At 40.3% G+C, this 57,671-nt stretch carries 44 protein-coding genes, 1 tRNA gene and 1 rRNA gene (1 of these 46 running past the window's edge); 22 read left to right on the top strand and 24 right to left on the bottom strand.

Annotated features, from left to right (window positions below):
• Together CZ809_RS16025 and CZ809_RS16020 are read left to right on the top strand one after the other, a co-directional pair.
• On the top strand, nt 1-396 hold the 3' end of the coding sequence (locus CZ809_RS16025) for an AAA family ATPase (RefSeq protein ID WP_162841609.1). The gene continues 1,221 nt to the left of window position 1, outside the view; the window shows 396 of its 1,617 coding nt (coding positions 1,222-1,617); its start codon lies beyond the left edge, outside the window; its stop codon occupies nt 394-396.
• Nucleotides 396-1,358: a general secretion pathway protein GspB gene (locus CZ809_RS16020; protein WP_080158575.1), complete on the top strand. Its 963-nt coding sequence runs from the start codon at nt 396-398 to the stop codon at nt 1,356-1,358. The genes CZ809_RS16025 and CZ809_RS16020 overlap by 1 nt, the downstream gene beginning before the upstream one ends.
• Nucleotides 1,359-1,452: 94 nt before the next feature.
• Here CZ809_RS16020 and CZ809_RS16015 read toward each other — a convergent pair whose 3' ends face one another.
• The 3 genes from CZ809_RS16015 to CZ809_RS16005 all read right to left on the bottom strand — a co-directional run bounded on the left by CZ809_RS16015 (nt 1,453) and on the right by CZ809_RS16005 (nt 4,155).
• Nucleotides 1,453-2,064: a TIGR04211 family SH3 domain-containing protein gene (locus CZ809_RS16015; RefSeq protein ID WP_080158574.1), complete on the bottom strand. Its 612-nt coding sequence runs from the start codon at nt 2,062-2,064 to the stop codon at nt 1,453-1,455.
• Between the two features lie 113 nt (nt 2,065-2,177).
• Entirely contained in the window at nt 2,178-3,443 is a 1,266-nt protein-coding gene (locus tag CZ809_RS16010) for an inorganic phosphate transporter (RefSeq protein ID WP_080158573.1), read from the bottom strand.
• Between the two features lie 31 nt (nt 3,444-3,474).
• The gene (locus CZ809_RS16005) at nt 3,475-4,155 is read right to left on the bottom strand and encodes a TIGR00153 family protein (protein WP_045027941.1); all 681 of its coding nucleotides are present in this window, start codon (nt 4,153-4,155) and stop codon (nt 3,475-3,477) included.
• Nucleotides 4,156-4,340: 185 nt separating this feature from the next.
• Between CZ809_RS16005 and CZ809_RS16000 the strand changes: the two genes are divergently transcribed.
• The 4 genes from CZ809_RS16000 (at nt 4,341) to hldE (ending at nt 12,213) form a co-directional block, all read left to right on the top strand.
• Complete coding sequence (locus CZ809_RS16000; protein ID WP_080158572.1) at nt 4,341-5,855, top strand: CYTH and CHAD domain-containing protein; 1,515 nt, start codon at nt 4,341-4,343, stop codon at nt 5,853-5,855.
• Nucleotides 5,856-6,118: 263 nt separating this feature from the next.
• Nucleotides 6,119-7,711, top strand: coding sequence for a methyl-accepting chemotaxis protein (locus CZ809_RS15995; RefSeq protein ID WP_080158571.1), 1,593 nt, complete (start codon nt 6,119-6,121; stop codon nt 7,709-7,711).
• A 111-nt stretch (nt 7,712-7,822) separates the two neighbouring features.
• Nucleotides 7,823-10,711 (top strand): bifunctional [glutamate--ammonia ligase]-adenylyl-L-tyrosine phosphorylase/[glutamate--ammonia-ligase] adenylyltransferase, encoded by a 2,889-nt coding sequence (gene glnE, locus CZ809_RS15990; RefSeq protein ID WP_080158570.1) that lies wholly within the window; start codon nt 7,823-7,825, stop codon nt 10,709-10,711.
• Nucleotides 10,712-10,782: 71 nt separating this feature from the next.
• The gene (gene hldE / locus CZ809_RS15985) at nt 10,783-12,213 is read left to right on the top strand and encodes a bifunctional D-glycero-beta-D-manno-heptose-7-phosphate kinase/D-glycero-beta-D-manno-heptose 1-phosphate adenylyltransferase HldE (RefSeq protein ID WP_080158569.1); all 1,431 of its coding nucleotides are present in this window, start codon (nt 10,783-10,785) and stop codon (nt 12,211-12,213) included.
• A gap of 68 nt (nt 12,214-12,281) precedes the next feature.
• Here hldE and tolC read toward each other — a convergent pair whose 3' ends face one another.
• A complete protein-coding gene (tolC, locus tag CZ809_RS15980; protein WP_080158568.1) occupies nt 12,282-13,580 on the bottom strand; it encodes an outer membrane channel protein TolC in 1,299 nt (432 codons plus the stop codon).
• 319 nt (nt 13,581-13,899) lie between these two features.
• Here tolC and nudF point away from each other — a divergent pair, with 319 nt between their 5' ends.
• From nudF to idi, 8 genes are all read left to right on the top strand, one after another.
• Nucleotides 13,900-14,535, top strand: coding sequence for an ADP-ribose diphosphatase (nudF, locus tag CZ809_RS15975; protein ID WP_080158567.1), 636 nt, complete (start codon nt 13,900-13,902; stop codon nt 14,533-14,535).
• A 32-nt stretch (nt 14,536-14,567) separates the two neighbouring features.
• Nucleotides 14,568-14,996 (top strand): DUF1249 family protein, encoded by a 429-nt coding sequence (locus tag CZ809_RS15970; RefSeq protein WP_080158566.1) that lies wholly within the window; start codon nt 14,568-14,570, stop codon nt 14,994-14,996.
• A 40-nt stretch (nt 14,997-15,036) separates the two neighbouring features.
• Entirely contained in the window at nt 15,037-15,861 is an 825-nt protein-coding gene (cpdA, locus tag CZ809_RS15965) for a 3',5'-cyclic-AMP phosphodiesterase (protein ID WP_080158565.1), read from the top strand.
• The gene (yqiA, locus tag CZ809_RS15960; protein WP_080158564.1) at nt 15,861-16,439 is read left to right on the top strand and encodes an esterase YqiA; all 579 of its coding nucleotides are present in this window, start codon (nt 15,861-15,863) and stop codon (nt 16,437-16,439) included. Before cpdA ends, yqiA begins: the two co-directional genes overlap by 1 nt.
• Nucleotides 16,440-16,654: 215 nt before the next feature.
• Nucleotides 16,655-18,538 (top strand): DNA topoisomerase IV subunit B, encoded by a 1,884-nt coding sequence (gene parE, locus CZ809_RS15955; RefSeq protein WP_080158563.1) that lies wholly within the window; start codon nt 16,655-16,657, stop codon nt 18,536-18,538.
• Between the two features lie 80 nt (nt 18,539-18,618).
• Nucleotides 18,619-20,898, top strand: coding sequence for a DNA topoisomerase IV subunit A (gene parC / locus CZ809_RS15950; RefSeq protein WP_080158562.1), 2,280 nt, complete (start codon nt 18,619-18,621; stop codon nt 20,896-20,898).
• Between the two features lie 164 nt (nt 20,899-21,062).
• Entirely contained in the window at nt 21,063-21,788 is a 726-nt protein-coding gene (locus CZ809_RS15945; RefSeq protein ID WP_080158561.1) for a 1-acylglycerol-3-phosphate O-acyltransferase, read from the top strand.
• Between the two features lie 149 nt (nt 21,789-21,937).
• Complete coding sequence (gene idi, locus CZ809_RS15940) at nt 21,938-22,471, top strand: isopentenyl-diphosphate Delta-isomerase (protein WP_080158560.1); 534 nt, start codon at nt 21,938-21,940, stop codon at nt 22,469-22,471.
• 55 nt (nt 22,472-22,526) lie between these two features.
• Here idi and CZ809_RS15935 read toward each other — a convergent pair whose 3' ends face one another.
• From CZ809_RS15935 to CZ809_RS15900, 8 genes are all read right to left on the bottom strand, one after another.
• On the bottom strand, nt 22,527-22,913 hold the full coding sequence (locus tag CZ809_RS15935) for a Rid family detoxifying hydrolase (protein ID WP_080158559.1): 387 nt from the start codon (nt 22,911-22,913) through the stop codon (nt 22,527-22,529).
• Nucleotides 22,914-23,023: 110 nt separating this feature from the next.
• A complete protein-coding gene (locus CZ809_RS15930) occupies nt 23,024-23,509 on the bottom strand; it encodes an arginine repressor (RefSeq protein ID WP_080158558.1) in 486 nt (161 codons plus the stop codon).
• Between the two features lie 307 nt (nt 23,510-23,816).
• Nucleotides 23,817-24,284, bottom strand: coding sequence for an aspartate carbamoyltransferase regulatory subunit (pyrI, locus tag CZ809_RS15925; protein ID WP_080158557.1), 468 nt, complete (start codon nt 24,282-24,284; stop codon nt 23,817-23,819).
• Nucleotides 24,285-24,299: 15 nt separating this feature from the next.
• Nucleotides 24,300-25,229: an aspartate carbamoyltransferase gene (pyrB, locus tag CZ809_RS15920; protein ID WP_080158556.1), complete on the bottom strand. Its 930-nt coding sequence runs from the start codon at nt 25,227-25,229 to the stop codon at nt 24,300-24,302.
• Nucleotides 25,230-25,659: 430 nt separating this feature from the next.
• Entirely contained in the window at nt 25,660-26,670 is a 1,011-nt protein-coding gene (locus CZ809_RS15915) for an ornithine carbamoyltransferase (protein ID WP_080158555.1), read from the bottom strand.
• A gap of 125 nt (nt 26,671-26,795) precedes the next feature.
• Entirely contained in the window at nt 26,796-27,710 is a 915-nt protein-coding gene (gene arcC / locus CZ809_RS15910) for a carbamate kinase (protein WP_080158554.1), read from the bottom strand.
• 62 nt (nt 27,711-27,772) lie between these two features.
• Nucleotides 27,773-28,993 (bottom strand): arginine deiminase, encoded by a 1,221-nt coding sequence (arcA, locus tag CZ809_RS15905; RefSeq protein ID WP_080158553.1) that lies wholly within the window; start codon nt 28,991-28,993, stop codon nt 27,773-27,775.
• A 755-nt stretch (nt 28,994-29,748) separates the two neighbouring features.
• Nucleotides 29,749-31,197, bottom strand: a complete 1,449-nt coding sequence (locus CZ809_RS15900) for a YfcC family protein (protein ID WP_080158552.1) — start codon at nt 31,195-31,197, stop codon at nt 29,749-29,751.
• A gap of 541 nt (nt 31,198-31,738) precedes the next feature.
• Between CZ809_RS15900 and rraB the strand changes: the two genes are divergently transcribed.
• Complete coding sequence (gene rraB, locus CZ809_RS15895) at nt 31,739-32,137, top strand: ribonuclease E inhibitor RraB (RefSeq protein ID WP_080158551.1); 399 nt, start codon at nt 31,739-31,741, stop codon at nt 32,135-32,137.
• 202 nt (nt 32,138-32,339) lie between these two features.
• A complete protein-coding gene (locus tag CZ809_RS15890) occupies nt 32,340-34,775 on the top strand; it encodes a beta-mannosidase (protein WP_080158550.1) in 2,436 nt (811 codons plus the stop codon).
• Between the two features lie 56 nt (nt 34,776-34,831).
• Here CZ809_RS15890 and CZ809_RS15885 read toward each other — a convergent pair whose 3' ends face one another.
• From CZ809_RS15885 to pepA, 5 genes are all read right to left on the bottom strand, one after another.
• Nucleotides 34,832-35,737, bottom strand: coding sequence for a bifunctional helix-turn-helix transcriptional regulator/GNAT family N-acetyltransferase (locus tag CZ809_RS15885; protein ID WP_080158549.1), 906 nt, complete (start codon nt 35,735-35,737; stop codon nt 34,832-34,834).
• An 83-nt stretch (nt 35,738-35,820) separates the two neighbouring features.
• On the bottom strand, nt 35,821-36,234 hold the full coding sequence (locus CZ809_RS15880; RefSeq protein ID WP_080158548.1) for a DUF2061 domain-containing protein: 414 nt from the start codon (nt 36,232-36,234) through the stop codon (nt 35,821-35,823).
• Between the two features lie 215 nt (nt 36,235-36,449).
• Complete coding sequence (locus CZ809_RS15875) at nt 36,450-39,311, bottom strand: valine--tRNA ligase (RefSeq protein WP_080158547.1); 2,862 nt, start codon at nt 39,309-39,311, stop codon at nt 36,450-36,452.
• Between the two features lie 28 nt (nt 39,312-39,339).
• Nucleotides 39,340-39,795, bottom strand: a complete 456-nt coding sequence (locus CZ809_RS15870) for a DNA polymerase III subunit chi (RefSeq protein ID WP_080158546.1) — start codon at nt 39,793-39,795, stop codon at nt 39,340-39,342.
• Nucleotides 39,796-39,843: 48 nt separating this feature from the next.
• A complete protein-coding gene (gene pepA / locus CZ809_RS15865; protein WP_080158545.1) occupies nt 39,844-41,352 on the bottom strand; it encodes a leucyl aminopeptidase in 1,509 nt (502 codons plus the stop codon).
• Between the two features lie 194 nt (nt 41,353-41,546).
• Here pepA and lptF point away from each other — a divergent pair, with 194 nt between their 5' ends.
• Nucleotides 41,547-42,647, top strand: coding sequence for an LPS export ABC transporter permease LptF (gene lptF / locus CZ809_RS15860; protein ID WP_045036400.1), 1,101 nt, complete (start codon nt 41,547-41,549; stop codon nt 42,645-42,647).
• Nucleotides 42,647-43,720, top strand: coding sequence for an LPS export ABC transporter permease LptG (gene lptG / locus CZ809_RS15855; RefSeq protein ID WP_080158544.1), 1,074 nt, complete (start codon nt 42,647-42,649; stop codon nt 43,718-43,720). Before lptF ends, lptG begins: the two co-directional genes overlap by 1 nt.
• A 64-nt stretch (nt 43,721-43,784) precedes the next feature.
• Here lptG and CZ809_RS15850 read toward each other — a convergent pair whose 3' ends face one another.
• Nucleotides 43,785-44,276: an RDD family protein gene (locus CZ809_RS15850; RefSeq protein ID WP_080158543.1), complete on the bottom strand. Its 492-nt coding sequence runs from the start codon at nt 44,274-44,276 to the stop codon at nt 43,785-43,787.
• Nucleotides 44,277-44,517: 241 nt separating this feature from the next.
• Here CZ809_RS15850 and CZ809_RS15845 point away from each other — a divergent pair.
• Nucleotides 44,518-44,602, top strand: a tRNA-Leu gene (locus tag CZ809_RS15845).
• Between the two features lie 224 nt (nt 44,603-44,826).
• On the opposite strand, the gene CZ809_RS15840 is transcribed toward CZ809_RS15845, so the two are convergent.
• Nucleotides 44,827-46,149 (bottom strand): hypothetical protein, encoded by a 1,323-nt coding sequence (locus CZ809_RS15840; protein ID WP_080158542.1) that lies wholly within the window; start codon nt 46,147-46,149, stop codon nt 44,827-44,829.
• A 296-nt stretch (nt 46,150-46,445) separates the two neighbouring features.
• Between CZ809_RS15840 and CZ809_RS15835 the strand changes: the two genes are divergently transcribed.
• Nucleotides 46,446-47,309 carry a PA4780 family RIO1-like protein kinase gene (locus CZ809_RS15835; RefSeq protein WP_080158541.1) on the top strand — a complete coding sequence of 288 codons (864 nt, stop codon included), beginning with the start codon at nt 46,446-46,448 and terminating at the stop codon, nt 47,307-47,309.
• Nucleotides 47,310-47,383: 74 nt separating this feature from the next.
• On the opposite strand, the gene CZ809_RS15830 is transcribed toward CZ809_RS15835, so the two are convergent.
• From CZ809_RS15830 to CZ809_RS15815, 4 genes are all read right to left on the bottom strand, one after another.
• Nucleotides 47,384-48,076 (bottom strand): 2'-5' RNA ligase family protein, encoded by a 693-nt coding sequence (locus tag CZ809_RS15830; protein ID WP_080158540.1) that lies wholly within the window; start codon nt 48,074-48,076, stop codon nt 47,384-47,386.
• Nucleotides 48,077-48,213: 137 nt separating this feature from the next.
• Complete coding sequence (gene cadA / locus CZ809_RS15825) at nt 48,214-50,346, bottom strand: lysine decarboxylase (protein ID WP_080158539.1); 2,133 nt, start codon at nt 50,344-50,346, stop codon at nt 48,214-48,216.
• Nucleotides 50,347-50,434: 88 nt separating this feature from the next.
• Nucleotides 50,435-51,787, bottom strand: a complete 1,353-nt coding sequence (gene cadB, locus CZ809_RS15820; protein WP_080158538.1) for a cadaverine/lysine antiporter — start codon at nt 51,785-51,787, stop codon at nt 50,435-50,437.
• A 467-nt stretch (nt 51,788-52,254) separates the two neighbouring features.
• On the bottom strand, nt 52,255-53,721 hold the full coding sequence (locus CZ809_RS15815) for a winged helix-turn-helix domain-containing protein (protein WP_080158537.1): 1,467 nt from the start codon (nt 53,719-53,721) through the stop codon (nt 52,255-52,257).
• 292 nt (nt 53,722-54,013) lie between these two features.
• Here CZ809_RS15815 and lysS point away from each other — a divergent pair, with 292 nt between their 5' ends.
• Entirely contained in the window at nt 54,014-55,522 is a 1,509-nt protein-coding gene (gene lysS, locus CZ809_RS15810; RefSeq protein ID WP_080158536.1) for a lysine--tRNA ligase, read from the top strand.
• A gap of 88 nt (nt 55,523-55,610) precedes the next feature.
• Here the strand turns inward: lysS and tsgA are convergent, their stop codons facing one another.
• On the bottom strand, nt 55,611-56,798 hold the full coding sequence (tsgA, locus tag CZ809_RS15805) for an MFS transporter TsgA (protein WP_080158535.1): 1,188 nt from the start codon (nt 56,796-56,798) through the stop codon (nt 55,611-55,613).
• A gap of 758 nt (nt 56,799-57,556) precedes the next feature.
• Here tsgA and CZ809_RS15800 point away from each other — a divergent pair.
• Nucleotides 57,557-57,671, top strand: a 16S ribosomal RNA gene (locus tag CZ809_RS15800); the annotation flags it as partial.

Raw genomic sequence — 57,671 nt, 5'->3', positions numbered from 1 at the left:
CAGCAGCCTTTCTATGCGGTTGTGTATGCAATTACGAGTGATCGAATTGAATTATTGCTAGATAAACAACGTATTTCAGTGACACCTGCATGGTTTGAAGCGCGTTGGAGTGGCCACTTTAGTTTGCTATGGCGTCCACCACTAGGCGATAAAACCACGATTCGTTTTGGTCAAAGTGGCGCACGAGTCGCATGGTTAAATCAACAATTAAATGCTTTCTTAGGTGATGATGGCCCACAGGTGAGTTATTTTAATCAAACGATCCTTGATAAATTACGCCGTTTTCAACGGGCACAAGATATTGCCGCAGATGGTATTGCTGGCCCAATGACGCTAATGATCCTTGATTCCGCACTTAATCTTCCTGGGCCTACGTTACAACCGGAGCAAGCCTAATGTCTCAGTTATTAACGGCATTAAAACAATCAGATAAAAATAATGCTAGCCAATCAAGTGTTGGTCATGCTGATGGAGAGATGGTGAAAATTGTCCATCCAATGCGGGCAGTTAAAGCTCAACAATCTCGAGTGAAGTGGGTGATGCCGATTATTATTGCATTGTTACCTGCAGCTTCGATTGTGGCATATAAAGTTTATCAGCAACAAATTGTTGGTGTAACGGCAGCTACAACACATCAATCTTCATTAGTAACCGCCGCATTACCGCCATCGGTATTGCAAGCACCTAAGCTACAAGCGTTAGATACCCCCTCTGCGGCGGTAAATGCTGAGGTTATTTTTATGACGTATCCCGATATTGTGACAGAGCCATTGCCCATCAATGATGGTTTATATGTGGCCTCACCTGCGTATCAGTCACCGTCAAATGTTGAGGAGCATAATAGTGAACCGCGCGAGCAAGATCGAGATCTTGGCCCAAGTGATGATCTGCCACACAATACTGCTCAACATGTTATTAAAGCGACATCAACTAACGATGATCCTTACAAGTTGGATAACCTTGATTTGTCGGCTCTATCACCAGACATCGCAGCGAAGTTAAAATCAGCTATTGTCGCGACGACGGGGGAGCACTATCAAGATAGCGAGGTTGATCGTAGTAACGCCGATCGTAATGCGATCAAGCCTCACTCAACAGTGACTAAAACGCCAAAAAGCAAAGTGATTCCGATTGGTTTATTACCTGCAGCAGTGCAGCAACAGCTGCCTAAGATGAATTTTAATCAGCATATTTACTCTTCTACACCAGCTAAACGTTGGGTTAAAGTCAACGGTAATGAACGCCATCAGGGAGATATGATTGCTCCTGGCGTGAAGTTGGTCAAGATTGAATCACGAGATGTTATTCTAACATTTGATGGTTATGAAATTAGCATGCCAGCGCTATCTGAATGGTAATTAGCGTGAAGTAAAAATCAAAAAAAGGCAGCCAATTGGCTGCCTTTTTAGTGATATTGATTGTCTTATAATATAAATACTGAGTTAGGAATACTTATGCCCAGCCATTAGCCCGCTTACGACGACGCGGTGTGATATGTGGTAGTATTAATCCTAGTAGCAAACCAATACCAGCAACTACGCCACCATAGGTAAACCATTTCATTAATAAATCATCTTTTTGAGTGTCAATTTTTGCTCGTAAACTGCGCACTTCGTCTTGAGCTATTGTTAGCTCATTTTGTAATTGCGTATTACGTGTTTCTAATTTATTAATCTGACTATTACGCTGAGCTAAGGCACTATTTAAATCACTGTGTTTATTATCATTGGTTGTCAGTGCTTCTGCTAGTCTGGCTTTAACTGTGGTTAATTCCGTTTCAAGTACGGGCAGGCGTTCTTGCAGTGCAACATCAGTTGAAATGAATTTAGATTCAACCCAGCCAGTACGACCTTTCGCATCTTTAATACGACTATAACCGTTATCTTTTTCTAATAGCGTAACGGGTGAGCCAGCATTAACACTACCGACAATACGGTATTGGCTGCCAGGGCCTTTTAATAAATAAGTAAATAAGTTGTCAGAAATATAATGGGCTTGTTCAGCATTAGCTATTGGGCTAATTAGTGTCAAACAGAACAAAAAAAAGCTTATGAGGTGCTTCACTATCGAATCCTTGATGAACCTGAAATGGTTAGAGATCGGATAGTAAGGGCTTTAAAGAAAGGGAGCAAGAAAAGAGAGAGGGGGAGACCTCTCTCTTTGAACTCTGCCACTATTTAACTAAAAAGTGCTTGTATAATGTAGAAGAAAATGACAGCAAGGAATGCACCTGCTGGCAATGTTACAATCCACGAAGCAACGATGTTGCGAACAACACCTAGGTTAAGAGCAGCAATGCCGCGAGCAAAACCAACACCCAATACTGCACCAACCAGTGTTTGTGTAGTTGAGATTGGTAAACCCGTACCTGATGCTAGTACAACAGTCGATGCTGTTGCTAACTGAGCAGCAAAACCACGGCTCGGTGTTAACTCAGTGATGCCTGTACCTACGGTAGCCATTACTTTATGACCAAGAGTAGCTAGACCGATGACGATACCAATACCACCTAGTGGAAGGATCCACCATGCGATTTGGCTTTGAGCTGCAATTTGTCCAGAATTCTCAATTGTTGAAACAACTGCTGATAGAGGACCGATCGCATTTGCTACGTCGTTTGAACCATGGGCAAATGCCATCGCACACGCAGTAACAACCATCAATACGCTAAATACACTTTCAACACCGGCATAACCGTTGCTATCTACAAGATCGTCATCAGCATACTTACGCTGAATGTAGAAGTAACCTACAACCATAACGACAAATGAAATAGCAATCGATGCAATCCAAGCTTCACCCGTTGTTAGATGCAAACCGATATGTTTCAGACCTTTCTTAATTGTTACCAATGCAATGACCATCGCTGTGATAAACATATAGACCGGAACGAAACGTTTTGCATTTGCCATTGGGTTATCAGTATCAAAGATTAATCTTTGAGCACTGATGAATATCAGATACGCAAATATACCAGCAATAAACGGTGTAATTAACCAGCTACCCACAATACCTTGGATTGAATGCCAATCCACTGCATTGGTGCCAACTGACACACAAGCAAAACCGATGATAGCACCGATAATTGAGTGTGTTGTTGAAACAGGCCAGCCCATAAAAGAAGCGACAAGTAGCCATGTACCAGCAGCAAGAAGCGCTGACATCATGCCAAAAACTAGGGTTTCAGGGTGGGCTGCATATAGAGAAGTTTCGATAACACCCTTACGAATAGTATCGGTAACTTCACCACCTGCAAGATAAGCACCTGCAAATTCAAAAATCATCGCGATGATGATCGCTTGTTTTACTGTAAGTGCTTTTGAACCAACTGAAGTACCCATGGCATTGGCAACATCATTTGCACCAATACCAATCGCCATCAAAAGACCAAAAAAAGCTGCCACTCCGATTAATAGAGTGCCGTAGTTAGCCAGGATTTCCATTGTAAAACCTTGTTTTGTTAAATTCCCGTTATTAAGAACGCGAGAGCATAATTTCTAAACGTGAGCCGACCCGCTGTGCTTGATCAGCAATTGCGCCTACCCACTCGAGAATTTTGTACAGGAACATGACATCCACCGGGCTGTGTTGGTCTTCGATGGACATTAATTGTTGACGTAAGACTATCTGCATAGCATCGGTATCGTCTTCGATAACATCTAGCTGATTAATCATTTCGGCAACAAGTGTCACTTCTCTGCCTTTGAAACCAGTTTCGAGTAATTCATCCAATTCATTGATTACACGGCGAGCTTGATCAGCCGCGTCTAAGCAACGTTGAATATATGCCACGAAGTCTGGGTACATGATAGCAGGCATTTGTAGCTTACGACCTAAGACTCGACCAGCGATATCTTTAGAGAGGTTAGCGAGTTTGTCCTGCTGGGTTAACAGTCCTAACATATCAGTACGATCTACTGGCATGAAAAGACCACGAGGAAGCTTCAGACGGATCTCACGCTTGAGTACATCCGCATCTTTTTCAAGTTGCGATATCTGTTCGCGTAAAACGGCCGCCTTTTCCCAATCTCCAGCATTACATGCCTCGAAGAACGGGATAAGCAGATCACAACACTCAGTTACGCGAATAACATGGCGTTGTAGTGGTTTGATTGGGGATTTTGCAAAGAGCCCCATTATTGTATTTACTGGCATAGCCGATCAACCTAAAGAGCGCCCGAATAAGGCTAAATCTTGAGCGATGGTCATTGAATCGCGCATTTTAACGTATTAAAGAGTATAGTGGAACTAGTTTTGATCAAGGTTTTATTGATATTTCTCACTTGCCCTTGAGTGAATAAGCAAATATCCTTGGTTTGCCACCGTTTATAGGTATAACTATGGAAACCGAGATAGAACTGAAGTTTTTTGTCTTACCAGAATTTTCAACTCAGCTGGTGGAAAAAATTTCCGCAGCTAAAATTCTGCAACAGAGCCGTCGAGAGTTGGGTAATATTTACTTTGACACTCCCGATCAAGTATTGCGCCAGCATGATATCGGTTTACGTATTCGTCGTTTTGATGATGTGTTTGTTCAAACATTAAAAACCGCAGGCCGTGTTGTTGCTGGATTACATCAGCGTCCTGAATACAATGTTGAAGTGAATAGTACGGCACCAAGTTTAGCGCTTCATCCCGCAGATGCTTGGCCTCACGACTTTGATATTGTTGCTGTTCAGCAGCAAATTCAGCCATTATTTAGTACTGATTTTACTCGCCAGCAATGGTTAGTGGCAATGCCAGATGGTAGCCAAATTGAATTAGCATTTGATCATGGTGAAGTGAGTGTTGATGATAAACGCTCGCCAATTTGTGAAGTAGAACTAGAGCTTAAATCGGGTCAGACAGACGCTTTATTCACTTTAGCGCGTGAATTATGTGTTGATGGTGGAATGCGGTTAGGTAATCTTAGCAAGGCTGCTCGTGGCTACCGACTTGCTGCTGATTATCAAGGCGATCCTATCAAGCCATTAGTTTTTGTTAATACTACACTTCAAGATTCGGTTGAATCTGCGTTCATTAATACACTTGAACATGCGTTAGAGCACTGGCTGTACCATGAACAGATTTATATGGAACGCCAAGAACCGCAAGCTCTGGTACAAATATCACAAGCGTTAAGCTTATTACGCCAAACTTTTGCAACCTTTGGTGGCATTATTCCGCGTCGTGCAAGTGCCTTATTACGCCAAGAATTACAATGGTTGGAAGGCGAGCTAACGTGGTTAGAAGATGCCAATAGCATTCAAGCGCTGATTGATGATAAAGCCTATGTATTACGTAAGCTGAATGCCCGTAAAGAGTTGCAACAGCAATTAGAGCTACGTTATCAAGAGCTTCCAGATAGTGACGATATGATCCAATTAATGCGTTCTGCGCGTTACTGTGGGTTATTGCTAGATTTAAGCCGCTGGATTTTAAGTCGAGGTTGGCAGCCATTTCTCGACGATAAATCACGCGATAAACTAGCCGCACCAGTGAAAGCATTTGCAGATAATATGCTAACCCGTTCATGGTCTGAATTGCTTGATGTTTTCCCCGCTGAACGCGAACTGAGCCGTATTGATTATCTTGATCAAAAACCACGTTTATTGCGTAATTTGATGAGTGGAATTGCGTTCGCAGGCTTGTATGATGAAGACCGTCGAATCTCTTTTAGAATGCCATGGTTAGATTTATTACAAGGCTTAGAAGACTTACGCGCATTAGAACCTATTCGGCAGTTATTACCTCTATTTGAAGGCGATGACTTAGCGCAAATGCAAAAATGGTTACAACGTCAAGAAGAATCATTATTGCATGCCATGAGTCAGACTCGGCAGATCAGTATAGAGCTAACCCCTTACTGGCCATAATCGTTATGCGTTACATGTAATGAGTTAGTATTAAATATTAACGCCTCGCTTTATGCGGGGCGTTGTTGTATCTACGAGTACAACATGTGGGACAGATCATGTTTTGACGTATCTTTTGAAGGGATGACTAAATATTTACCCGTAAACGTCGATAAGCAATAGAAGAGTGGAGCAATGGTGCTTATTGATGACATTACTGGCTTACGAATAACACATCATTTTTAATGTGAAGGGTGTAAACGTTAGCGATACGGAGAGAGTAAATGGCAACACTAGAGTTTAAAGCTTGGGAAAAGTGGTTAACCAACCTTAAATTAACCCCTAAACTTATTTTACTGATGGTGTTTAGTACGTTGTTATTAATTGGCAAACAATTGTGGGATGCGGAATTATTCTATCAATCTGTTATCGCGACTCAACAAAACAAAGTGCAGCAATTAGCCCAATCAAATGCGTTGATGCTAACAAGCTTAGCCGCTACCAACACTCAATCGTCAGCGTTAAATTCCTCTCAATTATCCACTGAAATGAGCAAGCATAGTGTATATGTTGTTGAATATAAAAATGATAATGTATTGGTGGAATCCAAATTAAATCAGGTTATTAGTATCAACCAGCCATTGGAAGAAGGACTGACATTAAGTCAGTTGCTACGTGATACGAAGCTAAATAATCAGCCATTTACGCGACAAGATAATGATGGCTATGGATATATAGTTAAATTACCTGCGTTACAGTTAGCGGTTATTAGTTACCAAACAAATGCATTGGCTGCGGGTTATTATCAACAGTATTTGGGACAAATTGTGTGGCAAACATCATTAATGGTGGTGATTTTTGTGGTGGTGTTATTACTCGCATCGCGGATTATGTTGCGTCAAATCGGTGGCTTAAAGCGAAGTATTCAAGCATTCGCCAATAATGATTTGTCACAGCCGATAGCCATGAGGTGTAGTGATGAATTTGGTGAGTTAAGTCGTGAGCTTGAACAAAGCCGTTGTCAGCTTAAAGCGGTATTGATTGCTCAACGCCAAGCGGCAACCACACTTTCACAATCCGCGGAAGTGATGTCATTAATGATGGAGCAAACTAAAGAATCCTCTCAAGAAGAATTTGCTGAAATTGATCAATTAGCATCAGCTATGGCGGAAATGACATCAACAGTACAAACCGTGGCTGGTCATGCGCGTGATGCATCTAATGCGACCTTAAATACCTCAGAACAAGCAGCAACAGGGCAACAATTTGTGAGTCGTACCATGATGACGATTAACCAATTGTCGAATGACATTACTCAATCAGCCGCCGCCGTTAATCAAGTGGAAACTCGGGTTGATAAAATAAGTTCAGTGATTGTAACCATTCAAAGTATTTCAGAACAAACTAACTTATTAGCACTTAATGCAGCAATTGAAGCCGCACGCGCGGGGGATGCTGGGCGTGGGTTCGCTGTTGTGGCTGATGAAGTACGTAATCTTGCACAACGCACTCAAACAGCGACGGTTGAAATTCAAGATATGATCGCTCAATTACAACAAAGTGCTCAACAAGCGGTGAGTTTAATGGAACGCAGTGTTATTGAAGCGGATGAAGGGGTTGATCTCGTTACCAGTGCTGGTGGCGAGTTAAATAAAATTGTTGAGCAGATTCAAGGTATTAATGATATGAATTTTCATATTGCAGCCGCAGCTGAACAGCAAAGTGCGGTGGCTGATGAAATGAATATTAACCTGACAAATGTACGAGAACTGGTTGATGGATCGGTTGGTGTGGTGACTGAATTGGCGCAAACATCAATTGATATGCAGCATCAAGTTAATGATTTAGAAGCAAAAATAGATATATTTAAAGTGTAAGTAAAATGCGTCATATTGAATAAAATAAAATTATAACGCCCATCAGTTGATGGGCGTTTTTATATGCTAAATTAGAGTTCTTTATCGAGTTACTTGTTCAAGGGACAGCGCATGGCGACCGAAAAATCACAACCTTATCCACTCATTGATCATTGTAGCGATGTCGTTGCTGCAGCCGACTTAGCCTGGGGAAAATTAGCTGATAAGCACCCGCAACTATTGGCATTATGGCAAGGAGAAGCCAAGCAGGAATTGCATACCATGTTGGGGTTAAGTGATTTTATTAGTGCCTCTCTAGTACAAGATTCAACCCTCTTAGAATGGCTACTCGACCAATATCAACATTGTGGTGATATTGATTATCGTCTGTTATTAAGCCAGCAACTCGCACAAGTAACCGATGAAATGGGCTTAATGCGTAGCTTACGTCATTTTAGACGTCGTTATATGACGTTAATTGCGTGGCAAGACTTTAGTCATCGTGCACCTTTACAGCATAGCCTCGCGAGTTTGTCGCAACTAGCAGAAGCCTTGATCATGGAAGCATATCATTGGCTTTATCAGCAGTGCTGTACTGAGTGGGGAACACCAATGAATGATCAAGGTGAACCACAACCGATGCTTATTTTAGGCATGGGTAAATTAGGGGGTGGGGAACTTAATTTTTCGTCGGATATTGATTTGATTTTCACTTATCCTGAAAACGGAGAAACGATCGGTGGCCGTCGTAGTCTGGCTAATGCGCAGTTTTTTACTCGTTTAGGACAACGGTTGATTAAAGCGTTAGATCACATCACCTTTGATGGCTTTTGTTATCGAGTGGATATGCGGTTACGCCCTTTTGGCGACAGTGGACCATTAGTGATGAGCTACGCTGCATTAGAAGATTATTACCAAGAACAAGGCCGTGATTGGGAACGTTATGCGATGATTAAAGCACGGGTAATGGGTAAAGAAAGCTTTACGCAATATCAAGGTTTACGCCAAATGCTACGGCCGTTTGTGTTTCGACGTTACATTGATTTTAGTGCCATTCAGTCATTGCGCCGTATGAAAGCGATGATTGGCAGTGAAGTGCGTCGGCGTGGCCTGACCAATAATATTAAATTAGGAGCGGGTGGCATTCGAGAAGTTGAATTTATCGCACAATCTTTTCAATTAATTCGTGGTGGACGTGAACCTAGCTTACGTGGACGGGGCTTATTACCAACCCTTGCTGCAATTAAGGAGTTAGCTTTATTACCGCCAGTTGATGTCGATATTTTAACAGCAGGGTATTGCCATTTACGTCGTCTCGAAAATTTATTGCAAGCGATTGATGATAAGCAGACCCAAACATTGCCAGATAAAGCCCTTGATCAAGCACGATTAGCTTGTGCCATGATAGAGCCAGACTGGGCCGCGTTGGTGGTAACGACAGAACAGCATATGACCGCTATTCATGCCATTTTCGACGATATTATTGGTCATGATGAGCAAGATAGTCAGCAAGATGTGGCGACGCAATACCATGAAATGTGGGCGATGGTGACTAATGAAGATGTATTACTCACTATTTTAGCTGAGCTTGATGCACCACAACAAACGTTACAAGCACAGAACTTGGTGTCTTTTAAGCATGAATTATCGAAACGAACTTTAGGCCCGCGTGGACGTGAAGCGTTAGCCACCTTAATGCCTGAAATCTTGGCGCAAGTGGTGTTACGTGATGATGCCGTACAACTGTTGCCGCGATTAACGAAATTGATCATTCGTATTGCTACTCGTACCACCTATCTTGAATTATTAACTGAACACCCTGTTGCACTCAAACAATTGATTCGATTATGTGCTGCCAGTCCAATGGTGGCTGATCAGTTGGCGTTATATCCACTGTTACTTGATGAATTACTCGATCCTCAGCACTTATATCAGCCAACAAAACTCACCAGTTATCAAGATGAATTGCATGAGTATCTGGCGCGTATTCCTGAAGAGGATATGGAACAACAGATGGAGGCGATTCGCCAGTTTAAGCAGACCCAATTATTACGGATTGCGGCAGCGGATATTGCAGGTGTATTGCCTATAATGAAAGTAAGTGATCACTTAACCTATCTTGCAGAAGCCATTATTGCGGCGGTGGTTAATCAAGCATGGTTACAAATTGCGGCTAAATATGGTGAGCCAAGCCATTTATTAGAGCGTGAAAGCAAGGGCTTTGCCGTGATTGGTTATGGCAAAGTTGGCGGCTGGGAGTTGGGATATGGCTCTGATCTTGATTTAGTTTTTATTCATGATTGCCCAGATAATGTTTATACCACTGGCAGTAAAGAAATTGATGGTCGTCAGTTTTATTTACGGTTAGCCCAACGCATCATTCATTTGTTCTCAACCAGAACCGCATCGGGGGTGTTGTATGAGGTTGATATGCGGCTACGACCTTCTGGTGCTTCTGGATTATTAGTAACGACAATCAATGGATTTGGTGAGTATCAGCAGCAACAAGCATGGACATGGGAGCATCAAGCTTTGGTTCGTGCGCGAATGGTGTATGGGGATGTGATATTACAAACCGCATTTGCCGATGTTCGCCAGCAAGTGTTAACAGTTGCTCGTGATCAGGCGCAATTAGCTAACGATGTGGTGACGATGCGCCACAAAATGCGCGCCCATCTCGGTAAGAAAAAAGCGGGTATGTTTGGTCTTAAACAAGACCAAGGAGGTATCACCGATATTGAATTTTTAGCGCAATATTTAGTGTTAGCTTATGCTCATCAACAACCGGCTTTAACACGTTGGTCTGATAATGTGCGTATTTTTGAATCAATGGCTAACTATGACATTATTGATAGCGTCACTGCTATTCAATTACAGCAAGCTTATTGTGATATGCGTAATGCCATTCACCGATTAAGTTTATTGGGGTTACCCGCTTATGTTGATCAGCAACAATTTATTGGAATGCGACAGACAGTAGAACAGGTATGGCAGCAATGGCTTGAACCTAGTCAGGTTTAGGTGTGATCCCGATGCCCCTTGATTTTAGTTTATGCTAGTATTCGAACGTTGCCATATTCTCGGAGAAAGAAATGAAACTGACGCTGCCTGATTATAACCAAGCAGAGGTATTGATTGTTGGCGATGTAATGTTAGATCGCTACTGGACGGGTCCCACTGAACGTATTTCACCAGAAGCACCAGTGCCTGTGGTTAAGGTTGATCAGATTGAAGAGCGCCCAGGTGGTGCGGCAAACGTGGCCATGAATATTGCTGCGTTAGGTGGCAATGCCAAATTGATCGGCCTAACTGGCGTAGATGAAGCAGCGCGTGCGTTAACGGAAAAGTTAACCTCATTAAATATTTGTAGTGATTTCGTTGCTCTTGCTCAATATCCAACGATCACCAAATTACGGGTGATGAGCCGTGGCCAACAGTTGATTCGATTAGATTTTGAAGAAGGTTTTCAAAATATCGATTCAGCCCCGATCCTTGAACGAATGCAACCTGCGCTAGCGAATGCAAAAGCGGTTATTTTGTCTGATTATGCTAAAGGTGCGTTAGTTCATGTGCAGGCGATGATTCAATTGGCTCGTGCAGCAAACTTACCAGTGCTAGTTGATCCTAAAGGAACTGACTTTGAACGCTACCGTGGTGCGACGTTACTGACACCTAATTTATCTGAATTTAAAGCCGTTGTTGGTTGTGTAAATTCAGATCAAGAATTAGTTGAAAAAGGCATGGCACTGATCGAACAATTTGATTTTGAAGCCTTACTGGTTACTCGCTCTGAACATGGCATGACCTTACTTGAAAAAGGGTGTGAGCCGTTACATATGCCAACCCTTGCGCAAGAAGTTTATGACGTCACGGGTGCAGGTGATACGGTTATTTCGGTACTGGCGGCATCATTATCTGCAGGTAAATCGTTATCTGATTCATGCAAACTCGCGAATGCGGCTGCGGGCGTGGTGGTAGCGAAGTTAGGTACATCAACGTTATCGACGATTGAATTAACTGAAGCAATTCATGGTAGTCAAGATACCGGTTTTGGGGTTATTTCTGAATCAGCATTAGTTGATGCGGTGAAAGCGGCACGTGCACGTGGTGAAACTGTTGTTATGACTAACGGTTGTTTCGATATTTTGCATGCAGGCCATGTTGCCTATTTAACAGAAGCGGCAAAATTGGGCGATCGACTTATTGTAGCGGTAAACTCTGATGATTCCGTTAAAGGCTTAAAAGGTCCTGGACGTCCAGTGAATCCAGAAGATCGTCGTATGGCGGTATTAGCTGGATTAGGTGCTGTGGATTGGGTGGTACCGTTTACTGAAGAGACACCACAACGATTAATCAGTGAAGTATTACCGAGCATTTTAGTTAAAGGTGGTGACTACACCCCTGAACAAATTGCAGGTGGTAAAGAAGTGATTGCGGCGGGAGGCCAAGTGTTAGTGCTTAATTTTGAAGATGGTTGTTCAACTTCAAAAATAATTGCAGCTATTCGCGGTGGACGTGGTTAATTTTCGAATTATTTATCACGCACAAAAAAAGCGCCGTTAGGCGCTTTTTTTATATTGATATTAATGGCTTATTTAGTTTGAATTAAACCTGTATTAATATCTAACACGTCTTGTTCGCTAAGTGTGCCTACCGCTTGCTTTAACTGTAATTGCGCCAGGATATAATCATAACGCGCATTAGCAAGTTCACTGTTAGCTGAGTATAGGCTACGGGTTGAGTCTAATACATCAACAATAGTACGTGTACCTACATCAAAACCAGCTTCTGTTGCTTCTAATGCTGATTTTGCAGAAACAACAGATTGTTTATATGCATTGATTGAACCAATCGTTGCATTAATGTTGTTATAGTAGTTACGTACATCTTTTACGATTAAACGGTATTGTGCTTCTAGATCTTCACTTGCCGATACGTATTTATATTGTGCTTGTTTTACTTGAGATGTGGTATTACCGCCCGTGTACACAGGAAGATCAATTCGAATACCAGCACTTAGGTTGCCTTCATCTGGGCTCATTAGTCGACTTGTATCATCGTATTGATAACCAGATTCAAATGATAAGGTCGGTAAGTGTCCTGAATCTGCTAATGAAATATTATCACGAGCAATATCTTGACCGATGCGTGACGCGAGTAAGGTCAAGTTTTCAGTTTCTGCATCTTTAACTAGATTATCAGCCGCTTGCTTAGGCTTGCTTGCTGAGAAACTTGCGGTATTTAATAGATCTAGTGATGAATAAGCATGACCAGTGATTTCACGTAATTCTTCGTAGCTATTAGCAAGAGTATTTTTCTTAACGATGATAGACGCCAATACAGTATCGTATTGTGCTTGTGCATCGTAAACGTCTGTAATTGCTGATAGACCTACTTCAAAGCGTTGTTTCATTTGTTCTAGTTGACGACCAACCGCTGCTTTTTCTGCTTCACCAAACTTCAAATCATCTTGCGCTTTTAACACATTAAAATACGCTGTAGAGACACGTAAGATTAGACCTTGTTGCGTAACTGCGTAAGCTGCATCACTTTGACGAGCTTGCTTTTCTGCAATATCAAGACCAACCCAACTAGCGCGATTATAGAGTGACTGGCTTAATGTTACGCCAGCATTGAAACCGTTATCCTTGCCTTCTTTTGAGTCAAGGTAGTAGGTGTTGTAGCCTGCAGAAAGATTAATTTGTGGCAAAAGGGTACTACGTGAAGAATTGATTGCTTCAAAAGCTGCATCTTTATCGGCCGCGGCTTTTAGAAGTTGTGGATCATTTTGCTTGGCTTGCTGATAAATCTGAGCGAGATCGTCAGCCGATGCTGATTGACTCATTGAGCCAACTGCAAGGCTAATAATGATTGGAAGCAATTTTTTCATGGATGCCTTTCCTGGTCTTGCTGACAAAAATGGGAATGTATAAATAGTGCAAGCGCCAGTTTACCTGAAGCAGGCTTGCTTGAAACTGATCATTACGTAGTTTTACCTAATGACTGTATTCTAACATTCGATAATAAACTTATTGTAATCGATTTAATAAACACCGTGTCAAAAAGATACATGATATTTAATTGTTTAAACATTAAAAGTGGAATATTACACTTAAAGTATAACTACAAGGAATATTACTTAAGTTTGATACAATATCGGTTGGAGTTGATGAACTTTTAATTGATATTTATCGTCAAAGGAGAAAATCATGACTAAAGGATCAGATAATTTATCTATGTCTCAGACATTTCATCGGAATGATGTCGAGGTTATATCAACCAAGACAGTATATGACGGTTTTTTTAAAATGATCAAATACCGTTTACGGCATAAGCTGTTTGCTGGTGGTTGGAGCGGAGAGTTTGAGCGTGAATTATTTGAACGTGGTCATGCCGCCGCCGTTTTACCCTATGATCCTGTGCGTGACCAAGTGGTATTGATTGAACAGTTTCGCGTGGGTGCGTTAGCGGCTAATTGTCAGCCATGGCAGTTAGAAATTGTGGCTGGTATGCTTGATCATGACGATGAATCAGCAGAACAAGTGGTACGTCGAGAAGCAACTGAAGAATCGGGTTTAGTGCTTGGTAAAACTGAAAAGATTTCACGTTATTTGTCTAGCTCTGGTGGTTGTTCTGAAATACTTGATATTTTTATTAGTGAGGTCGATAGTCGTTTAGCCCAAGGGATACACGGGGTTGCGAGTGAATCAGAAGATATTCGTGTACATGTTGTTTCCAGAAATCAGGCTTATCAATGGCTAGAATCTGGTAAAATTGAAAACGCAGCTACAATTATCGCATTACAATGGCTGCAACTTCATCATCAACGTTTGCGACAGGCATAAAATAAATTATCTTATAATCCTAGGGGAATGATTTGAATAAAAGGTATACTGTTGATTTGACAAGCCTAATGCGCTTGTATGAAACCAATTACGCTAAACTCCTTCCGTTATTGCCTCGCAGTGATGCTGTTGGAGATAAACACGTATACCTAGTGTGTGATGATGTATACCAGTTAGAAGTTATTGAAACAACACGTTACACCACAGTGGTAACATTAGGTTTAGTTGAGAGTAAGGCAGTGGCTGAGTATCTAGCCCCCTTATTAACTGTGCGGTTATACCATGACGCTAAGGTAGCAGAAGTGTGTGCTGCTCAACAGATTTCTCGTCTCAAGCCAATATATGATTATCCTAACTTGCGTATGCATCAAAAAAATGAGAAACATCAAGTCAACCTTTTCTTAGGTGACTGGTTGAAGCATTGTTTACGCCACGGGCTTAGTAAACAATCCGTTTGTTAATTGAACTTAATTGCTCAGAATAGACAAGGTTTTTTACGTTTTGCAGACCTATTCGCTGCCGCAGACTAACCCCGAAAGTGTGGTTCTTCTGCAAATTACTGACACTCATTTGTTTGCCAATGGTTCAGGCTCTTTGCTTGGCGTGGCAACCAAAGAAAGTTTTCATGCCGTGCTCGCTGGGGTAGATATTGCCGCGCGCCATTTTGATGCTATTGTAGCCACGGGTGATATTTCTCAAGACCATACGCCATACTCTTATCAGCGTTTTGCTGATGGTATCTCACGTTGGTCGCAACCGTGTTTTTGGTTACCTGGAAATCATGATTTTCAGCCGACAATGCAATCCATTTTACCGAGTGAGCAAATTAAGCCTCAGCAACAGGTATTAGTGGGTGATTATTGGCAAATGATTTTACTCGATAGCCAAGTACAAGGTGTACCGCATGGTGAATTAAGTGCGGAGCAATTGCTATTATTAGAGAACGCTCTGACCCGCTATCCTGAGCGGCATGCTTTGATTTTATTACACCATCATCCACTAGAAGCGGGTAGTGCGTGGCTTGATCAACATCAACTGCATAATAATAGTGGTTTATGGCATGTGATTGATCGCCACCCGCAAGTGAAAGCGGTATTGTGCGGTCATATTCACCAAGATTTAGATCGTATGTACCATGATGTGCGTGTGTTGGCGACACCATCTACGTGTATTCAGTTTATGCCAGATTCTGATGATTTTGCATTAGATCATAATAATCCGGGTTGGCGTTATTTAGAACTGACTAAAGATGGACGTATCATCACCAGCGTTCATCGCATTAGTGGTGATCAATTTAAACCCAAACTAGATGCAGCTGGTTACTAATGCCATCATTATTGATTTACTTACATGGCTTTAATAGCTCGCCATTATCATTGAAAGCCCAGCAAATGATAGCGTATTGTGACGAACACCGACCGGATATAAAGGTTGTTGCTCCTCAATTACCAAGCTATCCTGCTGAGGCAAGCCAATACCTTACACAACTCATTGAGCAGTACCAAGACCACTATACCATTGGTGTTGTCGGAAGTTCTTTGGGGGGCTATTTAAGTGCCTGGCTCAGTGAGTGCTATCAACTGCCTGCCGTGTTGGTTAATCCAGCGGTTAAGCCATATCAATTGTTAGTTGATTTTCTTGGGCCGCAACAGAATCCATACAGTGGTGAACACTATGTATTGGAGACTCAGCATATTGAACAATTGAAAGCGCTTGAAGTGCTCAATATTACCCAACCGCAATTATTATGGGTATTATTACAGCAAGGTGATGAAGTGCTTGATTATCGCCAAGCAGCATTAAAATATGCACACTGTCGGTTAACAATTGAGGCTGATGGTGATCATGGTTTTTGTGATTTTGAACGTTTTCCCGCCACCATTATTCAATTCTTAGGGTTATAACCTGACTTATCTGTTCATTGAGTAACGAGATAGGCTACCCTATAAATCAAGTTCTGTGCATTAGCATAAATGAATAGCTTGTTTACGCCCCTTTTTAATAAAGCCAAAAAAGAGGCGCCACTCACTGAATGTGAGTTTTCCGCTGACTCTCGCTTGACAACAACGCGAGGGTTACTGACTATTGTTTGTAAAATTTTCCCGTAAATTTCCGTGATATGACAGATCAAAGCTATAACGCTGGAGCCATTGAGGTTCTAAATGGCCTTGAGCCAGTACGCCGCCGTCCGGGTATGTATACCGATACGGTAAGACCTAACCACCTCGGTCAAGAAGTTATCGATAACAGTGTCGATGAAGCCTTGGCTGGACATGCTCGTAAAGTTGAAGTCATTCTTCATGCCGATCAATCATTAGAAGTGATTGATGATGGTCGTGGTATGCCGGTAGATATCCATCCAGAAGAAGGGGTTTCTGGGGTTGAACTTATTCTATGTAAATTGCATGCCGGAGGTAAATTTTCGGGCAAGAACTACCAATTTTCAGGTGGTTTGCACGGGGTAGGTATTTCAGTTGTTAACGCCCTTTCTAATCGGGTTGAAGTGACGGTTAAACGTGACGGTCAAGTGTACCAAATCGCATTTGAAAATGGCGATAAAGTCTCTGAATTAGAAGTGATTGGCACTTGTGGTCGTCGCGCTAAAGGGACTAAAGTTCATTTTTGGCCGAATCCTAAATATTTTGATAGTGCTAAATTTTCAGTTACCCGTCTTAAAAGTAATTTAAAAGCTAAAGCAGTGTTATGCCCTGGCTTAGAAGTGGTATTTACCAATAAAATAACTGATGAAACAGTTACTTGGTGCTATGAGGATGGCCTTAAAGATTATTTGGCTGAAGGTGTTAAAGGCTATACTTTATTGCCTGAAGAACCTTTTACCGGTGTCTTTAGTGGTGCAACAGAAGCGGCTGATTGGGCGCTATTATGGTTGCCTGAAGGCGGTGAATTAATTACTGAAAGTTACGTTAACCTGATTCCAACTGCACAAGGTGGTACGCATGTTAATGGTTTGCGCCAAGGCTTGCTAGATGCTATGCGGGAGTTCTGTGAGTTCCGTAATTTGTTACCGCGTGGTGTAAAGCTGACTGCCGATGACATTTGGGATCGCTGTGCGTACGTGCTCTCCGTCAAAATGCAAGACCCACAATTTGCAGGTCAAACTAAAGAACGTTTATCGTCGCGTCAATGTGCGGCATTTGTTTCTGGTGTTGTAAAAGATGCCTTTAGTTTGTGGCTGAATGAAAGGCCACAACTGGCTGAATTATTGGCAGAAGTTTGTATTGCTAATGCCCATCGCCGTATGCGAGCCAGTAAAAAAGTCGTTCGTAAAAAGATCGCTTCAGGCCCTGCATTACCGGGTAAATTAGCCGACTGTTCTCAACAAGATTTAAATCGTACTGAATTATTCTTGGTGGAAGGTGACTCGGCGGGCGGCTCTGCGAAACAAGCCCGTGATCGTATGTATCAAGCCATCATGCCGTTACGCGGTAAGATCTTGAATACGTGGGAAGTGTCATCGGATCAAGTGTTGGGATCTGAAGAAGTGCATAATATCTCAATCGCATTGGGCATTGATCCTGATAGTGATGATTTGAGTGGTTTACGCTACGGTAAAATCTGTGTGCTTGCCGATGCGGACTCCGATGGCTTACACATTGCAACGTTGTTGTGTGCCTTATTTATGAAGCACTTTGAAGCCTTAGTACGAGCTGGGCATATCTTTATTGCTATGCCTCCCCTTTACCGTATCGATTTGGGTAAAGAGGTCTTTTATGCACTGGATGAATCTGAAAAGAATGCCATTCTTGAGCGTTTAAAAGGCAAACGCGGTAAGATCAACGTGCAACGCTTTAAAGGTCTGGGTGAAATGAACCCTCTGCAATTACGTGAAACCACTATGGATCCGAATACCCGTCGTTTGGTGCAATTAACTATTGATGATGATAGTGAAACCAATGAAATGATGGATATGTTGCTCGGTAAAAAACGCGCAGAAGATCGTCGCCATTGGCTACAAAGTAAAGGCGATATGGCGGAAGTATAATTCATCCCCACGTATATCATTTTTAAATCGGCAAACATTATGTTTGCCGAATCGCATTATTTAAGACGGATTATCTCACGATGACTGATGTCTCTATGGATGGCGTTGAACAGCTTCCACTTAGAAAGTTTACTGAAGACGCTTATTTAAATTACTCCATGTATGTGATCATGGATCGTGCCTTGCCTTTTATTGGTGACGGCTTAAAACCAGTACAACGTCGTATTATTTATGCGATGTCTGAATTAGGTTTGAACGCAACAGCAAAATATAAAAAATCGGCACGTACAGTTGGTGACGTATTAGGTAAATTCCATCCACACGGTGATTCTGCGTGTTATGAAGCGATGGTACTGATGGCACAGCCTTTCTCTTACCGTTATCCGTTAGTCGACGGTCAAGGTAACTGGGGTGCGCCTGATGATCCCAAATCTTTTGCTGCAATGCGTTACACTGAATCACGTTTATCGCGTTTTTCAGAAATCCTATTATCTGAAATAAACCAAGGCACAGCCGATTGGGTACCTAACTTTGACGGTACTATACTTGAGCCTAAAATGTTGCCAGCACGATTACCTCATATTCTATTAAATGGTATTACTGGTATTGCGGTTGGTATGGCAACAGATATTCCCCCGCATAACGTACGTGAAGTAGCTAATGCTGCGGTACACATGATCGATAATCCTAATGCTGATCTTGAGCAATTAATGGAATTTGTTCAAGGTCCTGATTATCCTACTGAAGCTGAAATCATTACCTCAAAATCTGATTTGAAGAAGATGTACGCCACTGGGCGTGGTAGCGTTAAAATGCGCGCTATTTGGCATAAAGAAAACGGTGATATTGTTATTACCGCGTTGCCTCATCAGACATCAGGGGCCAAATTATTGGAGCAAATTGCGGCGCAAATGCGTGCTAAAAAATTGCCAATGGTTGAAGACCTGCGTGATGAATCGGATCATGAAAACCCAACTCGAATCGTGATTGTGCCGCGTACTAATCGTATTGATTGCGATCAGTTAATGAACCACTTATTTGCATCAACAGATTTAGAAAAAAGTTTTCGTGCGAACATTAATATGTTGGGCTTAGATGGTCGTCCACAAGTTAAAGGCTTGGTGACGATTATTAAAGAATGGCTTGAGTACCGCCGTAGTACTGTTCGTCGCCGTTTGCAGTATCGTTTAGATAAAGTGATCGCCCGTTTACATATTTTGGAAGGTTTATTAGCGGCATATTTAAATATTGATGAAGTGATTGAGATCATTCGTAGTGAAGATGATCCCAAAGCTGAATTAATGTCACGCTTTGATTTAAGTACAACCCAAGCGGATGCAATTCTAGAAATTAAACTGCGTCAGTTAGCCAAGCTTGAAGAAATTAAGATCCGTGGCGAATTAGACGAATTAGCCAAAGAACGCGAACAACTTGAAAAACTATTAGGTTCTGAGCGTCGTTTAAATACTTTAATTAAAAAAGAAATGATCGCTGATGCTGAAAAGTATGGTGATGATCGTCGTTCTCCATTAATTGAACGAGCAGAAGCAAAAGCCATGACTGAGCGTGATTTACTGCCAAGTGAAGTGATCACGGTTGTTCTGTCTGAAAAAGGCTGGATCCGTCATGCGAAAGGGCATGATGTTGATCCTAATACACTTAATTATAAATCAGGTGATAACTACCTTGCACACGCGCGAGGTAAGAGTAATCAACCCGCGATATTCTTAGGTTCAGATGGTCGTAGTTATGCGCTTGAGTCTCATAGTTTACCATCCGCACGTAGCCAGGGTGAGCCGATTACTGGTCGTTTAAATCTGACGCCTGGCACCAATATGCGACAGGTAATGATGGCTGATGATAATCAATTATGGCTAATGGCATCCGATGCAGGCTATGGTTTCATCTGTAAGAGCAGTGATATGGTATCGAAAAATAAGAGCGGTAAAGCCTTATTAACCGTACCTGAAAAGTCCTTAGTGCTGCCACCGCAGCCTATTGCTGATATTAATAATGATCAAATCATGGCCATCACTAATGAAGGTCGAATGCTATTATTCCCAATTAAAGATTTACCACAGTTGGGTAAAGGCAAGGGGAATAAGATCATTAATATTCCATCAGCACGCGCAAAAGCCCGTGAAGAGTTTTTGTCGTATTTGATGGTGATCACAGCTGATAGTCATGTAACCTTGTATGCAGGTAAGCGAAAGTTAGGTCTGAAACCAAGTGATCTTGAGAACTTCCGTGGTGAGCGAGGACGTCGAGGCTCAATGTTACCACGAGGCTTGCAACGTGTGACTGATATTGAAATTGATTCTCCGCAAACAGCAACCGATGATCAATTAACCGACAGTTAATGACGGTGATAGATACCATAAAGCCCTCTTTTTATTGAGGGTTTTTTAATGATTTATGTGTGTAGGTTGTGTTGTTAATTATAACGTTATAGATCCATATAACAGGTGTAATTTTCTTTGCTGTGGGTATACTGGCGCACACTTGTACGCTGAGGAGTGTTTGAATGATTTATATTTTACGCATGATTGCGGTCGCGATCTTTGCGATTGTAACCTTTGTCTTTGGCTGTGGTTATTGCTTATTTAGCCCTCGAAACCCTAAACATGTTTATACTTTTGGGCGGCTTTTTAGCAAAATGTCGCGGGTTGTCGGGATTAAACTTGAAATCCGTTATGCTGAAGGTGCTGATCAAGTAGGTCCAGCGGTTTATATTGCTAACCACCAAAATACTTATGATTTATTTACTGTTTCTGGTGCAATTATGCAGCGAACAGTAACCGTAGGTAAAAAAAGTTTAGTCTGGATCCCATTGTTTGGGCAATTATACTGGATCACAGGTAACATTCTCATTGATCGTGCAAATCGCAGTAAAGCGGTTGGCACTATTGGTCAGGTTGTGGATAAAATTAAAAAAAATAAAGTCTCAGTATGGATGTTCCCTGAAGGTACACGCTCTCGTGGACGTGGTTTATTGCCTTTTAAAACAGGCGCTTTTCATGCCGCTATCGGTGCTCAAGTTCCTGTTGTACCCATTGTTTGTAGTTCAACTGATAACGTAAAACTAAACCGTTGGGATAATGGCCTTGTGATCGTTGAGGTAATGAAGCCGATTGCGACGCTTGGCTTGGATAAAGAAGATGTTCGTAACTTATTAACCCAAAGTCGTGATCTAATGGCTGTGAAGCTAGCAGAATTAGATCAAGAAGTAGCTCAACGCAATAAACATTAACTGTATCTATTTAAAGCTTAATAAATATAGCTAAAAGATATAACATGAGCATCATTAACAAGGACATGTTTTATGAACATGTCCTTGTTTTGTTTTATTGTTAATAAATAACAAAAAGCAATATTTTGATATAAAAGTAGAAGATAATCATGACTGAAGAATATGTAGTATTAGTAGATGAACAAGGCCATGAACTTGGTCTACAAGAAAAAATGCAGGCTCACCGTGATGGCACATTGCATTTGGCGTTTTCAGTATTACTTTATCGTGATACTCCCTCTGGGCGTGAGTATTTATTACATCAACGCGCACTAGAGAAATATCATAGCGGTGGTTTGTGGACCAATACTTGTTGTTCTCACCCTCGTCAAGGGGAGTCATTTAGCCAAGCGGGTATTCGTCGCTTACAAGAAGAAATGGGCATTACGTTATCAACCCACTTAATCGATGTGGGTCATTTTTGTTATTACGCGACATTGGATCAACAGTTAATTGAGCATGAGTTAGATCATGTGCTGATCGCAAATGGTGACGGTTTGGTGTTTACGCCTAATCCTGCAGAAGTGATGGCTTATCGTTGGTGGTCTATCGCGGAGTTGCAGTTGCAATTACAACAAGCCCCGCAGTTATTTACCGCATGGTTTGCGCAGGTATTTGCAATGGCTGAACAGTCTTATTCTTAATTCTAATAATAAAAAGCGATCACTAATTTCAGTCTCGTGATCGCTTTTTTAACGATTATTTACGTACAGCAATCGCTTCAATTTCAATTTTTACATCTTTAGGTAGACGCGTAACTTCAACACAAGAGCGAGCAGGGTAAGGCGCATTGTGTTCATCGAAAAATGCACCGTAAACTTCATTTACTGCACCAAAATCATTTAGATCTTTAACAAATACAGTCATCTTCACGATATCAGCAACGCCTAAGCCTGATGCTTCTACAACTGCTTTAACGTTATCTAATGATTGACGTGTTTGAACGGCAATGTCTTCTGCAACGTCACCTGTTAGTGGGTTAACAGGGATCTGGCCTGATGTTAGCACCATGCTACCAAGATCAACACCTTGTACGTAAGGACCGATTGCTGCTGGTGCTTGCTCTGTATGAAGAATTTTTGTCATGATTTATCCTATTTAATGATCATAAAAAGGCACAGGTAATCGCCTTTAAGTGTTAATTAATATGGGGGCAATAACGCTTATATTCAACTAATGATCATCGTAATCAATCGCTATTTCAACCCTAAGCAATGTTTTACTACCTGTAGGCATTGGTTGATTCGTGTTATGTCTTTTGGTGCAACCATCACCGTATCATTGCCACCGATGGTGCCTAAAATATCCACATGAGGCTGCATATCAATTAATCGTGCCACTAATTGTGCACTACCAGGGTGAGTTTTAATGACCACAACAAGTTGGTTATGACTGACAAATTCTATTTGTGATGCAATGGATGCATTAATTTTAATCGGTTCATTTTCGGTGGTAAGGCAATAAATTTTTTTCCCCGCAGCATTGGGTACTTTCGCTACGCCTAAGCGTAGTAATAGCCGTGATACTGTTGATTGGCTGATATCGTGAAAGCCTAATTCAATTAATTGATACCGAATATCATCTTGCGTTGTAAAGCTTTGTTGTTGTAATAAACGTTTACATGCTGATGTCATATTATCATTACAATAATGATGATCGATTGCTGGGGGTTGGATATCCATTGAAGTCACTCCTTGGCAATGTATGAATCAATAATGGGTTGGCGATATAAATTATCGGCGCGGCAATGTGCGCATTATTTCATATGGATAGTATCAATTATAATATAGTGGTGATATGACCATTATCACCAAATAACAAACGTAAGATGGAGTTATTGTAGTGAATAATGGCAATGTGATGCTGATTAACGTTATTGAATATGGCTAATTAATAACAAATCTGTGATCTTGTAGAGGAAAACATACCCAGCGCCTACACTTTGTTATTGAAAGTGTATTTACTGGGTAAGAGGAGTGAATAGTAATATTAGCTATTACATTCAGTGACGATTTGGCGTGAGAACACTTTTTCGCAGTATTTACATTTTAGCTGAATATCTGATTTTTTAGTCAGCACTTTAAAGCCACTGTTAACGGGTTCGCCGTGTGATATACAGTTACTGTTTGGGCATTTGAAGATAGCACTGATAAATTCAGGTAGTGATAAATTTAGCTTTTTAACTACTTCATAATTTTCAATTTGATTAACCGTTGCCTTTGGTGCGTAAAGCGCTAATTGATTGGCTTGATCTTCAGTGACAAACACATTTTCAATTTTAATTAGATCTTTAGCACCTAGCGCAGAAGATGGCAAATTAAGCCCGATAGTGACACGCTCATTTGTACCATCGATATTAAATAATTTAAGAATCTTAATACCAATATTGGCTGGGATATGATCGATAACAGTACCGTTTTTAATTGCTTCAACTTTTAGTTGGGTTTCCTTAACCATGATCATCACACCTTTTTATAAAGTTTCATTAAGTACAAGAGCCAGTAACGCTTGACGCGCATAAACACCATTTTCTGCTTGTTGGAAGAAGTAAGCATATTTAGTCTTATCGACATCGACAGTGATTTCATCAACCCGTGGCAGTGGATGTAATACTTTTAGGTTGTCACGAGCGCTTTCTAACATGTTGGCGGTTAAAATATAAGCGGCTTTCATATGCACATATTCAGACTCATCAAAACGCTCTTTTTGAACACGAGTCATGTAAAGAATATCTAACTCAGGAATGACGTCTTCCATGTTGTTGTGCAAGCTGTAACTGATACCTGCATCATCCAATTCTTCACAAATATAATCCGGCATTGCCAATACTTCAGGGGCAATAAAGAAGAATTTAACATCATTAAACTTTGATAATGCTTGAGTTAATGAGTGTACGGTACGGCCATATTTTAAATCACCAACGAAGGCGATATTAATACCATCAAGTCGACCTTGGGTTTCATGAATAGTAAATAGATCCAACAAGGTTTGGGTTGGGTGTTGGTTTGCACCATCGCCACCATTGATAACAGGTACACCATTAGAAAACTCAGACGCTAAACGTGCAGCCCCTTCTTGCGGATGACGCATAACAAATGCATCAACATAAGAAGTAATCACTTGCACTGAGTCAGATAATGTTTCGCCTTTATTCGCCAGCGATGTATTTCCTGGTGAATCAAAACCGACCACTGTGCCACCTAGGCGTTGGATAGCGGTTTCAAAAGAAAGACGGGTACGGGTCGATGGTTCAAAGAAGCAACTAGCGACGACTTTATTTTTAAGTAAGGTCGGGTTAGGTTCGGCTTTTAGTCTCGCAGCTGTATCAATAATAAGCTCTAGTTCAGCACGATTAAGCTCTGGTATAGAAATAATATGCTTTTTAAACAGCGAATTAGCCATGGCTTCTTTCCCTATGATGGTTTGATTAAATTGAAATACGGTTGTTGTTTGCTAAATTTTAGGCAAAAAAAAGCCCCCTATTAAAAGGAGGCTTTTTTTTGAAAAATAGGAAAAATAAAATAACAAACCATCATCAAAGGATGATTACTGCGAGTTAATGTCGAGTTGATTGCAGGGTTCATTTTTTATCTCTTGCTAGGCAAATTGCAAGGATTATACCGTCTATTTTTTATGGCGCAAGCGTTTGCGTTAACTATTCAATCTACGGATTTTTATGCAATTTTAGTTATGTAATTTTTGGTGTTTTCTGTTCTTATTTGTATGAAAAGTAAAGATATTTATTTTGTGTTGAATTTTATGTCTGCAAAAATATGCAACTGCCGTTCAAGCGAACGGCAGGGTATTAAACATTATTATTGTTGATAGTCACTTAGTTACCCAGTGTTGCTACCATTACCGCTTTAATAGTATGCATACGGTTTTCTGCTTCATCAAATACAATTGAGTGGTCAGATTCAATCACTTCATCGGTTACTTCTACCCCTTTAGACAGCATAGGGTAAGCTTGAGCAAGCTCTTTTCCAACGGTGGTATCTTCACCATGGAAAGCAGGTAAACAGTGCATAAATTTCACATGTGGATTACCCGTTGCTTTTAACATTGCCATATTGACTTGGTATGGCAGCATTAAATTGATTCGTTCAGCCCATGCTTCTTTGGCTTCACCCATAGAAACCCACACATCGGTATAAAGGAAATCACACCCTTGAACACCTTCTTGAACGTCTTCTGTCATGGTGATTTTAGCGCCTGTTTCAGCGGAGATCTCACGACATTGAGCGACAAGTTCAGCATCAGGCCAAAAAGCTTTTGGTGCGACAAGGCGAATATCCATCCCCATTTTTGCAGCACCAACCATTAATGAATTACCCATGTTATTGCGTGCATCACCTAGGTAAGCAAATGATATTTGATGTAATGCTTTGCCGCGGCCGTGTTCTTGCATCGTTAGGAAGTCTGCTAAAATTTGCGTTGGGTGGAATTCATCAGTTAAACCATTCCATACTGGCACTCCTGCGTATGCGCCAAGTTCTTCAACAATAGCTTGTCCAAAACCACGGTATTCAATGCCATCGTACATACGACCTAATACACGAGCGGTGTCTTTCATTGATTCTTTATGGCCAATCTGAGAGCCAGAAGGACCTAAGTAAGAAACTTGTGCGCCTTGATCAAAAGCGGCAACTTCAAATGCACAACGCGTACGGGTTGAGGTTTTTTCAAAGATCAGCGCAATGTTTTTACCTTTAAGGCGTGGTTGCTCATAACCATTGTATTTTGCTTTTTTTAATTCAGCCGATAGTTCAAGTAAATGTTGAATCTCACGAGGAGTGAAATCAAGTAATTTTAGGAAGTTACGATTACGAAGATTAAAAGCCATGATGTATCCCTCTTAAGGTTCAGTATCTCTTCGACTGAATCTTTTATGTTATAGTTGAGTTACTCAAAAATATTTAATGTTAATAATATGTGTATCTTATTTTTTATTGTTTGTGAATAGTTATTCTACTTATCTGCAATAATATTTGTTCCTGCAAGCCCTTTTAGAATCTCTAAGCCGTCATGTAATGCGCCGATACCGACTAATTTTCCACCTTGCTTAATAAATTCGCAGGAAGCTTCAATCTTGGGACCCATAGAGCCCGCATCAAAGCTGTACTGCGATAATGCACGTGGTGTGGTGCTGGAAATGGCTTTTTGGGTTGCTTTGCCCCAATCAAGATAAACAGCATCGGCATCAGTCAAAATAAGCAAGGCATCGGCGTTTAATTGCTTGGCGAGATAAGCTGCTGACATGTCTTTATCAATTACAGCTTCAACCCCAACCAGTTTGTTATTTTCACGTTTAACGGGAATACCACCGCCACCAGTACAAATGACTAAGTGATCGCGTTTAATTAAGGTTTCGATTGCATCACATTCCACGATGCCAATCGGTTGTGGGCTTGGTACCACACGGCGGTAATATTGACCGTCAGCCTTTACCGTCCATTGGAACTTCTCCGCTAACTCACGTGCTTCAGCTTCTTGATATACAGGACCAATAGGCTTGGTTGGATCCGCAAAGGCTGGGTCTTGTGGATCAACGAGCATTTGAGTCAGCATGCAAGAGACATCTTGTTCTGGCAGTAAATTCTTTAATTCCTGCATTAAGATATAGCCGATCATGCCTTGTGTTTCAGAGCCCAGCACGTCTAATGGGTAAGGCATGACTTTTTTATATTCCAATCCTTGCAGTGCCAGTAACCCGACTTGAGGACCGTTACCATGTACCAATACCACGTTATATTGTTGCGCAATTGCCGCGATAGTTTTGGCCGCTGTTGCAATGTTTTGACGTTGAATGCTGGCTTCTAAAGGCTCACCGCGGCGTAATAAAGCATTGCCACCAAGGGCAACCACAACCGTTTGTTTAGTCATCGCTGTGTCTCTCCGTATTTATTAGTGGCTGGTCGGTAGTCGCACCAGCCTTTGTTATTGGGTTAAATACCATCACGCTCAATTGGGCAACTCATGCAGCGAGCACCACCGCGACCGCGGCCAAGTTCATCACCAGGAATAGGTAATACGGTGATGCCTGCTTTATCGTATTTTTCATTGGTGTAAGTGTTACGCTCATAACCAATAACTACCCCAGGGCTGACGGTTAATACGTTGTTAGCATCGTTCCATTGCTCACGTTCAGCTTCAAAGTTATCGCCACCAGTGGTAATTAAATTAAGTTGATCAACGCCCAAAGCTTTTTCGATAGCGTGAACAAAATAACTTTCTTCTTTAGCTTTAACATTGCCGTAAGCATCGCCAGTTAGGCTCCAGCATTGGACATCTTTACGAATAACTTCAGGGTAAACAGAGAAAGTGTCTTCACGCATATGCGTCATAACGGTGTCAAGGTGCATGCATGAACGATGCTTTGGTAATTCCATTGCAATCACTTGTTTGGCTTGGCCGTGCTTAAATAAGCTAGCGGCTAATGCTTCAACACCTTGTGGTGTGGTGCGCTCTGACATACCGATTAACACGCTGCCTTTACCTATAACTAAAACATCACCGCCTTCAATAGTGGATTTGTCATAAGCATTTTGCTCATCGCCAAAGTATTTTATGAAGTCTTGGCCTGCAAACGTTGGGTGCCAGCGGTAAATAGCACGTAAGTGGTTGGTTTCACGTTGACGCGCTTCTTTAGCCATCGGGTTAATAGAAACACCGCCATACACCCAACATGAGGTATCACGGGTAAAAAGATGATTAGGTAATGGCTTAATAATAAAGTCACAAGGTGAATGCATTCTTTGCATAATAGAAGAAGATTGCAGTGGCAATTCGGCGTAACTTAAACCGCCTAATAAAATGGAAGCGAGTTCTGCGTGAGGTAAGTCAGCTAAGAAACAGCGAATGTCATTCGCAAAGGTATCACCAAAGCGGTAATTTGATATTTGCGTTGATAGCAACCAATCTTTGGCTTCAGGAATAGCTAATGTTTCACTTAACATGGTTTGCAATAATAAAACTTCAACACCTTGTTGGCGTAAAGTATTCGCAAATACATCATGTTCTTCACCCGCTTTTTCAACGGATAAAACATCATCAAATAATAAATCTTGGCAATTAGATGGTGTAAGATTATTTAAAGCACGCTCTGGACGATGGATTAGTACGCGGCGTAGTTGACCTATTTCAGAACCCACATAAAAGTTACTCATGATAGTATCTCTCTATTTATGCCTGTTAATGATTGGCTATGTTTAAAGTTACGAAGCGTTAAATAAGTATTGCGTGTTGTTTATGCAATTAATTCTACGTGGTTAACTATATTTGTATAAGACCGTTATCACACTTTAATTATTAATAACTTAGCTAGGTTATGGTGGTTATTTGCAAAAAATAATAGTGAAAAAATAAAAATATAGCCTGGTTTATTATGTGGTTTTGATGTTTTTTTAAGAATTATTATTATCTTATGTTATTGTTTTTAATTGATATTTATTTTTAATATGGAATCTTATTCATTTTATTATTTTAAATAAGTTTTAATGCTGTTGAATAATATTCATCCAATATGATTATCTATTTTAAATAATGGTCTTTATGCGCTTGGTATTTAATTTTTAAAGTGTTTTTTGTGATGCTGATTCATTATTTATTAAACTAGTTAAATGTTATTTTTTTTATTTAAATATGTATTATAGGGTTATAGAGTTATAGGGTTATAGAGTTATAGAGTTATAGGGTTATAGAGTTATAGAGTTATAGAGTTATAGAGTTATAGAGTTATAGAGTTATAGAGTTATAGAGTAGAGATAAGAGTAGGACGTAAGGAATAATAAAAATATTAACAACAAGTATAGTGATAAATTAAATGATAATAAAAAATCTAATTCTATTTAGACTGAAAAATAAAAAACCGCCCAAGGGCGGTTTTAATTATTTAAAATGATTTAATGGGTAAATTAAAGATCTACACTAATATTACGCCAATACTTAATACCACCATCGTAAATACAATAATAATACCTAATAATGGTGCGACCCATTTTAACCATCGAACATAAGGAACACGCGCAATTGCGAGTCCTCCCATTACTACAGCAGACGTAGGAGTAACTAAATTCACTACACCTGACGCAGATTGGTAAGCCGTTACAACGAGCTCTCGTCCGACCCCTGAAAAATCAGCCAATGGCGCCATAATCGGCATGGTGAGTACTGCCAACCCTGAAGTTGATGGCACTAAAAATGACAGTAGTATTTCTAATATATACATCACATTGATAAATACCACCGCTGAGAGGCCGGTGACGATGTGCTCGGCTGAGTTTAGAATGGTATCTGTGATCATGCCGCGATCCATGATCACCACAATACCACGCGCAATACCGATAATTAACGCCACGCCAAGCAGATCTCGTGCACCATCAATAAAGCTGGTTGAAAAATCTTCCTCGCTCATTCGTGATACAAAGCCAATCAGAATCGAGGCACCAAGGAACATGGCGGATATTTGTGGCATCCACCAACCAGCAACAGCAACGCCGTAAATCATTACTGCAAACGAGAGTCCAAAAATCGCCAGAATAATTTTACGGGTGGTGGTGAATTCCAGCATTTGGTCAGATTGATTACTTAAAAAATGCGCTTTATTTTGTTCATATTGGTCATATACAATTGATTTTGTTTTATCTTCGCGCACCATTTTTGCATAGCGCATGACGTAACCAACACAGATTAACCAGCCAACCGTTAGAATAATAATCCGTAACATAATGCCATCAGTGAACGGTATGCCTGCCGCATTAGAAGCAATAACTGTTGCAAATGGGTTTATCGTCGAGCCCAATGTTCCAATGCCAGCCCCCAGTAATACAGTTGCCGCAGCGACAAGAGGATCAAACCGTGCCGCCATCATTACCGGAACTAATAAGGTATAAAAAGGTAATGATTCTTCTGCCATACCATAAATGGTGCCGCCAGCGGCAAACAGACCCATCAGAATCGGGATCATTAATTCTTCTTTACCATGCAGGCGGGCCGTGACGCGCTCAATACCTGCATCAATGGCTCCTGTTTTTGTCACTAACCCTAAAAAGCCACCGATAATGAGAATGAACAGTGACACATCAATAGCTGCAGCTTCATAAGACTCATGGTTATAGAAGCCATCTATAGGAGCAAGTAAGACATCAATAACGCCCTGAGGATTGCTCTCAACGGGTTTATAGGTACCAGTAATTGGGACTTCTTTACCAAGATCTACATTCATTTCACGATCATATTGACCAGCTGGTACAACCCATGTCAGCGCGGCAACTAAAGCAATAAGCGTAAATAAAATGGTGTAGGCCGATGGGAATTTTAATTGAGAAAAAAAGCTTTTCTTTTCGGGTTTAATTTCTGTATGTGTCGTCATGGTTATCTCCTGCACCGTCGGTTAATGATAACCATAAGGTGTGTTTGTCTGCATGAGTGATAAAGAAGCACTTATGGATAAATAAGGGAACAAACAATAAACGTAATTTATTCAAAACGGGTGTTGCTGAGTATATAAGGTGTAAGTCGCTAATAAACAATCTCATTTGGTCTTGGGGCCTTATGATTCTAAAGCGGAATATAGTTACTAACTCAACGATTGTTCACAGTTTTTTTGCATCAATATTAATGCATCAGGGCATGATTTTTCGATGAGGGATATTAGTGTAAAAAAAATGGGTGGCTATGCGAATAATAAATATACGAAAGGCGGATAAGGGCTGATGCTGCGGCTATTGTTGAATGAATGTTGAAATAAGCATGGAATATTATGCATTACAATGAGTATTTAGTGGTTTAACGTTAATTCATCAACGCTTGATTAAGATCAATTTAGGCTTGGGGGATGCGTAACATATGGTAATTGAGTGCAAACCATGCGATATTTGCCAGCAAATTTATTCCATAGGTGGAGTGATACCATGTCTTACGCAGAATTGATTGCAGAGCAAAAAGAAGAAACGCGCGAAATTATCGCCGCACTACTTGAAGATGGCAGTGAGCCAGAGGCGCTTTACACTATTGAGCACCACTTCTCTGCAGACACATTTGAAGAACTAGAAGCTGCAGCGGTTGAAGCATTTAAACTTGGTTTTAATGTTTTAGAAGCAGAAGAGCTAGAGCTTGATCCTGAAGATGGCGGTGGCAAGGTTGTATGTTTTGATGCAGTTATGGAGTCAGCTCTAAATGCTGATCTTATTGATGAGCAAGCTGAAAAGCTCATCAAACTAGCTGAAAAACACAGCATTGATTATGACGGTTGGGGTACCTACTTCGAATCTGACGAAGATGATGAAGAAGAGAGCGAAGACGAAGAATAAGTCGTCATAATACCACTCTGTTCTAAAAAGCCGGCATTTTGCTGGCTTTTTCTACTTTTTGGCGGTGATATCAAATTTTGATATTCACGATATGATAGAAATTTACCCGTGATCACTGTCTGTAATCACGACGCGTGTAAATCTTTCCGTTTATCCTCACAAATTTAAATCATACTGAATAGCTTCAGTATTGGAGTGATTGATGACAATCTCACTTAATGGCCAGTGGTTGCTTGCGTGTATTCAACGTCCTGCAATTCAAGACCTTCATATTGATTTGCCGGGTGATGTTCATTCGGCATTATATGCAGCCGAAGAGATCCCTGATCCATATTGGGCAACCAATGAAAAAAAAGTTCAGTGGGTCGGTGAGTGCGACTGGATTGTCAGCCGCCACTTTGAATTAACGGCCGAACAAATGACGTGTAATGCCATGGACTTGGTATTAAATCAGCTTGATACGGTAGCTGAGATTCGCATTAATGGTCATACCGTTGCTGATTTTACAAATATGTTCATGCGCCATAAGGTGGATGTATTAAGCTGTTTGCAAGTCGGTACTAACCGTATTGAAATTGTGCTACATCGTGCGGATTTAGAAGCTAAAAGTCGTGCAGATAAACTACCATTCCCAGTACCGTGGGCAGAAGGGAATAATCAAATTCCATTCATGAATACGTTGCGTAAACCTCAATTTCACAGTGGTTGGGATTGGAGTATTTGTTTATCTGTATTGGGTGTTTATGGCGATATTGTACTGCAGCCGATTGAGCATGTACGCATTAGCCATTTAGCAACCAAGCAGAAATGGCACCAACAAGAGTGTGAGTTAGCGGTCACTTTACATTATGAAGTTGTCTCTGAAAAAGGACTGGCTAATGCGTCGGTTACTTTTGATGGACAAACCTTTTGTCTAACGCTTGATCGTGAAGCAACCAAAGCCAGTGTTATTTTCCGTATTGATAATCCCCGTCATTGGTGGCCTGCAGGCTACGGTAAGCAACGGTTATATAAATTAGCTTTAGAAGCTGATGGGGTTGCTATTACCAAGCAAATTGGCTTACGCAAGTTAGAATTAGTTACTGAAGATGATGATCACGGCCAAAGTATGGTGGTGATGGTCAATGATGTGCCGATTTCAGCTCGTGGTGCAAATTGGATCCCTCTGGATGCGATGCCTGCGCGAATGAGTGAACAGCGTTACCGTAGTTTATTAACTGATGCCGCAGCGGCCAACATGAACATGCTTCGAGTGTGGGGCGGTGGCATGTATGAAAAAGACATTTTTTATAATATCTGTGATGAATTGGGGCTGCTTGTTTGGCAAGATTTGATGTTTGCTAATGCGCTGTACCCATCAACCCCTGATTTTATTGCAGAAGTTGAACAAGAAGTTGAATATCAAGTTCGACGTTTAAAAGATCATCCAAGTTTAGCGTTGTGGTGCGGTGATAATGAAGTGTTAGGGGCGATTAATCGTGATCCTGAATCGCGTCAATATCGTGAGAAGCATCTGCTTAATTATGATCGTCTCAATCGTACCTTAGCTGAGGTGGTTGAACGTGAAGATCCATCACGTCGTTTTTGGGCGAGTTCACCATGTAATGGTGAATTAGATATTATCGATACATGGCACCATGATCCTCTACGGGGTGACATGCACTGTTGGGATGTGTGGGATAGCGGTAAAGAGTTTGATACTTATTTGCAAGTAACGCCACGTTTTTGCTCGGAATTTGGATTTCAATCTTGGCCATCATTGCCAACGGTAAAGAGTTTCTTACCTGAGCAAGATTGGAATATAAGCTCGCCAAGTTTTGAAAATCATCAGAAAAGTAGCCATGGTAATTCGGTTATTACCGAGATGTTTACCCGCTATTTCCGGTTTCCAAATGGTTTTGTCAATATGCTGTATTTATCGCAAGTGCAACAGGCATTGGCGGTGAAAACAGCGGCTGAATATTGGCGTACTCAAAAACCGATTAACCGTGGAATGTTGTTTTGGCAATTAAATGATTGCTGGCCTGTGAGCTCATGGTCATCATTAGAATACAGCGGCCGTTGGAAACAATTGCATTACCATGCGCGGCGCTTCTTTGCGCCGCAAATCGCCACGTTTACTCGTGATCAACAAGGGCTTAAATTACACCTCGTTAATGATGGCCGTAAAAATACCGAGTTAAAAGGCGAAGTGGTATGGCAAAGTTGGGAAGGGGAAATTCTTTATCGTGAGCCCATTTCTCAATATTTAGAAGCCGACTCAACCAAAGTGGTATGGGAATGGCTAAATGAAGATTTAGACGGCCATGAACAAGACGGTTTTTTCCATGTACATTTACATAGTGGCCAACAATTAATTGAAAACACGTGGTTTCCAGCGCGGCCTAAATACTGTGAGTTAGCTTGTCCTGATTTACGGTTTGAAGTTGCAGAGCACAATAATGATATCGTGGTAATGCTAAGTAGCAGTAAGCCCGCTTTCTTTGTGCATTTGGAATTTGAGGGTGAAGGTCGATTTGAAGACTCCAGTTTCACTCTGGTACCGGAACACCAGCGTCAAATTAAATACATTGGCTCAGCAAGCTATGATGAAGTGGCGCAAGGGTTACGTGTCTACCATCTAAAACAAAGTTATTAGTCACAGTGAAATTACCCCTGCCTGTTATTGAATAGCATTAACAAGCAGGGGTACTTTTAGAATGTTTTGATCATTTTAATTTCGCAGCCACCATGGCCGGTGTTACCCATTCGTTGCGGTATTTCAACAAAGCCTAGAGATAGATATAAATCTACCGCTTCTTTAAGCACTGCAGTTGTTTCTAGATAACAGCCTTTATAGCCTTGTTGACGTGCAAATTTTAATGCTTGTACAGCTATTTTTCTTGCAAATCCCTTTCCTCGCAGTTCTGGTAAGAAATACATTTTCTGCAATTCACACCAACCATCTTGACCTGCAAGTGCCGCTATACCGCCACCACCTAAAATATGATGGTCTTTTTCTATAACCCAATAATGGTTCATCTCGGGCTGGTATATTTCTGCCATATTATCGAGGGTTGGATCACTAAAACCATAGCCTTTATCACTTGTAAGACCATATTCCATTGATACGTTACGAATAATTGTTGCAATGGCAGCGTTATCTAATGGCGTAATACTACGAACATTATACTGTTGTTGTTGTTCTGTCGCTGTGATTGCACGAGAGTAACGATGTAAACTTTTCGCTAAACACTGTATTTCATCATCATCAAGTTGTTCTAAAATCTGCTGGCTATTGAGATTAAGTTGATGATGTAGTTGTTGTAGTACTTGCTGCCCTGTTGTTGTTAGTTGTGATAATTGGCTACGACGATCGGTTGGATGAGAGATCGTGGTGATTAAATCTTGATTCAGTAGCATCGCGAGATTACGACTGGCATTTGATTTATCAACTTTTAAAAGTATCGCCATTTGATTAACGCTACATGGACCTTGTTCTAGTTCAATTAAGGTATGAGCTTGCACTGGGGTTAATGCAAAGGTACCACATTGGTTATTAAGCATGCCTAGTTGGCGTACTAAGTGTCGAGAAAGTTGGCGTAATTGTTGAGGTTGCATAACATATCCTTGTTGTTGTTAACCGCAACTAAATAATAGTTGCGGTTAACAACAAAAACAGTGATAAGGATCTTATTATGATATTAATGATGCAAACACACCATCATTGACATTAATTGCTGAGGCGCATTTTGATGATGCTGCTTTTTTTGCCATACTCGTTCGTGCAGATAATAAGCCAAGGTATTGATTGTTGGCTCGATCATTGCCATGGTGCTACCAATAAGAATATCTCCCGTTAATAAATACACCACTGTAAAAGCGACACTAAAATGCAATATAGCGAAACTGATTGTCTTTTTACTTGGAGAAGCATATTGGGTTTGAATGAGCTTTTTAGTTTGCCATACTTTTTCGTGGAAGTAGAAGGCAACGGTATTAACCATGGGTTCTATTAAAGCAATCAGGCCACCGATCAAAAGATTGCCCGTTAATAGGAATGCCACACTAAAAGCAACGGTAAAATGGATAATGGCAAAACTGAGGGTCTTTTTCATAAGGTCAATCTCATTAATTTGATGTAATGAGTATTACAAACCTATTTCAATAGGTAAATTTGGTATTTTATATATCACCAATAGATAAAAGCTATCATTTGCCCGTATTTCTAAGCGAGCCGTGTTTTTAAAATGAAGGGGGAATTGTGCAGTTGAGGGAAATAAAAAAACCGACGTCAAAGCGTCGGTTTTTTATTTAGTAAGTAAACAATAACTTATAGCGCAGCAATCGTTGCTTTTTGCTCAGTCAGTTTAACCAGTGTTTCTTCGTAACCCGCTAGCTTTTCACGCTCTTTAGTGATCACGATTTCAGGCGCTTTAGCAACAAAACCTTCGTTGCTTAGCTTGCCAGAAGTGCGTTTGATTTCGCCTTCCATTTTCGCGATTTCTTTATCTAAACGTGCTAGTTCAGCGTCTTTATCGATCAGACCCGCCATTGGGATCATCAATTCAGATTTACCCACAAGTGCTGTTGCACAAGCTGGGGTTGCTTCACCGTCAGCCAATACTTTCACTTCTTCTAGTTTTGCTAGAGATTTCAGTACAGTAAGGTTGGCTTCAACGCGTGTTGCATCAGCAGCATCAGCGACTTTTAGCATGACTGATAATGGCTTGCTTGGCGCGATATCATATTCAGCACGTAGGTTACGAATACTCGTGATAAACGCTTTAACAAACTCAATGTCAGTGATTGCTGCTTGATCAAATTGCGCTTCATCAAACTGAGGCAATGCCTGGTTCATGATAGTTTCACCTTCAACACCGTCAACCAGCGGCTTAACGCTCTGCCAGATTGATTCAGTGATGTAAGGAAGAACTGGGTGCGCAAGACGTAATGTCTTCTCAAGTACTGTGATTAGCGTATGACGCGTTGCACGTTGTTGTGCTTCAGTGCCTTTCCATAGAACAGGTTTTGTTAGCTCTAAGTACCAGTCACAGAATTGGTTCCAGATGAACTCATAAAGTACACCTGCTGCCATGTCGAGACGGAAGTTATCAATATGGGTATTGAATTCTTTTGCCGCTAGTTGGAATTGTGATTCAATCCACTTATCAGCAACTGAGTATTCAAGCTCGCTACCTGCTGCGAAACCACAATCTTGATCTTCTGTGTTCATCAGTACGTAACGGCTTGCGTTCCATAGCTTGTTACAGAAGTTACGGTAACCTTCAAGACGCTTCATGTCCCAGTTGATGTCACGGCCAGTAGAGGCCATAGCAGCAAGAGTGAAACGTAGCGCATCGGTACCGTATGGTTCAATACCTGTTTCAAATGTCTTACGAGTGGCTTTTTCAATCTTTGCTGCAAGTTGTGGTTGCATCATGTTGCCACAACGCTTCTCTACTAGAGACTCAAGATCAATACCGTCGATCATGTCGATAGGGTCGATTACGTTACCCTTAGACTTAGACATTTTATCGCCGTTTTCGTCACGGATAAGACCGGTTACGTAAACAGTTTTAAATGGTACTTGTGCTTTGCCGTCTTCATCTTTACAGAAGTGCATGGTCATCATGATCATACGTGCAACCCAGAAGAAGATGATATCAAAACCAGTTACCAACACATCAGATGGGTGGAAGGTTTGAAGATCAGCGGTGTTTTCTGGCCAGCCCTGAGTACCAAATGTCCATAGTGCTGAAGAGAACCATGTATCAAGTACGTCGTTGTCTTGGTTTAGTACCACAACTGGAGCAAGGTTATGTTTTTCACGTACTTCAGCTTCGTTACGACCAACATAAACATTACCGTCGTTATCGTACCAAGCTGGAATACGGTGACCCCACCACAACTGACGTGAAATACACCAATCTTGAATGTCACGCATCCATGAGTAGTACATGTTTTCGTACTGCTTAGGAACAAATTGGATATCGCCATTTTCAACGGCTTTAATCGCAGGTTCCGCTAATGGTGCTGCGCGAACATACCATTGTGCTGTTAGCATTGGTTCAATAACCACGCCACCACGATCGCCATAAGGAATGGTTAGATCATGATCTTTAATTTCTTCTAACAGGCCGAGCTCGTCAAATTCAGCAACGATAGCTTTACGGGCTGCAAAACGCTCCATACCTTGGTATTTCGCAGGGATTTCAGTGCTGTAAACATCACTTTCTTCGCCGTTAGTGGTGAAGACTTCAGCCGCATCACGAATATCAGCATTAAAGGTTAGGATGTTGATCATCGGTAGGCTATGACGCTTGCCTACTTCGTAGTCGTTGAAATCGTGTGCTGGGGTGATTTTTACACAACCCGTACCTTTATCCATGTCCGCATGCTCATCACCTAAAATAGGGATGCGACGGCCAACGATAGGTAGAATGATTTCTTTGCCGATCAGATCTTTATAACGTGGATCTTCAGGGTTTACCGCAACACCTGTATCACCCAGCATGGTTTCTGGACGGGTTGTTGCTACCACAATGTAGCCTTTACCATCTGCTGTTTGTACGCCATCAGCAAGTGGGTAACGGAAGTGCCACATGTGACCTTTAACATCTTTGTTTTCAACTTCGATGTCAGAGATTGCTGTGTGTAGTTTTGGATCCCAGTTAACCAGACGCTTACCACGGTAAAGTAGATCTTCTTGGTAAAGGCGAACGAAAACTTCTTGAACTGCATTTGATAGACCATCATCCATCGTGAAGCGCTCACGATCCCAGTCTACAGATGCGCCAAGGCGACGAAGCTGTTTGGTGATAGTGCCACCAGATTCGTTTTTCCATTCCCAGATCTTATCGATGAAAGCATCACGACCGTAGTCATGTTTAGTTTTGCCTTCTTCAGCAGCGATCTTACGCTCCACAACCATTTGGGTAGCAATACCTGCGTGGTCAGTACCAACCTGCCATAGGGTGTTTTTACCTTTCATACGCTCACAACGGATCAGGGTATCCATAATGGTATCCTGGAACGCGTGGCCCATGTGTAGGCTGCCTGTGACGTTTGGTGGCGGGATCATAATGCTGTAAGCATCTTTAGATGTATCACCATGAGGCTTAAAGTAACCAGCCTCTTCCCAGCGCTGATAAAGCGCTTGTTCAATTGATTGTGGGTTGTATGTCTTTTCCATAGCGCTCTTAGAAGGATTCTATGTGGAATTAAGGCGTCTCAGTAACAGCATTGGCAGTCGTAATTTGAATGCCAGCAAGGCGATAAGCCTTGTAACGCTCGCGCGCTTGCTGTTTGAGCGTTTCATCGCAAGGGACAAAGTCTACCACTTGTGCAAAGCTAACCGCAAAATTTGCGACAATTTCGGCTAAATTAATTAATACTGCGCGGTGTCCGCTATAACGTAAACCGGGCCAACCAATCTCAACCGGCGATCCGCCTCTTGGTCCTTCTCCAAGTAAATTGTGAGGGATAAAGTTATCGGGATCTTGTTGCCATAGATATTCATCTATTTGTTCTGCTTGTTGTTTATCTGCTGCAAGTAAGTAAACACGTAATCCTTGACGGTAACTCATGGCTGCGCAACGACAAGCAAAATGCCACTGAAAATCACTATTAGCGCCATCTTGCTTATCATCTAATATATAAAACGTAGCATGAGTCATAAATTAATGTCCTAAAAGAAAAGGGCCAATGGCCCTTTTCTGAATGTCTTATTCGACAATCTCTTGGCCTGCTCGATTGAGAAGGAATTGGACCAACAATGGCACAGGACGTCCAGTTGAGCCTTTTGCAGCACCGCCTTTCCAAGCTGTGCCTGCAATATCAAGGTGAGCCCAGTTGTATTTCTTGGTAAAACGCGACAAGAAACAACCCGCCGTAATGGTACCAGCACCTGGTGAGCCTAAGTTCGCCATATCTGCAAATGGACTGGCAATTTGCTCTTGGTACTCATCACTCATCGGTAGACGCCAAGCACGATCGCCTGCTTGTTCTGAGGCATTAATTAACTCATGCGCTAATGGATTATGGTTACCCATTAAGCCACTAATATGATGACCAAGCGCCACCACACATGCGCCCGTTAATGTGGCTACATCAACCACACATTCAGGCTCAAAACGCTCAACGTAAGTTAATGCATCACATAATACCAATCGACCTTCGGCATCGGTATTTAGCACTTCAACCGTCTGACCTGACATGGTGGTTAAAATATCACCGGGGCGATAAGCGTTACCACCGGGCATATTTTCACAACCCGCCAGTACACCAACAACATTAATCGGTAGATTCAGTTTTGCCAGTGCTTTCATGGTACCAAATACAGATGCAGCACCACACATGTCGTACTTCATCTCATCCATTTGTGCGCCAGGTTTGATAGAAATACCACCTGAATCAAAAGTTAAACCTTTACCCACAAGAACAATGGGTTTGGTTTCAGGATCAGGATGGCCTTTGTATTCAATAACTGACATCATGGCTTCGTTTTTAGAGCCTTGACCAACAGCAAGGTATGATGTCATACCTAAAGTTGCCATTTCTTGTTCACCAATAATTTTGGTACTTACTGTTTCAAAATCATCAGCTAAACGACGTGCCTGTGAGGCTAAATAAGCAGGATTGGCAACGTTAGGTGGCATATTACCAAGGTCTTTACTGGCTTTAACACCCGATGAAATAGCAAGACCATGTGCAATCGCACGTTCGCCCAAAGAAAGCTCACGGCGAGTGGGTACATTAAAAACTAACTTGCGTAGTGGACGGCGCGTCTCTGGCTTGTTACTTTTAAACTGGTTAAAGGTATAAAGGCTATCTTTAGTCGTTTCTACTGCTTGACGTACTTTCCAGTAGGTATCGCGACCTTTAACATGTAGCTCGGTTAGGAAACATACCGCTTCCATTGAGCCAGTTTCATTTAAGGTGCTAATGGTTTTCTTGATGATTTGTTTGTATTGGCGTTCGTCAAGTTCACGCTCTTTACCACAACCAACAAGTAGTACTCGTTCTGACAATACGTTGGGAACATGGTGTAATAACAACATCTGTCCTGGTTTACCTTCAAGGTCACCACGACGTAATAATGAGCTAATATAGCCATCACTAATTTTGTCTAGCTGTTCCGCGATTGGAGAGAGGCGACGTGGTTCAAATACGCCCACGACAATACACGCACTGCGCTGTTTTTCGGGGCTACCGCTTTTGACACTGAACTCCATGCGTACTCCTAACATCCTATAAAGACAATTAACGCTAAATGTTAGATAATACCACACTTGCTTGCTCTGCCGAGATTTCGGTATAGGCTTAAAGCGCGGACTTACATTCAGCCGAAAGATAAAAAAATAACTAATTTAACCAAAAACTATAGTGATTCCATCAAAAAAACAAGTTTTCTATGGGAATATAACGCGTGATTATTGTTAGGTATTTGACGAGAGAGACAGTAAAAAGCCAATTAGCAGTACTTTTTGTGCTTTTTCTTGTCTTTATTAGCCAAAAGTTCATTCGCATTTTAGCACAAGCGACGGATGGTTCGATTCCGAGCGATCTGATTGTGACTTTAATGGGGCTTTCTATTCCGGCAATGGCATTGCTGATGTTACCACTGAGTTTATATATTGGTATTTTACTTACATTTGGCCGTTTGTACGCTGAAAGTGAAATTACCGTAATGAGCGCCACTGGCATGGGAAATAAATTTCTTATTCGTGCCGCATTAGCTTTAGCTTTAATTACCGGCTCGATAGCCACCGCCAATGCATTATGGGTTGCGCCGTGGGCTCAAAATAAAATTGAACAGATTACCGATCAAGCTAAGGCTGATCCGGGTTTAAATATGCTGGTCAAAGGAACATTCCAAATGGCACCTAATGGCTCAGGGGTGGTATTTGTTAATGACATTACCGATAAAGGTTCCAAATTACATAAAGTGTTTATTGCCCAATTAAAAGCGCAAGATTCATTACAACCGAGTGTAATGGTGGCTGATCGTGGTTTTGTCACCGAACAAGCTGACGGTCGTCAAATGTTAGACTTACAGCAAGGTACCCGTTATGAAGGTGTGCCTACTAAACTTAATTATGCCATTACACAGTTTGATAATTACCAAGCGTTAATTGGTCAGCGTAAAGTGAAACAAGGCTCTCGTGATTGGGAAGCGAAAACGACCGCTGAGTTATTAAAAGATCCAAGTTTAGCGGCAACTGCTGAATTGCAATGGCGATTATCGTTAATTTTATGTATTCCACTATTAGTTATGATTGTGGTGCCATTATCTGCGGTAAACCCTCGTCAGGGACGTTTTGCTAAATTAGCGCCTGCGGTATTAATTTATTTAGCGTATTTCTTAGCAATATCATCGGCAAAATCTGCGATTGAAGATGGTTTTATTCCTGGTTGGATGGGAATGTGGCCGATTAATATTGGCGCGTTATTGATCGCAATCGCTTTAAATAGCTGGGATAGTTTACCGATTCGACGCCTCAAAGATAAATTACGGAGACGTGGTTAATGTTTAAAATTCTCGACTGGTATATTGGCCGAACTATTATTGCAACATCGGCATTAACCTTATCAACTCTCGTTGGACTCTCTGCCATCATTAAATATGTTGAGCAGCTACGTAAAGTCGGTCAAGGTAGTTATGATTTACTGAAAGCATTGTATTTTGTGTTGTTATCCATGCCACAAGATATCGTAACATTTTTCCCGATGGCGGTATTACTTGGCGCTTTGATTGGTCTAGGTATGTTGGCATCAAGCTCTGAGCTGGTGGTGATGCAAGCGGCAGGCTTTTCTAAGTTAGATATTGGTTTATCAACCTTAAAAACCGCAGTACCGTTAATGATCATTGTGACGTTACTTGGGCAATGGGGCGCACCGCAAGCGCAAAAGTCAGCGCGTGAGTTGCGAGCTTTATGGATCAGTGGCGGTAGTATGCTATCGGTTCAAAGTGGTGTGTGGGCAAAAGATGATAATGATTTTATTTATCTTGGCCGTGTGCATGATAAAAACCAAATCGATGTGGTCAATATTTGGCAATTTAATAACCAAGATAAACTGTTGGATGTGTTATCTGCAAAAACGGCAACTTATGACGTGAAGCTTGGCTGGACGATGCATAATGTGACGGTAACGGATATGACTAACAAGGCGCAGATTACCAATACTCATTATGATACTAAGAAATGGGATACAACATTAACCCCTGATAAGTTAGCGGTGGTTACGGTAAAACCAGAAGAGCTATCACTGTCTGGGTTATATGATTATGTGGGTTATTTAAAAGAATCTAAGCAAGATGCAATGCGTTATGAACTCGCCTTTTGGCGTAAAGCACTGCAACCTGTCTCCATTGGAGTAATGATGTTGCTAGCATTGTCATTTGTCTTTGGGCCGTTACGCTCGGTGACGATGGGAGCGCGCGTGTTATCTGGGGTTATCTTTGGATTTGCATTTTATATTTCCAATGAAGTCTTTGGCCCGATGAGCTTAGTCTATAACTTACCCCCTGTTATTGGTGCTCTTGCGCCTAGTCTGGTGTTTTTAGCTATTACGATTTATTTACTTCGACGTAAATTATAGTGATTAAAAAAGGAGCCTAAGGGCTCCTTTTTTATGACTGATTTTTATTAAGACTGATGATGTATTAGTGCACTTTTTCAGTTACGACCATTTCACATTCCGCCATAATATCTTGCATTGAACGGCGCTTATTATTAAAGGCAAGTAAGTTACCTAAACCAAATGCTGATGTTGCAATACGAATAAAAGCTTGAGTAATTTTAATATGAGAACCATCTTCATTTTGAAGTTTTAGTTTCCATGCTCGCATTCCCAATGTTTGTCCTGCTTGAGTCCAAAAGTAGCTATAAAAACCAATAATAACGATAGCAAGGTAAGCGCTATATAACATGCTTGCTGTAGGATTCGACATCAAATAAGCACTGGCATCTTGGTAGTCACCTAAAGTGAGCACACCCACCGCGAGTAAAGTGGCAACAATGGCCATTGCCAGTGCGCCTGCAACCATTAAAATAGCAGTGACGATAAGCGTATCGTAGAACCAAGCCCCTAAACGACGTAATAAACTAGGATATTGGTGTGAAACGGTAGTTTGTAGCTGTTTCTTTTTCTGCATGATGGTTCCAGTATCAATAATGGTTGGGCAAGTCCTTGTTGTCGGCAGTGTAGCAGTAAATTAAATGCGAATGAATGTACAAAATTGCTACAAAATATATTAATACTTATATTGATTTCGGTCTGATTATCATCAATAAATTAATATTGGATCAAAAAACCAACGCTTAACATTTAATATAGTAAATTGTATGGATTAACGCTTGCGCATCAATACGATATACGTATAATAGCCGCCATAAGCCCGAGTGGTGAAATTGGTATACACGACGGATTCAAAATCCGTTTCCTTCGGGAGTGACGGTTCAAGTCCGTCCTCGGGCACCAAATTTCAGAGAAAAGCCTTAATCGTAAGATTGAGGCTTTTTTTTTGCCTCATGGTTATTCCAACTTTCTTAAGTTCGCTTTTCACCTTGTCATCAATCAAAGGAAAGCGGGTTTAAGTCCCCCTTGTTATTTTTTACCATTAGTTATATTTGGTAATCACTATAGTGATAGCTTATCAAAAGCCTCAACTTGATGTTGAGGCTAAATGTCAGTGATCTTTGTTGTTAAAACACAGTATAGGGAATGATGACTTGTAAGCGGACATCAGTTTCATCTTTACCGACTGTCGCTGATTTAACTTCATCACGAGTTAACCATGTAGTGTGTAGCTGTACCACACTGCCTTTTAATGTGCTTTGCTGTAAGGTGTATCCAATCGTACCGTTGACCGCGGCTTCACTGCTATAGCCGACTTTAGTTTGATCCATTCCTGAGCCATATCCTACACCCATGTAGTAATTCCAGCCATTGCCTGCATTAAACGATAAGCGGTTATACAATGATGTTTCACCTGATTGGTTCCAATCAGATAATGCATCCCAAAATTGCGACCAGCTACCATTATTCATCGCGTAGGTATAGATGGTACGTGGCACAATCTCAATGTCGTTATGGCTATTAGCGTACCTTAACTGTGATAACCAGCCCCAGCGGCCTTGATTAATATTTAGAGATAAACCACTCATATATCCTAAGCCGTTATATTTAACTTTATCCTTAACACCATAAAAATCAGCGGCTAATATTATTTGGCTATTAACAATATACTGGGTATAGAATTTATAAGATATTGGATTAACACTACGATTACTGTCGCTATAATGCACATCCATAGCTTGGCCTATACCAAGGTTGTAGCTAAAGTTACCGAATTGATTCGCATAGCCTATTGAATGCAAGTAATTCCATTTAGTGTTTGCCCAGCCAATATAATCATCTTCACTCAGTAACCAAGGCGCAGTGTATTTATCAGCCCAAAAATAGGTTAACTTGCCACTACCAATATAGGCGTTAACTTCTAAACCGCGATAAGTACCTGGAACAAATGACCAGACGTTACCCACAGTACCATTACCCGTTGATTGAATTAAGCCGACTTTACCCTTAAAAATATCGTGGTATTGAAATTTAACCGCAGCAGTATAAAGCTTGAAATGTGGGCCATCACCTGCGCCCCAATCTTGGTTATTTGATAATGAGATCTCATTTGATAAATATTCATCATTATCATTTTGAAGACTATTGTTATAGATATCTCCTGCTAAATAACCAGCAACATCGACGCCTATAAATTGATTGTAATAGCCTGAATTAAAATCAACGATAGCGTTATAAGATGAATAATTTAATCGACTATGAAAATCAGAGTTAGGGTGAGTATTATTGCTACGAACACGAGTATCACTGATGAGTTTTGTATTAAGTGATGAGCCGTTAATAAAGCCATTTTGAGGTGTGGTGTTAGCAATTGCTAACGGGGAAAGTGTTACTGCTCCAATGATAGCGATGGAGAGTAATGTTTTTTGCGTAGCCAAGCATTTCTTCATATAAGATCTCATTATTATTGTTATTTTTTAATTAGTGACTATCAATTGCTAGCTTTTTATTGACACTAATAATGCGAGTCGTTGAAACCTAAATCTATATTGAAGAATGGAATTTTATGTTGTTGTTTTTAATGGCTAATAATGTTTTTTTTGTGACGTATATTTACTGTTGTTGGCTGGTGGGCGGTCAGTTTATTAACAAATCCTTTTGCGCAAGACTTGTTAAAAAATTTTAGCTAGCGATAATGCGATATTATAAACAGGTATATTCCTAGTTACTGGTAAATGTAGGTGTAATGAAGATTCCTCCACGATTACAACCCCTAGTTGAAGATGGTCTTATTGATGACGTTTTATCTCAACTGATGAGCGGTAAAGAAGCCTCTGTGTATGTTGTTCGCAGTGGTGGCAAAATTTGTTGTGCTAAAGTCTATAAAGAAATTGACCAACGCAGCTTTAAGAAAGCGGTAACTTACCGTGAGGGGCGTAAGGTACGTAATAGTCGTCGTGCTCGCGCGATGGAAAAAGGCTCAAAGTTTGGTAGAGATGAGCAAGAAAAAGTATGGCAACAAGCTGAAGTTGATGCTTTGTCTTTATTACTAAAAGCGGATGTACGCGCACCTATTCCTTACGGTTGTTTTGACGGTGTGTTGTTAATGGAATTGATCACTGATGCCGATGGTGCTGTTGCGCCTCGCTTAAATGATATTACGCTAACGAAAGAACAAGCTTTACGCGATCATGCGGTGATGATTAATTACATCACCCGTATGTTATGTATTGGTATTATTCACGGTGATTTATCTGAATTTAATGTGCTTGTTGATGGTCAAGGTCCTGTGATTATCGATTTACCTCAAGCCGTAGATGCTTCAGCAAATAATAATGCGAAATGGATGCTTGAGCGTGATGTAAATAATATGGCGCATTATTATGGCCAATACGCACCTGAATTACTTGAAACGCAATATGCGAAAGAAATGTGGGCATTGTTTCAGGCTGGCACTCTCAATCCTGATACTGAATTAACGGGTGTATTTATTGAAAGTGAAATGGATGCTGATATTGATGGCTTAATGGCTGAAATTAATGCTGTGATGGCAGAGGCTGAGTTACGCCGAGCTCGATTGATGGATACCAATGAAGAAGAATGTGAGTAATCACTATCTTTGTTTACTGTTTAATATTGTTATTAAAAAAGCTTCAATTAACGATTGAAGCTTTTTTATGGCTGCTATTTAGGAAATGAGTAACTTGCAATCACCGCTTTAGCTTGGCCGTTACTATTAACAGCGGCGATACCAATGCCGAGTGCTTTAAAATGCACGGGTTGAAACTGATCACCATAATTTGTCATAAATTGGGTCAGTTTATGCGGATCAGATTGTGCTAATAAGGTGATATGTGGTTCAAAATTAGTAAATACATTTGGACTGCCATAGCGCTGAAATGCAGCTGATTTTTCAGGATAGTGGCTTACCCATGTCGGAATTTTTGGATCCATGGTTCGAAGTGGGGCCGCCATTATTGCTGCGGTATCGGCTAATCGTTGTAACTCAGGTGTATTGTTAACATCCAGCATTAACCAATTTCCTTTTGTCCGTTGAATATGATCCAGCGTTAAATCAAAACGGTGCCATTGGTTTGCCAGTTGTTGCGCTTGTTGTTTGAGTGAGTTGAGATTATTAGTTGGGTATTCAGTTAAATAAAGCGTGATATGTGGCAGAAAGCCTTGGCTATAAAGTGATGCTAATTGCTGTTGTTTAAGTTGGTTACTGATGGTCGATACGGTTTTATCAACGGTATGATTAGGAATGAGAAACAAGTTATAGCTAATAGTGTTTGATGGCTGTGGTACTGAGGGGTTAGCAATAACGGCAGGGCTAATACAGATACATACTAAGGCTAACAGATGTTTTTTAAACATTTCAATGTTCTGCTTTAAAGTCAGTGATATGACACTTTATACCTTTTTGGCGTGCATTTTTGTTAGAGTGATAACAAAATAATCAAAAAAGGCATGCTCAAAGCATGCCTTAATAATCGTCGTATCAATAATCGATATTATTGTTTGATCACTTTTACTTTGTAAACACCATCAACGTTGTAAACACCGTGAATGTCAGTTTCAAAGCCTGGGAAGTGATTACCAATTTCACATAGCATTTCAAGGAAATCTAATACTGGGCGAGATTGCTCTGTTACCATTTCACCAGGAAGTACTACAGGCACACCTGGAGGATAAGGTAAGATCATATTGGCACTGATTTCGTTTACCATTTCAGATAATGGTATTTCACGCACTTCACCACGTAACTCTTGTTGCCATGCAGCATGTGGTGTCATCTTCATTTCTGGTAGCACATCAAATGCTTTGTACATTAGCTCTGGTAATTGGTATTTCACTGTTAGATCGTGAATACTTTGAGCCAGATCTTGGACACGCATATTAGCGTAGAATTGAGGATCTTCTTTAAATAGTGATGGTAAGAATGACTTGATGGTCATATTACGATCATAACCACGTTTAAACTCAGTAAGTGCACGCAATAGTTGCATTGCTTTTGGCTTATCTATACCGATAGAGAACAAGAATAATAGGCTGTATGGACCCGTTTTTTCTACGACAATACCGTGTTGATCAAGGAACTTAGCTACGATAGACGCTGGAATACCTGATGTTAACAGCTCACCATCTTCGTTCATTCCCGGTGTTAGTAGGGTGATCTTGATTGGATCAAGGAACATATGATCTTCATCGATATTCTTGAAGCCATGCCATTTTTCATTGGGCTTTAGGTTCCAACATTCAGTGGTATCGATGTTCTCAGGTTGCCATACATCAAAGAACCACCCGTCACATTCTGAGCGTAGTTTTTTGATTTCTTTACGGAAACGAATTGCGCGATCAATAGAATCTTGAATTAAACGACGACCAGCGTTGCCGTGCATCATTGCTGCAGAAATTTCAGCTGACGCCACAATACCGTATTGTGGTGAGGTTGAAGTATGCATCATAAAGGCTTCGTTGAAAGATTCTTCTTCTAATTGGCCTTTTACATGGATCATTGATGCTTGTGAGAATGCCGCTAATAATTTATGGGTTGATTGGGTTTCATAGAACACTTTACCCGGCATTGCTTCACCACTCATACCACACTTACCTTCGTAAATAGGGTTAAAGTTAGTGTAAGGCACCCAAGCACTGTCAAAGTGAATGAACTTAGTATCCAATGATTCTTTGATAAATTGGGTGTTATAGAACAAACCGTCATAAGTTGAGTTTGTAATAACCGCATAGCCAGGTTTAGTTGCACCAGGAGTGTTAGCCACTTTTTCAGCAATCACTTCACGGCTAAATTCACTCTTAGGAATACCACCTAAAATACCGTAAGCATTACGTGTAGGACGGAAATAAATTGGCACAACATCGGTCATCATCATCATATGAGTTAATGATTTATGACAGTTACGGTCAATCAGTACTGTGCTACCTGCTGGTGCTGAGAACATACCAACAATTTTATTCGCTGTTGAAGTACCGTTAGTCACAATGTAAGAACGATCAGCGTTAAACGTACGTGCAATATATTCTTCAGCTTCTTTGTGAGGACCTGAGTGATCTAACAATGAGCCAAGTTCAGGCATTGAGATTGAAATATCTGCTTTAAATGTATTTGCACCGTAGAAATCGTAGAAAATACTACCTACAGGGCTTTTATTAAATGCTGTACCTGACATGTGACCCGGAGTACAGAACGTATATTTAGCTTCATCAACGTAGTTAAATAATGCTTTGGTTAACGGCGGTAGAATACTGTCTTTGTAGTCTTCTGTTGCTTGCTCAATTTTATGCGCAATATCAGAAGCACTACCAAGGCAATATTCAAAGAAGTAAATATTTAAGCGAAGATCTGCTAAGTTAATATCGAGTGTTGAATGCTCGTTAGCAAAGGCATATAGCGGTAGTTTTTCGTTAATTTGATTAATTTGTTGGCATAAGTCTAATGAGTAAGTATCCCAGTCAAAAATCACACCACTGATACGTGGGTTCATTTCAAGTAGCTTCATTAAATCTTTATCATCAACAGGATAAACGACTTTATAACCGCGAGTAGCTAGTGCTTGTTCTAATTCTTGTACTGGGTATTTTTTGAAGAATACGCCTAAATTATTTAATATTGCAATGGTATTCATTTTGAATATCTCCAGGGTAAGCAAAGGCGCACCACTCCAATTAGGGAGGTGTAATTGTGCGCCTTGATAATATTATGAGGTTCGATATTTAGTGAGATTGTGCGACTTTATTCGCCTGTTCTTGTTGTTCTAGTTGTAAGTGTTGACGGAAGCCAAGCTTACGAGCGTAGAACATGAAGATGGCTAGTGAAACAACGAAAGTTGCAGCTAATGCAGATGGATCGGCACCAATAAGGGCGATAAAGCAGAAGATACATGCGACACCTGCAAATAACATCACAAACACATTGCGCGTTGTCATACCTTCATAACGAATTAAGTTAACCGCTGAGTAGAAGTAAGGCAGCATAGTTAATAGCACAGCATCTGACGTTAAAATATCAAATAGGTTAGATGCATGGCTGTCACTTGAGCTAAATAGCGTGATAACAATCATAAGAATTGTCATCATGATAGACGCAAGAACTAAGCCTTTTTTAGCAACGCCATTTTTATCAGTTTCACCAAAAACAGCGGGGAAGTTACCGTCACGAGCTGCACGTTTGCCAGCCTCACCGACCAACATCATCCAAGAACCTAGAGATGTAAAGCACGCTAAAGCGGTAAATGCTGCAACAAATGGCGCGGTCCAAGCACCGAAGATTGCTGTCGTAGCGAGTGCAAATGGCGCACCAGAAGCTGCAACTTCAGAGGCTGGGAACATACCAGCAATAACTTGGGTTGATAGAATATAGATAACACCGGCAATAATCGTACCGAGTAAGGTTGCTAGTGGTACGGTTTTCTTCGGGTTTTTTACCATACCAGAAGATACCGCTGCTGATTCAACACCCACAAATGACCATAGAGTTATCAATACAGCACTGACTATCGCATGAGAGTTTGAGCTGTGTGATGTATTCCAGTTTTGCATGTAAGTCGTTGCATCAAAATGCCCCCAACCTACAACAGCAGTACCAACGATAGGAACAAGAATAAGGACTAAACCCAGTGTACATAAGCGGCTTACCCATGAACCACCAAGCAGGTTAATAATGGTGAAAATCCATACTGAAGCAATAGTCGCGATAGCTGCTGGAATAGTGTTATTCAAAATTGGGAAGAACACAGAAAGGTATGATACCCCAGTGATTGCAATCGCAAGGTTACCAATCCAGTTAGCATGGTAATAAAGCACACCTGTTTGAAAACCAAAGGCAGGAGAAACTTCACCAGCGTATGCAATTGGGCCACCTTCTTGTGGGTTATTCGTTGCTAAGCGAGCGTAAACAAAAGCTAATGATAACGCGCCAATTAAACAAATAATCCAGCTATAAATAGATATAGAACCTACTTTTGCTAATGTCGAGGGTAACAGAGCAATACCACTACCCATCATGTTACCGGCTACAACACCAGTACAGGCTATTAAGCCTATTTTTTTTGACGTATCGGATGACATGCAACAATCTCCAAAAAATATAATTATATTTCAAGTGGTTAAACATATTTAACGGCAGAGATAATACTGGTTGATTGCTATAGTTATTATCAATGACGAGTAATTGCGAATTAATCTACAGCAGATAGAAAAGTTAATTAAATAACCTTCTACTCAAAGATTGAAAAATAATAATTTTGGTTTTTTTTAACTTATTTTATTTTTGTTTCCTTGTTAATCAGTAACTTAAAAGTGGTGTGAAAAAATAATTTATTTATCAATTAAATAAAGGTCGCTTCATAATTCATATAAGGATTGAGTTATCATTAATATAAGCCTTTAACGAATGTCATCATGACTTAAAAAGTATCACCATAAGAGCAACGCAATAAGAAAATAGAGACACTAAAATGACGTCTTCAATCGATTATTCTTGGTCGCTGAATTGCGTGTCATATTGATTAAAAGACGATATAGAGGTGTTAACTTTAATGTGGCGGTGTGGATTCAGAAGCGTTTATTTGTGATATAAAAACCAATTTCTCACAGAGCTGCTGAGTTTCTTGCGAGGGATCTAAATATAAAGCCATACTATAGTATTCGTTAGCTTGTTTTTGTTTATGTGTTAGTTGGCTTATTTTTCCTAATAAAATATAACGTAATGCTGTATTTTGTTTAGATTGCAATGCCGCAAGTGATAGATAATGTTCAGAAGCAATTAGATCGCCTTGATAAAGATTATTTAGTGCTAACGCATCATATATTTCACTAGAGATAAATTGAGAAGGGTTGGTAATACTTTTTTCTAATTCTTTGCCATAATTCATTAACGTAGGCATGGATGTTATTTTATTATTGATAGTTAGCATAATTGAATAAGCAAGGTATCGCTTTGCTAATAAATAGCTATTATTAGGGGCATCTTTAATAAGTTCATTTATGCTTTTAATGTAACTTATATTTGCGTCACCATTATTATTTATAGCATTGGGCAGCGCCAGATAGCCATATAACGTATTAGCATTCGTTAAGTTAAGTCTATTGTTGGTATTTTTATGATTATAATTTAATGACTGTATTAATTCATTGAGTAGTTTATCAATTACGATATAAGCATTATTACGATCGATATGAATATTTTTTTGTAACATGATTGTTTTTGAAATGTTGTTAAATAATTCAATGTGCAGTTGGTGTTGTTGATTTATATATAAAGAGAGAGTTTTACCCGCAGTAGGTTGAGCACTAAAACTGCTGATATAGTTTGTTGAGGCAAATAGTGAATCTTTTATTATGTTTGCGATTGAATTCAATTGATTTGTCGGTGATTGCGGAGGGGATTCAATATGAATTAAGCGCGGATTTAATACAGCGATAGGAAGAATAACCTTTTCGTTGCTCCAGCTTATAAAAATTATAGTTATCAAAAGCATAGTTAAAATGCAGAAATCAAAGAACCAATGATTCCATTTGATAGTATTTGAATGAGTTACTGTGATCGATGGGGCGTCTTTTGACGTTTCATTAAACGCACGTGTCATTGGCCCTGCGGGAAATGATGCTTGTATTGAAGTATCATTGGTATGTTCATGTGAAGAATGAAATTCCTCTAACTTAAAGCCTGTATTGGGATCGACATATATTTGTTGTACGTCGATATCAAGTTTATAACCTCGTTTAGGGATGGTTATAATCCAATGGTCTTCATCCATTTTTTTTAGTGTTTTTCGTAATTCAAAAATAGATTGTGTTACTACTTGCTCACTAACAACAGCACCATCCCAAACATTTTCAATTAATTCATCTCGTGTGAATACAATACCTTGATGCTGGGATAAAAAAGCTAATAGCTTAGTTATTCTAGGTTCGAGAATATAATTTTTTCCTGATTTATATAAACAATTTTCTGTTGTAATTAATAACCAGTTATTAATTTTATAATTTACCCAAGCCATTTGGTTTTAATTCTATTAATTATTATGATGAGATTAATTCTATATTATTTGCTTTTATATATAGATGGAATTTTTTATTCTAGCGTTAACTGTAATTTCATATTTCATTTATAACTGTAAATTTTAAATAATTATTCAAATTCCGATATTTTGTGAGGTTGATCACGTTTTTTATTCTGTGGTTATTTATTTTAAAGAAAGCCAGTAATTGAATTATAAATATGATTTTTTTAAATAAATATTCGATTACCTAGATTTTTTTATAAAACGATTAATAGAAGAAGGTAATATCATGTTAGACACTGAAGTTGATGAAAACAGGCTGATTGCTGAACGTCGCGCAAAACTTGATCATATTCGTAAATCAAGCAAAGCTAATGGTCACCCTAATACTTTTCGTCGCTTGAAATTAGCCCGTGATTTGATCTGTGAGTATGAAAATAAATCAAAGGAAGATTTAATTAATACCACTTATACAACAGCGGTTGCTGGCCGTATTATGGCTAAACGAGGCCCATTCCTTGTATTACAAGATGTCTCTGGACGAATTCAAGTTTATGCTGATAAGCAAGTCCAAGAACAATTAAAAGAACAATATCATGGACTAGATATTGGCGATATTATTGGCGTGAAAGGCCAGTTACACCGTTCAGATCGCGGTGAACTTTATGTCAATATGGATCAGTATGAATTACAGACTAAAGCATTACGTCCATTGCCTGAAAAATACCATGGCTTAACGGATCAAGAACAACGTTACCGTCAACGCTATGTTGATTTGATCATTAATGAAGAATCACGCAATACCATGATTATGCGTTCAAAAGTGGTTGCTGCGATTCGTCAATTCATGATTAAACAACAATTTATGGAAGTTGAAACACCCATGATGCACCCGATTGCTGGCGGTGCATCTGCTCGACCTTTTGTGACTCACCATAATGCGTTAGATATAGATATGTACCTTCGTATCGCGCCTGAGCTTTACTTGAAACGTTTAGTTGTTGGCGGTTTTGAACGTGTGTTTGAAATTAACCGTAATTTCCGTAATGAAGGCCTATCACCTCGTCATAATCCAGAATTTACCATGATGGAATTTTATATGGCGTATTCTGATTACAATGACTTAATTGATTTTACAGAAAGCTTATTAAGTACTATTGCAAAAGATCTTTGTGGCAATACTGCATTACCTTATGGTGAGCATGTTATTGAGTTTAATGGACCTTATACTCGAATGACGATGCTTGCTGCTATTCAACATTACACTCAAGATAATGCACGTATTCAAGCATTAACTTATGATGATGTTAAGAATCGTGAACTAATGGCAGATATCGCACGAGAAGTTGGTTTAACCGTTGAACCATTTTGGACTTGTGGTCAGTTATTAGAAGAAATCTTTGGTGAAACGGCTGAACCTCAGTTAATTCAACCGACTTTTATTACTGGCTACCCAGCTGACATTTCCCCATTAGCACGTCGCAGTAATGAAGATTCATTCCTAACTGATCGGTTTGAGTTTTTTGTTGGTGGTCGTGAAGTTGCGAATGGCTTCTCTGAACTTAATGATGCACAAGACCAAGATGCACGTTTTAAAGCCCAGATGGATGCTAAAGACGCTGGTGATGATGAAGCAATGCAGTATGACGAAGATTATATTCGAGCACTAGAATTTGGCTTACCGCCAACAGCAGGTGAAGGGATTGGTATTGATCGCTTAGTGATGTTATTTACTAACGCACATACGATTCGTGATGTGATTTTATTCCCATCAATGCGTCCTAATAACAATAATTAATGAATGAATAAAAGCAGCTTTACCACTGCTTTTATTTGATTATAAAAAAAGCCTCAAGATGAGGCTTTTTTCTTATGCTATTTTTCTATTAGTGACCATCGTGGCTATTGATACGGTGTTTGGTAACAAAACCAACCAATACACACATAACAAATACAGCAGCATAAAGCGCATTCGCGGTAACTAAAGCCGCATGTGTGCCATAGTTTTTAACGATAGGGCTTGTTACAACGAAAGTTAGCATTGTACCAACCGTGCCGCATAGCAGAATAAAGTTAACCAATTTTGGTGAGGATACTTTAGTTTGCTGTGAGCCTAAGGTAATAATAGTGGTGTAAATCGCACTACTGATAAAGCCAAGCGCTGAAATAATGTAGATAAGATTATGTGGATCTGTATCTTTATTAAATAGGTACATGAGTACTGTCGCTAAACCTGATAAAACGACAACAAAATAATGAAGGTCGAATTTTTTCAGTAATACACTGAAAATCCACATACCAATCATGTAAGCACCCCAGAAGTAACTTACCAATTGGCTTGCGCTACTAATAGATAGGCCTAGCTTTTGAGTTGCGTATTCAGGAATCCAAGAAATAAAGCCGAGTTGGCCTAAGATGTAACATAAAGCGGCAATCGCTAGAAATATTACAGCCACACCCCATTTTTCTTTAGGTTCATTTGTTGCAGCTTCTTGAGGTGCATCTTTACCTAGTACTGGGAATGTAGACATCAATGTTAGGATAAAAATAGCAAGGTAGATAATACCGATTGCAGCATATACCCAGTACCATTGCATGTGGTGTGCGAGTACGGCTGCTGAAATTACAGGGAAAATCATACCAGCCATACTGAAAAATGAATCAGTAAACAGTAAGCGAGAACCGCGTTCTTTGCCGTCGTAAATATGAGTGATTAAGTAAGTACCAATAGACATGGTAATACCACTGACAACACCTAATACAAACATACAGCCAGAGAAGATAGCAAGATTATGGCCAAAAATAAGACCAAGAATTGCTAACAGCATGAGAATGAAACCAAAAATGAGCTGGCGTTTAAGCGGCACAATTTCCATTAACCATACGTTAAGGAAGATAGAGATTAAAATACCGGTATTAAGAAAAGTGAACGTGTTACTCATGCTCGATATTGGTAAATCAAAATATTTGGCAATATCTCCCATAACGATACCGGTGACGATAATCAGAGATCCAGTAAGGGCATAGGATAAGAAGCTTATCCACGTCAGAAGGATGCGATTCTGGTTTGTCATAGAAAATCCTGTATAACTTTCAATTATAATTAAAGAGGCAAACGGAATGCCAATTAATGAAAGGGCTGAATCCTAACATAAGGACTAGCTTTGTTTGTGACACATGTCACCATTATATGACATAAGGGGATTTATCATACCTATAAGATATGAATAATCAGTATTTATAAGTCGAGTTTTTATTACTGATTGTTTTTATTGTTGTTCTTGTTGTGTGAATTTAAGTTTTTTTAACAATTTATTGCTGTTATTTATGTCTTGTTATTCTTAGTTGGTAAATATTTTGACATTTTTGTTCTGTTTATACTATATGGCTATCTTTTAGTATAAATAGGTAATCTTTTACCGCTCTACTAGCTGCATAAAAAAGCCTGTTAATGATGGCTTTTAGACCGTATTTGGAAAATTTGATTATAGTATGTACGAGGTCGCATTTTTTTTTATTTTTTTGAAAATTAACGCTTGCCAATGTGATCGAAGTCTCTATAATGCGACCTCACTGACACGGAGTAAGCCATTGGCTAACAACGAAATCAGTGTTGTTCTTTAACAATTTGACCATGCAATCTGTGTGGGCACTCGTTGAATAGTTAAGTCGAAAGATTTATCAATGAACTGAGTGACCAATACAAATAACTACGGTTATTTGGCACAGTCAATTCATTACCATTCTGTTGGAATGGTAATAGCTTTAAAATTACTAAGGTAGTTTTGAAGTCAGTATTCATTGAGCCGTCTCGAAAGAGACAACAAAACTTTAATTGAAGAGTTTGATCATGGCTCAGATTGAACGCTGGCGGCAGGCCTAACACATGCAAGTCGAGCGGTAACAGAAAGAAAGCTTGCTTTCTTTGCTGACGAGCGGCGGACGGG

It is taken from the genome of Photobacterium piscicola (genome assembly GCF_900166965.1).
Taxonomy (GTDB): Bacteria; Pseudomonadota; Gammaproteobacteria; order Enterobacterales; family Vibrionaceae; genus Photobacterium; species Photobacterium piscicola.
Note: the sequence above shows the minus strand (reverse complement) of the source record. Positions and strands in the feature narration are given on the sequence as shown.

Bases quoted from the DNA above. Each gene is read 5' to 3' on its own strand.
- parC (WP_080158562.1), top strand. From the start codon at position 18,619: ATGACTGATGTCTCTATGGATGGCGTTGAACAGCTTCCACTTAGAAAG.
- CZ809_RS15835 (WP_080158541.1), top strand. From the start codon at position 46,446: ATGAAGATTCCTCCACGATTACAACCCCTAGTTGAAGATGGTCTTATT.
- CZ809_RS16000 (WP_080158572.1), top strand. From the start codon at position 4,341: ATGGAAACCGAGATAGAACTGAAGTTTTTTGTCTTACCAGAATTTTCA.
- CZ809_RS15870 (WP_080158546.1), bottom strand. From the start codon at position 39,795: ATGACTCATGCTACGTTTTATATATTAGATGATAAGCAAGATGGCGCT.
- CZ809_RS15885 (WP_080158549.1), bottom strand. From the start codon at position 35,737: ATGCAACCTCAACAATTACGCCAACTTTCTCGACACTTAGTACGCCAA.
- CZ809_RS15945 (WP_080158561.1), top strand. From the start codon at position 21,063: ATGATTTATATTTTACGCATGATTGCGGTCGCGATCTTTGCGATTGTA.
- CZ809_RS15815 (WP_080158537.1), bottom strand. From the start codon at position 53,721: ATGGCTTGGGTAAATTATAAAATTAATAACTGGTTATTAATTACAACA.
- CZ809_RS15890 (WP_080158550.1), top strand. From the start codon at position 32,340: ATGACAATCTCACTTAATGGCCAGTGGTTGCTTGCGTGTATTCAACGT.
- pyrI (WP_080158557.1), bottom strand. From the start codon at position 24,284: ATGGTTAAGGAAACCCAACTAAAAGTTGAAGCAATTAAAAACGGTACT.
- CZ809_RS15935 (WP_080158559.1), bottom strand. From the start codon at position 22,913: ATGACAAAAATTCTTCATACAGAGCAAGCACCAGCAGCAATCGGTCCT.
- cadA (WP_080158539.1), bottom strand. From the start codon at position 50,346: ATGAATACCATTGCAATATTAAATAATTTAGGCGTATTCTTCAAAAAA.
- rraB (WP_080158551.1), top strand. From the start codon at position 31,739: ATGTCTTACGCAGAATTGATTGCAGAGCAAAAAGAAGAAACGCGCGAA.
- CZ809_RS15850 (WP_080158543.1), bottom strand. From the start codon at position 44,276: ATGCAGAAAAAGAAACAGCTACAAACTACCGTTTCACACCAATATCCT.
- pepA (WP_080158545.1), bottom strand. From the start codon at position 41,352: ATGGAGTTCAGTGTCAAAAGCGGTAGCCCCGAAAAACAGCGCAGTGCG.
- lysS (WP_080158536.1), top strand. From the start codon at position 54,014: ATGTTAGACACTGAAGTTGATGAAAACAGGCTGATTGCTGAACGTCGC.
- nudF (WP_080158567.1), top strand. From the start codon at position 13,900: ATGACTAAAGGATCAGATAATTTATCTATGTCTCAGACATTTCATCGG.
- CZ809_RS15930 (WP_080158558.1), bottom strand. From the start codon at position 23,509: ATGGATATCCAACCCCCAGCAATCGATCATCATTATTGTAATGATAAT.
- yqiA (WP_080158564.1), top strand. From the start codon at position 15,861: ATGCCATCATTATTGATTTACTTACATGGCTTTAATAGCTCGCCATTA.
- arcA (WP_080158553.1), bottom strand. From the start codon at position 28,993: ATGAGTAACTTTTATGTGGGTTCTGAAATAGGTCAACTACGCCGCGTA.
- CZ809_RS15995 (WP_080158571.1), top strand. From the start codon at position 6,119: ATGGCAACACTAGAGTTTAAAGCTTGGGAAAAGTGGTTAACCAACCTT.
- cadB (WP_080158538.1), bottom strand. From the start codon at position 51,787: ATGTCATCCGATACGTCAAAAAAAATAGGCTTAATAGCCTGTACTGGT.
- CZ809_RS16005 (WP_045027941.1), bottom strand. From the start codon at position 4,155: ATGCCAGTAAATACAATAATGGGGCTCTTTGCAAAATCCCCAATCAAA.
- lptG (WP_080158544.1), top strand. From the start codon at position 42,647: ATGTTTAAAATTCTCGACTGGTATATTGGCCGAACTATTATTGCAACA.
- idi (WP_080158560.1), top strand. From the start codon at position 21,938: ATGACTGAAGAATATGTAGTATTAGTAGATGAACAAGGCCATGAACTT.
- CZ809_RS15915 (WP_080158555.1), bottom strand. From the start codon at position 26,670: ATGGCTTTTAATCTTCGTAATCGTAACTTCCTAAAATTACTTGATTTC.
- pyrB (WP_080158556.1), bottom strand. From the start codon at position 25,229: ATGGCTAATTCGCTGTTTAAAAAGCATATTATTTCTATACCAGAGCTT.
- CZ809_RS15875 (WP_080158547.1), bottom strand. From the start codon at position 39,311: ATGGAAAAGACATACAACCCACAATCAATTGAACAAGCGCTTTATCAG.
- CZ809_RS16010 (WP_080158573.1), bottom strand. From the start codon at position 3,443: ATGGAAATCCTGGCTAACTACGGCACTCTATTAATCGGAGTGGCAGCT.
- CZ809_RS15880 (WP_080158548.1), bottom strand. From the start codon at position 36,234: ATGAAAAAGACCCTCAGTTTTGCCATTATCCATTTTACCGTTGCTTTT.
- hldE (WP_080158569.1), top strand. From the start codon at position 10,783: ATGAAACTGACGCTGCCTGATTATAACCAAGCAGAGGTATTGATTGTT.
- parE (WP_080158563.1), top strand. From the start codon at position 16,655: ATGACAGATCAAAGCTATAACGCTGGAGCCATTGAGGTTCTAAATGGC.
- CZ809_RS15840 (WP_080158542.1), bottom strand. From the start codon at position 46,149: ATGAAGAAATGCTTGGCTACGCAAAAAACATTACTCTCCATCGCTATC.
- CZ809_RS15900 (WP_080158552.1), bottom strand. From the start codon at position 31,197: ATGACGACACATACAGAAATTAAACCCGAAAAGAAAAGCTTTTTTTCT.
- arcC (WP_080158554.1), bottom strand. From the start codon at position 27,710: ATGACTAAACAAACGGTTGTGGTTGCCCTTGGTGGCAATGCTTTATTA.
- CZ809_RS15830 (WP_080158540.1), bottom strand. From the start codon at position 48,076: ATGTTTAAAAAACATCTGTTAGCCTTAGTATGTATCTGTATTAGCCCT.
- tolC (WP_080158568.1), bottom strand. From the start codon at position 13,580: ATGAAAAAATTGCTTCCAATCATTATTAGCCTTGCAGTTGGCTCAATG.
- glnE (WP_080158570.1), top strand. From the start codon at position 7,823: ATGGCGACCGAAAAATCACAACCTTATCCACTCATTGATCATTGTAGC.
- CZ809_RS16020 (WP_080158575.1), top strand. From the start codon at position 396: ATGTCTCAGTTATTAACGGCATTAAAACAATCAGATAAAAATAATGCT.
- tsgA (WP_080158535.1), bottom strand. From the start codon at position 56,798: ATGACAAACCAGAATCGCATCCTTCTGACGTGGATAAGCTTCTTATCC.